The sequence below is a fragment of the Arthrobacter sp. ISL-65 genome (assembly GCF_018613795.1).
Taxonomy (GTDB): domain Bacteria; phylum Actinomycetota; class Actinomycetes; order Actinomycetales; family Micrococcaceae; genus Arthrobacter.
Genome location: NZ_JAGGPN010000034.1, coordinates 55006 through 111057 on the forward strand (window position 1 = coordinate 55006; position 56052 = coordinate 111057).

The 56052-nt window shown below is 66.9% G+C and carries 57 protein-coding genes and 1 pseudogene (2 of these 58 cut by a window edge); 25 read left to right on the plus strand and 33 right to left on the minus strand.

All coding sequences use genetic code 11. From position 1 onward, the window contains the following. From J7I85_RS14305 to J7I85_RS14315, 3 genes are all read left to right on the plus strand, one after another. Positions 1-330: the 3' end of an SGNH/GDSL hydrolase family protein gene (locus J7I85_RS14305; RefSeq protein WP_214852725.1), read on the plus strand. Its footprint begins 519 nt before the window's first position; 330 of the gene's 849 nt are visible here — the last part of the coding sequence; its start codon lies off the left edge, out of view; it ends in the stop codon at positions 328-330. 79 nt (positions 331-409) lie between these two features. Beyond that, entirely contained in the window at positions 410-841 is a 432-nt protein-coding gene (locus J7I85_RS14310) for an SRPBCC family protein (protein ID WP_214852728.1), read from the plus strand. A gap of 34 nt (positions 842-875) precedes the next feature. Continuing rightward, the gene (locus J7I85_RS14315) at positions 876-1106 is read left to right on the plus strand and encodes a DUF6480 family protein (protein ID WP_214852730.1); all 231 of its coding nucleotides are present in this window, start codon (positions 876-878) and stop codon (positions 1104-1106) included. Between the two features lie 39 nt (positions 1107-1145). Here the strand turns inward: J7I85_RS14315 and J7I85_RS14320 are convergent, their stop codons facing one another. The 5 genes from J7I85_RS14320 to J7I85_RS14340 form a co-directional block, all read right to left on the minus strand. Then, positions 1146-2000, minus strand: a complete 855-nt coding sequence (locus J7I85_RS14320) for a 3-hydroxyacyl-CoA dehydrogenase family protein (RefSeq protein WP_214852731.1) — start codon at positions 1998-2000, stop codon at positions 1146-1148. After that, positions 1997-2776 carry an enoyl-CoA hydratase/isomerase family protein gene (locus J7I85_RS14325; RefSeq protein ID WP_214852732.1) on the minus strand — a complete coding sequence of 260 codons (780 nt, stop codon included), beginning with the start codon at positions 2774-2776 and terminating at the stop codon, positions 1997-1999. The genes J7I85_RS14320 and J7I85_RS14325 overlap by 4 nt, the downstream gene beginning before the upstream one ends. A 44-nt stretch (positions 2777-2820) precedes the next feature. Next, positions 2821-4032 (minus strand): thiolase family protein, encoded by a 1212-nt coding sequence (locus J7I85_RS14330; protein ID WP_214852733.1) that lies wholly within the window; start codon positions 4030-4032, stop codon positions 2821-2823. Between the two features lie 184 nt (positions 4033-4216). Continuing rightward, positions 4217-4906: a pentapeptide repeat-containing protein gene (locus J7I85_RS14335; protein ID WP_214852736.1), complete on the minus strand. Its 690-nt coding sequence runs from the start codon at positions 4904-4906 to the stop codon at positions 4217-4219. Further along, entirely contained in the window at positions 4906-5364 is a 459-nt protein-coding gene (locus tag J7I85_RS14340) for an SRPBCC family protein (protein ID WP_214852739.1), read from the minus strand. The genes J7I85_RS14335 and J7I85_RS14340 overlap by 1 nt, the downstream gene beginning before the upstream one ends. A 198-nt stretch (positions 5365-5562) precedes the next feature. Between J7I85_RS14340 and J7I85_RS14345 the strand changes: the two genes are divergently transcribed. Both J7I85_RS14345 and J7I85_RS14350 read left to right on the plus strand, forming a co-directional pair. Continuing rightward, entirely contained in the window at positions 5563-5739 is a 177-nt protein-coding gene (locus J7I85_RS14345; protein ID WP_214852742.1) for a CsbD family protein, read from the plus strand. A 131-nt stretch (positions 5740-5870) separates the two neighbouring features. Next, entirely contained in the window at positions 5871-6596 is a 726-nt protein-coding gene (locus J7I85_RS14350; protein WP_214852745.1) for a dienelactone hydrolase family protein, read from the plus strand. 128 nt (positions 6597-6724) lie between these two features. Here the strand turns inward: J7I85_RS14350 and J7I85_RS14355 are convergent, their stop codons facing one another. Both J7I85_RS14355 and J7I85_RS14360 read right to left on the minus strand, forming a co-directional pair. After that, positions 6725-8185, minus strand: coding sequence for an amino acid permease (locus J7I85_RS14355; RefSeq protein ID WP_214852746.1), 1461 nt, complete (start codon positions 8183-8185; stop codon positions 6725-6727). A 254-nt stretch (positions 8186-8439) separates the two neighbouring features. Continuing rightward, entirely contained in the window at positions 8440-8817 is a 378-nt protein-coding gene (locus J7I85_RS14360) for a VOC family protein (protein WP_214852747.1), read from the minus strand. Between the two features lie 206 nt (positions 8818-9023). On the opposite strand from J7I85_RS14360, the gene J7I85_RS14365 reads away from it, so the two are divergent. Next, a complete protein-coding gene (locus J7I85_RS14365) occupies positions 9024-9491 on the plus strand; it encodes a hypothetical protein (RefSeq protein WP_214852748.1) in 468 nt (155 codons plus the stop codon). Further along, the gene (locus J7I85_RS14370) at positions 9488-11275 is read left to right on the plus strand and encodes a hypothetical protein (protein ID WP_214852749.1); all 1788 of its coding nucleotides are present in this window, start codon (positions 9488-9490) and stop codon (positions 11273-11275) included. Before J7I85_RS14365 ends, J7I85_RS14370 begins: the two co-directional genes overlap by 4 nt. Positions 11276-11371: 96 nt before the next feature. Here J7I85_RS14370 and J7I85_RS14375 read toward each other — a convergent pair whose 3' ends face one another. Continuing rightward, positions 11372-13102 (minus strand): ABC-F family ATP-binding cassette domain-containing protein, encoded by a 1731-nt coding sequence (locus J7I85_RS14375; protein ID WP_214852750.1) that lies wholly within the window; start codon positions 13100-13102, stop codon positions 11372-11374. 356 nt (positions 13103-13458) lie between these two features. On the opposite strand from J7I85_RS14375, the gene J7I85_RS14380 reads away from it, so the two are divergent. The 5 genes from J7I85_RS14380 to J7I85_RS14400 all read left to right on the plus strand — a co-directional run bounded on the left by J7I85_RS14380 (position 13459) and on the right by J7I85_RS14400 (position 17871). Beyond that, positions 13459-14220: a CPBP family intramembrane glutamic endopeptidase gene (locus J7I85_RS14380; RefSeq protein ID WP_251024358.1), complete on the plus strand. Its 762-nt coding sequence runs from the start codon at positions 13459-13461 to the stop codon at positions 14218-14220. A 51-nt stretch (positions 14221-14271) separates the two neighbouring features. Further along, a complete protein-coding gene (locus J7I85_RS14385; RefSeq protein WP_214852751.1) occupies positions 14272-14712 on the plus strand; it encodes a VOC family protein in 441 nt (146 codons plus the stop codon). Between the two features lie 21 nt (positions 14713-14733). Continuing rightward, positions 14734-15687: a 1,4-dihydroxy-2-naphthoyl-CoA synthase gene (locus tag J7I85_RS14390; protein ID WP_214852752.1), complete on the plus strand. Its 954-nt coding sequence runs from the start codon at positions 14734-14736 to the stop codon at positions 15685-15687. Between the two features lie 60 nt (positions 15688-15747). Beyond that, entirely contained in the window at positions 15748-16899 is a 1152-nt protein-coding gene (locus J7I85_RS14395) for an AMP-binding protein (protein ID WP_214852754.1), read from the plus strand. Positions 16900-16989: 90 nt separating this feature from the next. Then, positions 16990-17871 carry a 1,4-dihydroxy-2-naphthoate polyprenyltransferase gene (locus J7I85_RS14400; protein WP_214852756.1) on the plus strand — a complete coding sequence of 294 codons (882 nt, stop codon included), beginning with the start codon at positions 16990-16992 and terminating at the stop codon, positions 17869-17871. Positions 17872-17892: 21 nt separating this feature from the next. Here the strand turns inward: J7I85_RS14400 and J7I85_RS14405 are convergent, their stop codons facing one another. Next, positions 17893-18216, minus strand: coding sequence for a DUF4229 domain-containing protein (locus J7I85_RS14405; RefSeq protein ID WP_214852757.1), 324 nt, complete (start codon positions 18214-18216; stop codon positions 17893-17895). Positions 18217-18415: 199 nt separating this feature from the next. Here J7I85_RS14405 and J7I85_RS14410 point away from each other — a divergent pair, with 199 nt between their 5' ends. From J7I85_RS14410 to J7I85_RS25055, 3 genes are all read left to right on the plus strand, one after another. Beyond that, entirely contained in the window at positions 18416-18904 is a 489-nt protein-coding gene (locus J7I85_RS14410) for a PLD nuclease N-terminal domain-containing protein (protein ID WP_214852758.1), read from the plus strand. Positions 18905-19220: 316 nt separating this feature from the next. After that, complete coding sequence (locus tag J7I85_RS25050) at positions 19221-19493, plus strand: hypothetical protein (RefSeq protein WP_251024359.1); 273 nt, start codon at positions 19221-19223, stop codon at positions 19491-19493. A 37-nt stretch (positions 19494-19530) separates the two neighbouring features. Further along, positions 19531-19737, plus strand: coding sequence for a hypothetical protein (locus J7I85_RS25055; RefSeq protein WP_251024360.1), 207 nt, complete (start codon positions 19531-19533; stop codon positions 19735-19737). A 204-nt stretch (positions 19738-19941) separates the two neighbouring features. Here the strand turns inward: J7I85_RS25055 and ccsB are convergent, their stop codons facing one another. Genes ccsB through J7I85_RS14440 form a run of 5 tightly spaced genes read right to left on the minus strand, consistent with a single transcriptional unit; the run spans position 19942 to position 24838 of the window. After that, the gene (gene ccsB / locus J7I85_RS14420) at positions 19942-21051 is read right to left on the minus strand and encodes a c-type cytochrome biogenesis protein CcsB (RefSeq protein WP_214852760.1); all 1110 of its coding nucleotides are present in this window, start codon (positions 21049-21051) and stop codon (positions 19942-19944) included. Then, the gene (locus J7I85_RS14425) at positions 21051-22796 is read right to left on the minus strand and encodes a cytochrome c biogenesis protein ResB (RefSeq protein WP_214852762.1); all 1746 of its coding nucleotides are present in this window, start codon (positions 22794-22796) and stop codon (positions 21051-21053) included. Before J7I85_RS14425 ends, ccsB begins: the two co-directional genes overlap by 1 nt. After that, on the minus strand, positions 22796-23551 hold the full coding sequence (locus J7I85_RS14430; RefSeq protein ID WP_111902162.1) for a cytochrome c biogenesis CcdA family protein: 756 nt from the start codon (positions 23549-23551) through the stop codon (positions 22796-22798). The genes J7I85_RS14425 and J7I85_RS14430 overlap by 1 nt, the downstream gene beginning before the upstream one ends. Positions 23552-23557: 6 nt before the next feature. After that, on the minus strand, positions 23558-24169 hold the full coding sequence (locus J7I85_RS14435) for a TlpA disulfide reductase family protein (RefSeq protein WP_214852764.1): 612 nt from the start codon (positions 24167-24169) through the stop codon (positions 23558-23560). Between the two features lie 3 nt (positions 24170-24172). Continuing rightward, positions 24173-24838 (minus strand): histidine phosphatase family protein, encoded by a 666-nt coding sequence (locus J7I85_RS14440; protein ID WP_214852767.1) that lies wholly within the window; start codon positions 24836-24838, stop codon positions 24173-24175. A gap of 198 nt (positions 24839-25036) precedes the next feature. Between J7I85_RS14440 and J7I85_RS14445 the strand changes: the two genes are divergently transcribed. The 3 genes from J7I85_RS14445 to J7I85_RS14455 all read left to right on the plus strand — a co-directional run bounded on the left by J7I85_RS14445 (position 25037) and on the right by J7I85_RS14455 (position 27483). Next, the gene (locus J7I85_RS14445; RefSeq protein ID WP_214852770.1) at positions 25037-25585 is read left to right on the plus strand and encodes a YceI family protein; all 549 of its coding nucleotides are present in this window, start codon (positions 25037-25039) and stop codon (positions 25583-25585) included. Positions 25586-25712: 127 nt separating this feature from the next. After that, complete coding sequence (locus J7I85_RS14450; RefSeq protein ID WP_251024361.1) at positions 25713-26363, plus strand: hypothetical protein; 651 nt, start codon at positions 25713-25715, stop codon at positions 26361-26363. Positions 26364-26568: 205 nt separating this feature from the next. Further along, on the plus strand, positions 26569-27483 hold the full coding sequence (locus J7I85_RS14455) for a hypothetical protein (RefSeq protein WP_214852772.1): 915 nt from the start codon (positions 26569-26571) through the stop codon (positions 27481-27483). Positions 27484-27577: 94 nt separating this feature from the next. Here the strand turns inward: J7I85_RS14455 and J7I85_RS14460 are convergent, their stop codons facing one another. Together J7I85_RS14460 and J7I85_RS14465 are read right to left on the minus strand one after the other, a co-directional pair. Beyond that, on the minus strand, positions 27578-28282 hold the full coding sequence (locus tag J7I85_RS14460; RefSeq protein WP_214852774.1) for a redox-sensing transcriptional repressor Rex: 705 nt from the start codon (positions 28280-28282) through the stop codon (positions 27578-27580). A gap of 86 nt (positions 28283-28368) precedes the next feature. Next, a complete protein-coding gene (locus J7I85_RS14465; RefSeq protein ID WP_214852776.1) occupies positions 28369-28626 on the minus strand; it encodes a glutaredoxin family protein in 258 nt (85 codons plus the stop codon). Positions 28627-28709: 83 nt separating this feature from the next. Between J7I85_RS14465 and J7I85_RS14470 the strand changes: the two genes are divergently transcribed. Further along, positions 28710-29528, plus strand: coding sequence for an HAD family phosphatase (locus tag J7I85_RS14470; protein WP_214852778.1), 819 nt, complete (start codon positions 28710-28712; stop codon positions 29526-29528). A 171-nt stretch (positions 29529-29699) separates the two neighbouring features. Here the strand turns inward: J7I85_RS14470 and J7I85_RS14475 are convergent, their stop codons facing one another. From J7I85_RS14475 to J7I85_RS14510, 8 genes are all read right to left on the minus strand, one after another. Further along, positions 29700-29798, minus strand: a complete 99-nt coding sequence (locus J7I85_RS14475) for a 30S ribosomal protein bS22 (protein WP_003792170.1) — start codon at positions 29796-29798, stop codon at positions 29700-29702. Between the two features lie 222 nt (positions 29799-30020). Further along, positions 30021-30233, minus strand: a complete 213-nt coding sequence (locus J7I85_RS14480; RefSeq protein ID WP_003797758.1) for a helix-turn-helix domain-containing protein — start codon at positions 30231-30233, stop codon at positions 30021-30023. Positions 30234-30331: 98 nt separating this feature from the next. Continuing rightward, complete coding sequence (locus J7I85_RS14485) at positions 30332-31480, minus strand: 3-deoxy-7-phosphoheptulonate synthase (RefSeq protein WP_214852780.1); 1149 nt, start codon at positions 31478-31480, stop codon at positions 30332-30334. Positions 31481-31815: 335 nt separating this feature from the next. Beyond that, complete coding sequence (locus J7I85_RS14490) at positions 31816-33120, minus strand: MFS transporter (RefSeq protein WP_214852782.1); 1305 nt, start codon at positions 33118-33120, stop codon at positions 31816-31818. 91 nt (positions 33121-33211) lie between these two features. Continuing rightward, the gene (locus tag J7I85_RS14495; RefSeq protein ID WP_214852785.1) at positions 33212-34714 is read right to left on the minus strand and encodes a rhamnulokinase family protein; all 1503 of its coding nucleotides are present in this window, start codon (positions 34712-34714) and stop codon (positions 33212-33214) included. Further along, entirely contained in the window at positions 34711-36765 is a 2055-nt protein-coding gene (locus J7I85_RS14500) for a bifunctional aldolase/short-chain dehydrogenase (protein WP_214852975.1), read from the minus strand. Before J7I85_RS14500 ends, J7I85_RS14495 begins: the two co-directional genes overlap by 4 nt. Positions 36766-36770: 5 nt before the next feature. Then, a complete protein-coding gene (rhaI, locus tag J7I85_RS14505; RefSeq protein WP_214852788.1) occupies positions 36771-37937 on the minus strand; it encodes an L-rhamnose isomerase in 1167 nt (388 codons plus the stop codon). 45 nt (positions 37938-37982) lie between these two features. Next, positions 37983-38345, minus strand: a complete 363-nt coding sequence (locus tag J7I85_RS14510; RefSeq protein ID WP_214852791.1) for an L-rhamnose mutarotase — start codon at positions 38343-38345, stop codon at positions 37983-37985. Positions 38346-38521: 176 nt separating this feature from the next. Between J7I85_RS14510 and J7I85_RS14515 the strand changes: the two genes are divergently transcribed. Next, positions 38522-39547, plus strand: a complete 1026-nt coding sequence (locus tag J7I85_RS14515; protein WP_214852794.1) for a LacI family DNA-binding transcriptional regulator — start codon at positions 38522-38524, stop codon at positions 39545-39547. A gap of 287 nt (positions 39548-39834) precedes the next feature. On the opposite strand, the pseudogene J7I85_RS25060 reads toward J7I85_RS14515, so the two are convergent. Continuing rightward, positions 39835-40239 (minus strand): annotated as a pseudogene (locus tag J7I85_RS25060) (GDSL-type esterase/lipase family protein); the annotation flags it as partial. A 209-nt stretch (positions 40240-40448) separates the two neighbouring features. On the opposite strand from J7I85_RS25060, the gene J7I85_RS14525 reads away from it, so the two are divergent. Both J7I85_RS14525 and J7I85_RS14530 read left to right on the plus strand, forming a co-directional pair. After that, a complete protein-coding gene (locus J7I85_RS14525) occupies positions 40449-42545 on the plus strand; it encodes a DUF6807 family protein (RefSeq protein ID WP_214852797.1) in 2097 nt (698 codons plus the stop codon). Between the two features lie 24 nt (positions 42546-42569). Continuing rightward, entirely contained in the window at positions 42570-44585 is a 2016-nt protein-coding gene (locus J7I85_RS14530) for a beta-galactosidase (protein WP_214852801.1), read from the plus strand. A gap of 104 nt (positions 44586-44689) precedes the next feature. Here the strand turns inward: J7I85_RS14530 and J7I85_RS14535 are convergent, their stop codons facing one another. Both J7I85_RS14535 and J7I85_RS14540 read right to left on the minus strand, forming a co-directional pair. Continuing rightward, positions 44690-45280 carry a TetR/AcrR family transcriptional regulator gene (locus tag J7I85_RS14535; protein ID WP_214852804.1) on the minus strand — a complete coding sequence of 197 codons (591 nt, stop codon included), beginning with the start codon at positions 45278-45280 and terminating at the stop codon, positions 44690-44692. Between the two features lie 222 nt (positions 45281-45502). Beyond that, positions 45503-46222 carry a FadR/GntR family transcriptional regulator gene (locus tag J7I85_RS14540; RefSeq protein WP_214852807.1) on the minus strand — a complete coding sequence of 240 codons (720 nt, stop codon included), beginning with the start codon at positions 46220-46222 and terminating at the stop codon, positions 45503-45505. 107 nt (positions 46223-46329) lie between these two features. On the opposite strand from J7I85_RS14540, the gene J7I85_RS14545 reads away from it, so the two are divergent. Continuing rightward, positions 46330-47670, plus strand: coding sequence for an alpha-hydroxy acid oxidase (locus tag J7I85_RS14545; protein WP_285289588.1), 1341 nt, complete (start codon positions 46330-46332; stop codon positions 47668-47670). An 81-nt stretch (positions 47671-47751) separates the two neighbouring features. On the opposite strand, the gene J7I85_RS14550 is transcribed toward J7I85_RS14545, so the two are convergent. Next, positions 47752-48402, minus strand: a complete 651-nt coding sequence (locus tag J7I85_RS14550) for a helix-turn-helix transcriptional regulator (RefSeq protein WP_214852810.1) — start codon at positions 48400-48402, stop codon at positions 47752-47754. Between the two features lie 77 nt (positions 48403-48479). Further along, positions 48480-49691: an acetoin utilization protein AcuC gene (locus J7I85_RS14555; protein WP_214852812.1), complete on the minus strand. Its 1212-nt coding sequence runs from the start codon at positions 49689-49691 to the stop codon at positions 48480-48482. Positions 49692-49796: 105 nt separating this feature from the next. Between J7I85_RS14555 and J7I85_RS14560 the strand changes: the two genes are divergently transcribed. Next, positions 49797-51230 carry a TrkH family potassium uptake protein gene (locus J7I85_RS14560; protein ID WP_214852814.1) on the plus strand — a complete coding sequence of 478 codons (1434 nt, stop codon included), beginning with the start codon at positions 49797-49799 and terminating at the stop codon, positions 51228-51230. Beyond that, positions 51223-51909: a TrkA family potassium uptake protein gene (locus J7I85_RS14565; RefSeq protein ID WP_214852816.1), complete on the plus strand. Its 687-nt coding sequence runs from the start codon at positions 51223-51225 to the stop codon at positions 51907-51909. The genes J7I85_RS14560 and J7I85_RS14565 overlap by 8 nt, the downstream gene beginning before the upstream one ends. Positions 51910-52112: 203 nt before the next feature. On the opposite strand, the gene proC is transcribed toward J7I85_RS14565, so the two are convergent. The 4 genes from proC to topA form a co-directional block, all read right to left on the minus strand. Further along, positions 52113-52946, minus strand: a complete 834-nt coding sequence (gene proC / locus J7I85_RS14570) for a pyrroline-5-carboxylate reductase (RefSeq protein WP_214852818.1) — start codon at positions 52944-52946, stop codon at positions 52113-52115. 463 nt (positions 52947-53409) lie between these two features. Beyond that, positions 53410-54402 carry a Ppx/GppA phosphatase family protein gene (locus tag J7I85_RS14575; RefSeq protein WP_214852820.1) on the minus strand — a complete coding sequence of 331 codons (993 nt, stop codon included), beginning with the start codon at positions 54400-54402 and terminating at the stop codon, positions 53410-53412. An 83-nt stretch (positions 54403-54485) separates the two neighbouring features. Beyond that, positions 54486-54935, minus strand: a complete 450-nt coding sequence (locus tag J7I85_RS14580) for an SseB family protein (RefSeq protein WP_214852822.1) — start codon at positions 54933-54935, stop codon at positions 54486-54488. A gap of 53 nt (positions 54936-54988) precedes the next feature. Beyond that, positions 54989-56052: the final stretch of a type I DNA topoisomerase gene (gene topA, locus J7I85_RS14585; protein ID WP_214852825.1), read on the minus strand. It continues 1660 nt past the right edge of the window; 1064 of the gene's 2724 nt are visible here — the last part of the coding sequence; its start codon lies beyond the right edge, outside the window — the gene reads right to left on this strand; the stop codon is at positions 54989-54991.

Genomic DNA, 56052 nt, shown 5'->3' on the forward strand with positions numbered 1-56052 from the left:
GCTGACATCTATGTGACCGGCTACCCGTTGCTGTTCGAGCCATTCGCCGGCCCGGCCGCCGATCCAATAAACGGGCTGACGCAGCAGCTGAATGCGGTCATTGCCACGGCGGCCCGCCAAGCCGACGGCGGGCGCTCGAAGGTTAATTATGTAGATGTGTCGCGAGCGTTCGCAGGCCACGGAATCGGCTCCGCGCAGCCGTGGATCGTGGTTCCGCCGCAGCTCTGCACCGCCTCCGCGACCTGCGGCACGCCGACCGACGCTTTCCACCCGACGGCTGACGGCTACGCCAACGGCTACGCGGCCTCCATCCGGGCGGCTCTCCGCTAGTTCCCGTGCTGCACCGGGACCGCCCGCCTTACCGGCCTCAGGGGGTGTGCCCCCCGGCCCGCATGGCTAGGCTGGGAGCATGATCACAGTCTCGGGCACTGTCAGTTCTTCCCTGCCGGCGCGGACTGCGTTCGCCTACCTGTCCGCCTTCGAACACACCAGTGAGTGGGACCCGGGCACGGCGGTGATGGACAGGCTGACTGAAGGGTCCGTCGCCGTCGGCCACCGCTACCATGCCGAGGCACTGTTCCGGAACAAGCGCCAGCCCATCGAGTATGAGGTCATTGAACTGTTCGACAACCACATTAAGCTCCGGGGCGAACACCGGAACCTCGTGGCCTTTGACTCGATTGACGTACGGTCGCTCAGCTCCGGTTCCGAGATCTTGTACACGGCCCAGTTCAGCATCAACTGGCCCTACAAGCTGCTGCAGCCGTTCCTCAAGCCGCAGTTCATGAAGCTGCGTGATCCGGCCCTGAACGGGCTTCGGCAGAAACTCGAGTCGCTTTAACCGTCCCAGCCGTAATTGAGCACAGGAGGGCTCCATGAGCAGCCAGAACCCCGACCCCCTTGAAGACCACATCACCGGGTTGGAACCGGGCGGTGGAGTGCCGCCGGGTGAAACACCGCCCGCTGAAGCCTCCACCGGCGGACCGCAGGGACACGACGAGGGCGGACCGCCGCGGGGTACCCAGGTGGCGGTGCTGATTGTGATCGGAATCGTGGTGCTGCTGTGCCTGCTGTTCTTCGTCGGCTACATCGTCGGCCTGCTCTAGGCGGGCCGCGGTAGTCGGTAGCGGGTCAGGTTCCGCAGGTCAGTCAGTCCAGTCGAAGAACCCCTTGCCGGTCTTGCGGCCCAGTTCGCCGCGGGCCACCTTGTCCCGGAGGATCTGCGGCGGAGCGAAGCGCTCCCCCAGCGTGGAGTGCAGGTACTCGGCGATGCCCAGGCGGACGTCCAGGCCCACAATGTCGGTGGTTTTCAGCGGGCCGGTGGGGTGCTTGTAGCCGAGCACCATGGCGGCGTCAATGTCCTCCGCGGAGGCCACCCCTTCTTCCACCATGCGCATCGCCTCCAGCGCAATCGCCACGCCGAGCCGTGAGGACGCGAACCCCGGGGCGTCATTGACGACGACGGCGGTCTTGCCCAGCGCTTCCGTCCAGCCTTTCGCTTCGGCCGCCAGCTCGGGTGACGTCTCCTTGGCCACCACCACCTCGATCAGGGTGGAGGCGGGCACGGGATTAAAGAAGTGCAGGCCCACGAAGTTGGCTGGCCGCTGCAGCTGGGCGGCGAGGTCGGTGACCGAGAGCGACGACGTGTTCGAGGCCAGGAACGCTCCGGGGGGAAGCTGTTCCTCGACGGCCTTCAGTGCGCTGACCTTCAGCTCGAAATCCTCCGGGACCGCTTCCACCACGAGGCCGCAGCCGGCGAAGGCCGAGTAGTCGGTGGACGTGCTGAACCGCGCCAGGACATCCTCCGGGGCTCCGTCCAGGACGCCGCGGGCAGCGGACTTGGCCACGGCGTCGGCGACCCGGGTGCGGGCGCCGGCGGCAGCATCGCCGTCGCGCTCCACCACCACCACGGTGGCGCCCTTGATGAGGAAGGCGTGGGCGATTCCGGCGCCCATCCGGCCGCCGCCGAGGACTCCGACGTGTTGGGGAAAGGCGGTCATGGCTTGGTCCCGTCTGTGTTGTTCTTTTGGTTGTTCTTCCTGTCCAGGAAAGCCTGCATCCGGTCGAACTTGGCCTGAGACTCGAAGAGGATTCCCTGCGCCAGCTGGTCGATCAGCGGGTGCGCCTCGGCCGGTGCATGGAACACCGACTTGGTGATCCGGACGGCCAGCGGGTCCTGGCGGGCAATGCGGTCGGCCAGCCGGTGGGCGGCGTCCATGAGCTCGGCAGCCTCGTGGAGTTCGGTGACCAGGTTGACGGCGAGGGCCTCCTCTGCCTTCAGCACCCGTCCGGCCAGCAGGATTTCCTTGGCCACCGGCTCCCCTACCAGCTCCTTCAGCCGCCAGCTGGCGCCTGCAGCGGCCAGGATGCCGAGGCCGGTTTCCGGGTTGCCGATCCGCACCGCCGGGGTGCCGATCCGGAAGTCGGCAGCGTACGCCAGTTCAGCCCCTCCGCCCAGGCAGTATCCGTCCAGCGCGGCGATCACCGGCATGGGCAGCTTGGCGATCCGCACAAAGATGGTGGAGTTGATGCCCTGCAGCGCGTCGTCGCGGCGCCGTTCCCGCAGCTGGGCGATGTCCGCGCCCGAGGCAAAGACGCCCTCAGTGCCGGCGATGATGAGGACCTTGGGGTCCTTCTCCAGCGCGGCGCACACGGCATGGAGCTCGTCCACCATCTGCTGGTCAATCGCGTTCCGGACGTCCGGGCGGTTGAGGAGCACCACCACGCGGTCCCCGCGCTCTTCGACCAGGAGGGTGCTGAATTGCAGGGTGCTCAAGTGTCCGTTCGCGCTGTCCTGGCCCGTACTGTCCTGGCCCGGCACTACACGCGCTCCAGCAGCATGGCCGTTCCCTGGCCCACGCCGATGCACATGGTGGCCAGGCCGATCCGCGCGTCTTCGCGCTCCATCCGGCCCAGCAGCGTGATGGCGATGCGGGAGCCGCTGGAACCCAGCGGGTGCCCCAAAGCGATCGCGCCGCCGTCGTTGTTCACAATGTCAGGGTCCAGCCCAAGGCGCCGCATGCTCGCAAGGGACTGGGTGGCAAACGCCTCGTTAAGTTCGACCGCGCCAAGGTCACCGACGCTGAGCCCGCTGCGCTTGAGCACCTTCTGCGTCGCCGGAACCGGGCCGATGCCCATGATTTCGGGCTCGCAGCCGGCGGACGCGCCGTCGATGATGCGGGCGCGGGGCGTGAGGCCCAGCCGCTGGATTGCGGCCTCAGAGGCCACGATGATCGCGGAAGCGCCGTCGTTGAGGGAGGACGAGTTGCCGGCGGTGACCACCGAGCCGCCCGGAACCACAGGGCGGAGGCCGGACAGCACGTCCAGGCTGGTGCCTGCGCGGGGCCCCTCGTCCGTGTCCACCACCGTCTCGGTCTTCCGGGTCTTGACCGTCACCGAGACGATTTCGTCCTTGAAGCGGCCCGCCTCGATGGCCGCGAGTGCCTTTCCGTGGGAGCGGACGGCAAAGGCGTCGGCGTCCTCGCGGGAAATGCCATCCATGCGGCCCACTTCCTCGGCGGTTTCCGGCATGGAGAACGTCATCTTGCCGTCGCGCGACAGCTCGCCCTTCTTGAACAGCGGGTTCACGAAGCGCCAGCCGATGGAGGTGTCGAAGATGTCGCCGGGCTTCGCGAACGCCGCCTGCGGCTTCTCCTGGACCCAGGGCGCGCGGCTCATGGACTCCACGCCGCCGGCCACCACGATGTCCGCGGCCCCGGACTTGATCATCTGGCTGGCCATGATGATGGCGCTCAGGCCCGAGGCGCAGAGCCGGTTCACGGTGATGCCGGGAATGTGCAGCGGGAGCCCGGCGAGGATGGTGGCCATGCGCGCCACGTTGCGGTTCTCCTCGCCCGCGCCGTTGGCGTTGCCGAGGATGACCTCGTCGATCGCGTCCGGATCCATACCTGCCCGGGCCACGGCCTCGCGGACCACCAGCGCGGCGAGATCATCGGGCCGGACCGCCGAAAGCGCTCCGCCGTATCGTCCCACCGGGGTGCGGGCACCGCCAACCAGAAAAGCCTGGACCATGAGAACATCCTTTTCGCAGAAGCTGGGCCGGAAGCGAATAAATTACCGACCGTTCGTTCTATAAAGATTACACGGTGCGGGCAGCCGGTCAACGGGACCGGAGTTTTTGTCCACTTGTCGCGACCTAACGTGCCTCGAAGTCGTGACAAGTGGACAAAAAATCTTCCTTCGTGGGCCGGGCTCGTCAGGCCACGACAACGCCCAGGTGGGCCGCCAGGAGTGGAGCCAGGAGTCCCAGCTGGTACTCGTCAATCACAACGCCGGCCAGGCTGCCCAGGCCGCTGATGCTCCGGAAGTCCGTGCCGCGCAGGTCGAAGTCCTTCAGCTTGGCGCCAGCCAGGTCCAGGCTTCCGATAGTGCAGTTTTTCAGCGCCACCCGGGCGGCGGTTGCGGAACCCAGGTCCAGTTCGCTGATGATGCAGTCACTGATCTGCACGTCCGCCAGCCGGGAGCCCCGCAGATTCAGGTAGTCCAGCTTGCCGCCGTCGATCCGCACCGACTGCCAGCCGCTCTCGTAGAGCTCCGCCGACCCCCACCTGGGGTTGCTGATGACGACGTCGTGCATGGTGGACCGGGCCAGGTTCAGCACGGGGGCAAAGGCCTCCTCGATGACGCAGTCCCGGAAGGTGGCACCGCGCAGCTGGGCTTCGTTGAAGGAGACGCCGGCGAATTGGCATTCGGCGAACGTGATGCCGCTGAGCTCCAGCCCGTCGGCGGCGGCGCGCGTGTACCGCATGCCGTCGTACCGCTCGGCACGCCTGAAGTCCGGCTCATCGTCGTCCCGGAGGCCCTCCAGCCGGACCGGTGCCAGCCTCGGTGGGGTAATCTTCGACGCCGCATCCTGCCGGGGTTTCCCCGGGGACCTTCCCGCCACTACAGCTGCTCCGCTTTCGCGGCAATTTCGGCGAGGTCCTTCGCCAGGGCCTTTCGCGTCATGCGCATGCCCATCCGTCCGAACAGGGCGAGCATCAGCCGGCTGAGCACGGTGGGCCTGAGAACCTCCGCGCCGAAGGTCAGGGTCAGGCCGGTCCCGCCGCTCCGCTCTTCCAGCGTGAACCGGAAGGTGTAGTCCGCTCCGCCCTGCAGCGCCTTGACTGTTGTGCTGCGTGCCGGATCTGCCTGGGACACCCACATTTCCACGGTTTCGCGCCGGCCCATCATGGACCTCGTCTCCTTCCAGCGGGTCCCTTCGCCGTACGGCCCCTCGCTGACCATCTGGATGGACTCGACGCCGGAAAGCGTGGCGGCCGACCCCGGAATGTCCGAGATCACCTGCCAGACTCTCTCCGGAGGGGCGTTCACGTGCTGACTCAGGCTGATGCTGTGATCCATCCTTCGAGCCTAGCCGCGGGGCCGACATTTTTGGTCCGCAGCGCACCCCCTCCGTGCCGCACCTCCCGGGAGCCCCGCACCACGCAACCCTCTGGCCTCAACACAAAATGCCCGCCAGGGCTTGAAATAGTAAGCATGCTTCGTGTTAGGCTGAAGCGGCTTTGTCAGATCAACCGGTAACGGAAGGTGGTTCCCACCATGGGCATCGGAGACAAGATCCAGAACGCTGCAGCGGACTTCGGCGGTAAGGCGAAGGAAGCAGCAGGCAACGCGACGGACAATGACGGCCTGAAGGCAGAGGGCCAGAAGGACCAGGTGGTCGCCGACGCCAAGAAGGTCGGCGAAGACGTTAAGGACGAATTCAAGCGGGATTAGTACATCCCGCGCAACGGTGACGCCGGACTCCCTTGGGGGGAGCCCGGCGTCACCGTTTTTTGCATGACGGCCAGGCTGAAGCCCCGCAAAGACGGCCCATGCAACACTCCGGCCCGTGCAAGACTGGGCGCATGACGCACGTAGACCTGAGCGGGACAGGCACTGCCGCCGTTGGATCCAAGAACCTGCGCGGCTACCTCGCCACCCCCACCGGCACGGGCCCCTTTCCCGGCGTCGTGATGATCCACGAGGTGTTCGGCCTCAGCGACCAGATCCGGCGCCACGCCGATCGGCTGGCTGCGGCCGGCTACCTCACGCTCGCCGTGGACCTCTACAGCGACGGCGGCCCCCGCCGCTGCCTGGTCGGCACCGTGAAATCCATGATGACGGGCGAAGGGCGGGTTTTTGCCGACATCGCTGCCGCGCGGTCCTGGCTTCAGGCATCGGCCCTCTCCAACGGCCGCACGGGCGTCATCGGCTTCTGCATGGGCGGAGGGTTCGCGCTGTTGGCGGCCAACGACGGCTTCGACGCGGCTTCAGTGAACTACGGCCGCCTCCCCCGCGACCTTGAGCCGGCCCTCCGGGGCGCCTGCCCGATGGTCGCGAACTATGGCGCGCAGGACCGCACCCTGCGGGACGCCGCGGCCAGGCTGGAATCCGCCCTGGCTGCGGTGGGAGTTGCACACGACGTCAAGGAGTTCCCGACGGCGGGGCACTCGTTCCTGAACGACCAGGAGGAAGGCCCTCGGGCACTGCGGCCGCTGGCGCGGGTGATGGGGATTGGCCCGGATCCGGCCGCTGCCCCGGAGGCATGGCGCCGGATCGAGGACCACTTCGCCCGGTATCTAAAGGACTAGCCCCTCTGCGCGAACGGACACTTGAGGCCCCAGAATCGAGGGCCACAAGTGTCCGTTCGCGCTTCCCCCAAGAAACGACGACGGCGAGCGCCTCCGAAAAGGAGGGCCCGCCGTCGTGTTAAGACAGGCTAGCTGAAGAGTTCGCTCTTCGGCTCGTTGTTCTTGACCTTCTGCCAGCCGAGCCACAGAACCAGGGCGAAGAACGGAACGGTGGCAAGGGTCCACAGGCCGAGGTGGAAGACTTCGCCGGTCTTGCTGGTCATGGTGTCGAAGCCGATCAGCACCGTAATCGCGAGCAGGCCCACGAGCCCGGCCCAGCTGGTCCAGGGCGAACCCGGCATCGGCAGGCTGGAAACCTGGCCCTTGCGGTGCCGCAGCGCGATCTGGCTAGCGAAGATGGCGCCCCACGTGAAGATGACGCCGATGGACGCGGTGTTGAGCGCGAGGTCGAACGCGTGCGAGCCGCCCAGCCAGATGTTGAGCAGGATGCCCACCAGGTAGAACGCGGCGATGGCCAGGATCGCGGCGTACGGGACGTGGCGCTTGGACATCCGGGTGAGCCACTGCGGGGCATGCCCGTTGTTGGCCATGGTGCGGAACACGCGGCCGATCGAGTAGAGCCCCGAGTTACAGGAGGACAGGGCGGCGGTGATGACGATCATGTTCATCACGTCGCCTACCCAGCCCAGGCCCATCTGGCCGAACACGGTGACGAACGGTGAGGTGCCGGCCTTGTACTGGTCGGACGGGAGAAGCATGGCCAGCAGGGTGACGGAACCGACGTAGAACACCACAATGCGGAGCACGACGGCGCGGATCGCCCTGGGCACTTCGCGTTCCGGATTCTGCATCTCGCCGGCGGTGATGCCGACGAGCTCGATGCCGTTGTACGCGAAGATAACCGCATTCAGGACCAGGACCATCACCAGGGCGCCCTTGGGGAACAACCCGCCGTCGGCCGCGAAGAGGTTGGCGACCGAGGCGTGGCCGTCGCCGACCCTGGCGTTGGTGACCACCATGAAGGTGCCCACTGCCAGGAAGATCAGGATAGCTCCCACTTTCAGGCAGGACGCCCAAAACTCGAATTCGCCGAACGCCTTGACGCTGAGCAGGTTCACCGCCACCAGCAGGGCCAGCGCGGCGATGGCGGAGGCTTCCACCGGCACGTTCGGGAAGAAGAACTGGAAGTAGAGGCCGATCGCGATGAGTTCCGCGATCCCGGTCATGCCCCAGTTGATGAAGTACATCCAGCCGGACAGGTAGGCGCCCTTCTTGCCGAACAATTCGCCGGAGTAGCTGACGAAGGAGCCGGAGGTCTGGCGGTACATGATGAGTTCACCGAGGGCGCGCATCAGCAGGTAGGCGATGACGCCGGCGATGGCGTAGGAGAAAATCAGCGCGGGACCGGTGGAGGCCAGGCGGCCGCCCGCGCCCATGAAGAGGCCGACGCCGATGGCGCCGCCCATGGCGATCATGGTGACGTGGCGCCGGCCCAGGGTCTTCTTGTAGCCCTCGGCGCTGAGGGTCGAGTCGACGGCGGCGGATGGAGCCGTCGGGCTCATAAGTTCTGTTGGGGTACTTTGAGGCACAACTGTTCCTTGTAGGTCGGGGGTTGCCTTGGATAGGGCACTGCCGGTTCCGGAACCTGGAGATTTTGTACAGATAATTCGACTTCAGGACCCTCTTGAGGACCATGTGTGTACAAAAACTCGTGAAGCATCGAAGGTTCGCACGGCCTATCCATCGTACAAGATCCCCGGAGCGCTGCGTGACGGGGACAACATTCCCAGCCGGAACGGGGCGCCGGGTACGTCGCGAGCGGCGCTACCGGCACGTCCTCAGATCAGGGCTCGAGCCGCCTGCGCAAGAGGCAGAACTCGTTGCCCTCAGGGTCGGCCAGGACGTGCCACTGCTCGTCGCCGGTTTGCCCGACGTCGGCGGGACGGGCGCCGAGGCCGAGCAACCGTTCCAGCTCGGCGTCCTGGTCCCGGTCGACCGGGTTGACGTCGATGTGCAGCGGGAGCTTTCCGGTCCGCGGGTCGCTGCTGGGACTCAGGATGATGGTGGGTTGCAGGCCCCCGAACCCGGCGTCGGGCGGGCCGATCTCGATCGCACCGTCCTCCCGGTCGAGTTCGACGTAGCCGAGGACTCCGCTCCAGAACCGCGCGAGCAGTTCGGGGTCGGCGCAGTTGAGGACCAGTTCGCTGATACGGCAAGCCATGAAGTCCAGTGTACGGAGACGCCCGGTGGGAAGGCAGCACATATTCGGACCCCCTGGCGTCGTCTCTAATTCGAATGGAGAAAAGCCTCCCGGCCGGGCGCTGTTGCGGCTACTGTGAGCACCATGGCCGGGGATCCGTTCCCGGCCATGGCACCGCACCGTCTCATGCGGGCGCCGGCACTTGCGCCATTTGTTCAGGGGGAACTATGAGAAAGAGAGTTCTACTGCTGCCTGCTGCATTGCTGCTGGCAGCCTCGGGGTGTTCCAGCGGGGGCACTGGCCCCTCCGGACCGAGCCCCAGCGCATCACCCACCAGTACGACGGCGGTGTCCCAGCCGCCGTCGGAATCCTCACCACCCACTACGGCCCCTTCCCTCCCCACCGATGTGTCCACATCGCTGAACGCCATCGACGCCCTGCAGGAGCATACCTGCGCGGCCGGTGCGGACGGTCAGTGGACGTTCAAGGGAACCCTGGTCAACTCCTCGGACAAAGCCAAGACCTACACCGTGGCCATCGCGGTCACCGTCGGTGCGGCAGTCCAGGGCCACACCCTGATCACGGAAACCGTCCAGGCAGGGAAATCGGCTGAGGTTTCTGCAGAGAACTTCGCCAAGACCACGGGCCAGGCCGGCACGTGCGAACCGGTTGTTTCGGTGGAGGATGCTTCGTGAAAAAACCAATACTTGCGGCTGCCCTGCTCCTGAGCCTGGTGGCCGGGTCCCTTGCGTCCTCGCCAGCCCTCGCGGTCGATTCCACGCCTCCCCAGCCTGCCCAGGCAACGGAAACTGCAGATGCTTCCACGGCAGGTGCGCAAACACCTGGCACGGGCACGGCGACGCCAAGTCCCAGCGCGACCACCGCGGAATCGCCTCAGCCGGCAGAGTCCGTTGCTCCCGCGCCGTCAGAGCCGGCCCTGCCATTCGTGGCACCTTCGCCGTCCGTGACGCCCTCGCCCGCAGTTACTCACGCGCCGTCTGTGACGCCCTCACCCGCGGTCACGCCGGCGCCTGCTCCCGTCGTCGTCAAGGGCGCGATCGGCGTGAAATGGCAGGCCATGAGGGGCGCTGCCGGGGTCCTCGGCGCGCCTGTGGCGAACGAAGTGTGCGGCGCGGGCCTTTGCGGCCAGACGTTCAAAGGCGGAACGATGTACTGGACCGCTGCCACCGGGGCCCACCCCGTGCTCCTGACAGCAGGACACACCGGCCCCTACTGGTACGCCAACGGCCGGGGCAAAGTGTTCGGCTACCCAGTCACGGACGAAGTGGCGGTTCCGGGAGGAACTGTTCAAAAGATGTCCACCGGCAGGCTCATCACTTGGTCGGGCAATGGCGCGTACCAAGTCTGGCTGCGGGGAGCGATCGGAAGTCACTGGAACACCCTCGGAGCAGTGAGTGCCCTTGGCCTGCCTCAGTCCAGGGAGACCTGTGGCCAGCGGAACGGCGGCTGCTACCAAAAGTTTGCCAAGGGCTACATCTACTGGAGTCCCGCGAGCGGTGCGCGGGCGGTGCGTCCGGGAAACTATGCCAAATGGGTAGGCGTGGGTGGATTGCCCGGTGCACTGGGGTACCCCGTGAGCAGCGAAACCTGTGGCCAGCCGGCCGGGGGTTGTATCCAGCGGTTTCAGGGCGGAGCCATCTATTGGTCTGCGGGAAGCGGCAACTGGGTCACTAAGGGCGGCATCGGCGCGCGCTACGCCGCAGCCGGTTCAACCCGAAGCGGGCTGGGTTATCCCACGGCCAACGAAAAATGCATCCCGGGACAATGCATCCAGTCATTCCAGTCGGGCTACATCGGCTGGTCGACGACCGGAGGCACCCGCATCTATTCCATGACCGAATGTGCCAAGCTGAACAACGGCCGGTCCAGGTACTCCACGTACGGCGCCAACCGGGTCCTGCTCACGTTCACCCAGGGCTACAGGCAGGCCTACGCGACAAATGTTTACTGCGTCCGGGTGGCAGGGCTCTATGTTGCGGACTGGAAGACGGACGGCTACGTGGGAGCCTCCGGCTTCAAGGCGCCGGGAGTGCCCTCTGGCCCCACCCGCAACCTGTACTCACCCACCGGGTCCTACTCGGTAACCGAGGCATTCGGCCTGGGCAACCCGGGGACGCAACTCCCCTACCGCACGCTCAACCCCCGCTCCCGCTGGGGCGGCAACCCGTGGACCGCGACGTACAACAAGTACTTCGAGTCCTCGTCCTGGGTGGGCTGGGACGAGAACATGTGGTACTTCGCCACACGCGCCTCGCATGACTACCGTCAGGGCGTGGTCATCAACTACAACCGTCCCAACATCGTGCAGGACGCCGGCTTCGCCATCTTCCTGCACATGAACAAGGTCCCGACGGCGGGCTGCATCTCGCTGGATGACTGGGCCGTGGTGGATTACATCAAGAAGTCACGGCCGGGCGACCGGATCATCATGGGAACCTACGGCGCCCTGTTCCGGTAGCCACTCTTCGTAGGAGCAGGAAACCCAGGCGGTTCGAAAACCCAGGCCCAGCGGCATACCCGCCGGGCCTGGGTTTTTTGGGCGGCGGGCGGAGGTTCAGGCGGGCAGTGCCACCTTTTCCAGCGTGCCCTCCGCCATCGTGTACCTGAACCACGTGCCCGGCGTACCTTCGCCGGCCGGGCCACGGGACCTGTCCGCGCAGCGGTCGAACCACTCGCCCAGGGCCCGGTCATGGCTGACCATCACAACCGTTCCGCTGAAGTCCGCGAGCGCCGATTCCAGTTCCTCCACGAGCACGGGGGCCAGGTGGTTGGTGGGCTCGTCGAGGAGCATGACCTCGTTATGGCCCAGCAGGAGCCGGGCGAGCGACAGCCTGCGCTGCTGGCCGGCGGAAAGGGCACCCACCGGAACATGGAACTCACTGGTGCGGAACAGGCCCAGCCGCAGCAGCGCCTCGGCGTGGTCGTCGATGTTCCCGCCCAGCCCGGCAGCAAAGGCCGGCAGCAGCCGCAGGGATGGATGCTCGGGCAGCTCCAGCTCCTGCTGCAGATAGCCGATCCGGCCGTGGCGCACCACCTGGCCCCCGGGCGGCTCGAGGGTGCCGGCCAGAACGGAGAGCAGCGTGGACTTCCCGGCGCCGTTGGGACCGGTGATGAGGATTTTCTGCCCGCGCTCCACACGGAACTCGGGCACGTCCAGCCGGCCGGGCACCTGCGTATTGCGGGCGTGCAGGACCCGGTCGGCCGCGTCCCGGGGTTCACCGTCCAGGTCCGGCCCGGCGCCGTCCGGCCCGGCCCCGTCCAGCCCGGCGTCGAGCTTCAGGCGTTCAGGTGGGCGCTCCACGGGGTTGTCCTCCAGGCGGCGCAGTCGCTCCTGGGCATTGCGGACCTTGCTGGCAGCGGCACGCTCCCACGTTCCCGTCTTGAAGTCGAAGCCCGCTTTGTCGTTGTCCCGTCGGCGCGCATAGCCCATCCGGTTAGCCACCGTGTCCGCCTGCCGCTGTTCCGAGGCCATGGCGTCGAGCCAGCCGTGGTACTGCTGTACCCAGCGCTGGCGTTCGGCCCGCTTCTCCTTCAGGTAGCCGTCGTAGCCGTTGCCGTAGCGGTTCACGGTGCGGCGCTCAGCGTCCACCTCGATCACGGCTGCGGCGACCTTCCGCAGGAGCACGCGGTCGTGGGAGACCACCACCACTGCGCCGCGGTGTGCCGCGAGGCGGCCCTCGAGCCAGGCAGTGCCGGCGGCGTCCAGGTGGTTTGTGGGCTCATCCAGGAGCAGGATGTCCGCAGGATCGGCCAGCAAGCAGGCCAGCGCGACGCGCTCCTGCTCCCCGCCTGACAGCGACCCCAGTGCCCGACCACGGTCCACCCCGCCCAGGCCCAGCCGGTCCAATGCCGCCTTCACACGGGATTCCGCGGCGTAGCCCTCGCGCAGCTGGTACTGGGTCTGCAGGTTCCCGTACGCCTCGAGTTCGTTAGGCCCGGCCGCCGCCAGACCGTCCTCCAGCCGTTCCAGCTCGGCTTCCATCTCCCGGAGTGCGAGGAGCGCATTGTTGATCGCGTCGGCCACGGTCAGCCGGGCGGGTAGCCCTGACGTCTGCGCCAGGTACCCCACCCGGCCGTGCCGCTGGACCGTGCCGTCTCCCGGCGTCTCGATTCCCGCCAGGATCCGCAGCAGGGTGGACTTGCCCGCACCGTTCTCGCCCACGACGGCGGCGTGCTCTCCGGCCGAGATCACCAGGTCGACGCCGGAGAAGAGTTCGCGGTCCCCGTAGCCGTGGGAGACGCCGGACAGGTGAAGCTGTTCAGTTCGGGCATTTGATTCAGTCATGGGAAGTCCTCGCAGTCCAATGTGCGGCCCCGGAGCTTGTTCACGATCCTCAGGGCTTTATCTATGGCCTTGTCAGCGCCGGACGTCCGCCGGCAGATCGCGGGTCGGCAGAATATGGTCGACAGATCCGGGTGACGGATACAGGCCGGGACATGGTCGACGCCGGGCGATGCCGGCGTCGCGGTCTAGGACTTCATGGGTCAAGCCTGCCCGCCGCCCGGCGGCCCCGTCAAGGTTCGCGCAGGCGCTGGCGCACTACGCTGAAAGCGCGGACGGACAGTTGTGGCCCCAACTGACCGTTCCTGCGGGGCCTTAACTGTCCGTTCGCGCCGGCGGTGGCGCACTACGCTGGAACCATGGTGAACACCAGACGCATGCTCCCAACTCCGCGGCCGGATCTCTACCGGTTTTCGCCGCTGGACCTCACCGCCGTTGGGCTTTATGTCGCCGTCGCGGCCTTCTTCGCGCTGGCCGGGGAATTGATCCTGCCGCTGCTGCGCCAACTGGCCCCGACGCCGGCCGTCGCGTCCTATGGCGTGAACCTCCTCTTCTACGGCTGCGTCGGCGCCCTGGCGCTCCTTGCCGCCCACGGGGTGGTGTCCCGGGACCTCAAAGTGCTTGCCACCCGGCCCTGGTTCACGTTGGCGATGGTGCCGTTGGCCGTCGTCGCCATGATGATTGTCACCGCGATCCTGGTGGCCGTGGGCGGTACCACCGAGACGTCCGCCAACCAGGCCGGGCTGCAGGCGCTCATGCGGCAGGTGCCGGCCTGGCTCATGGTTCCGCTGATCGTCGTGGTGGGCCCGTTCGTCGAGGAGTACGTGTTCCGGCACCTGCTGATCGGGAAACTAAGCCGGCGGGTCAACATCTGGATCTGCTGCGGGCTGTCCGTGATCCTCTTCGCCGCCCTGCACATCGTGGGCCAGGAAGCGCTCACCCTCCCCGCCCTCATGCCGTATCTGGCCATGGGCGCCACGCTGGTGTTTGTCTATGTGTGGACCGGAAGGAACCTGATGTTTTCCTACTTCGTCCATGCCACCAAGAACCTGCTCGCTGTGGTCTTCCTGTACACCATCCCGCCGGAACTCCTGGACCAGCTGCAGCGGTCCCAGAGCTAGAATCGCACTGTCCCCTATCCCGGGGCAGCGCCGCCGTCGTAGCTTGGTGCCATGGGACTCAACATTCAGATCGCCATCGACTGCAAGCACCCGCATGACCTCGCCGACTGGTGGGCCGAAACGCTGGAGTGGTCAGTGGAGCCGCAGGATGAGGGCTTCATCCGGTCCATGATCAGCCAGGGCTTCGCGACGGAAGACCAGACCATGGCGCACAACGGCAAGCTCGTGTGGAAGGACGGCGCGGCGATCCGGCCCACCGAGGAACTCGACACCAAGGCACCCGCCCGGCGCCTGCTGTTCCAGACCGTGCCCGAGCAGAAGACCATCAAGAATCGGGTGCACTGGGACGTCAGGCTCGACGGCCGGGACAAGGACGACGCCCGCGCCGAGCTTGAGGCCCGCGGCGCCACCTTCCTCTGGACTGCCAGCCAGGGGCCCCACGAATGGCACACCATGGCGGACCCCGAGGGCAACGAGTTCTGCATCAGCTAAGCCGATTACTAGACTTGGACGGTGAGCAACGAATTCCCCGCCAAGGTATCCGACGTCTTTGACCCGTCCCGCTGGCGCACCGTGTCCGGCTTTGACGACTTCCAGGACCTGACCTACCACCGGCAGGTGGAGCGGTCCGACGACGGCACCGTGGCACGCGATCTGCCCACCGTCCGCATCGCGTTCGACCGGCCGGAGGTCCGCAACGCCTTCCGCCCGGGGACCGTGGACGAGCTGTACCGCGCCATGGACCACGCTCGGATGACGCCGGACGTGGCTACCGTGCTGCTCACCGGCAACGGCCCCTCCCCCAAGGACGGCGGGCACTCGTTCTGCTCCGGCGGCGACCAGCGGATCCGGGGACGGGACGGCTACCGCTATGCCGGCGGCGAGACCCAGGAAACCATCGACCCGGCCCGCGCCGGGCGCCTCCACATTCTGGAAGTCCAGCGGCTCATGCGGACCATGCCGAAGGTGGTCATCGCCGTCGTCAACGGCTGGGCCGCCGGCGGCGGGCACTCGCTGCACGTGGTCTCCGACCTGACCATCGCTTCGCGCCAGTTCGGAAAGTTCAAGCAGACGGACGCCACTGTGGGCAGTTTCGACGCCGGCTACGGCTCGGCGCTGCTGGCCCGTCAGATCGGCCAGAAGGCCGCCCGGGAGATCTTCTTCCTTGCCCGTGAATATTCCGCCGAGGACATGGTGCGGATGGGCGCCGTGAACGAGGCCGTTGACCACGAACGCCTCGAGGAGGTGGCGCTGGAATACGCCGCGGACATCGCCCGGCAGTCCCCGCAGGCCATCCGGATGCTCAAGTTCGCCTTCAATCTTGCCGACGACGGCCTGGCCGGGCAGCAGGTGTTCGCCGGCGAGGCCACCCGGCTGGCGTACATGACGGACGAGGCCGTGGAGGGCAAGGAAGCCTTCCTGCAAAAGCGCGACCCCGACTGGTCCCGGTTCCCGTACTACTTCTAAGCCCGCACTCGTCGGAAGGCACCCCATGTTCCGCAGGACCGCGCATCCAAGGCGCACGAAGTGAATATCGAGCCGGCCCTCAAGGCGCTGGCGGCCGCCCTCCACGGTGAGGGTCCCGCCGTCGAACTCTCCGCCGGCCCGGACGGCGAGCCGGTGGTGACGCCGGTCCCGACCCCCGGGTTCGAGGACGCCGTGGCCGTGGTGCGCACGTCAGGGTCCACCGGGACGCCCAAGGCGACGGTCCTGACGGTGGATGCGCTGGCGGCGTCGTCGATGGCCACCGCCTTCGCGCTCAAGGGCGAGGGGCAGTGGCTGCTGGCCCTGCCGCTGCAGTACGTGGCGGGCGTACAGGTGCTGGTCCGGTCACTGTTCGCCGGCACCAGGCCCTGGGCCATGGACCTGTCCGAGGGCTTCACGGCCGAGGGCTTCACCGCGGCCGCGCTGGAGCTGACGGACAACATCCGCTTCACGTCGCTGGTGCCCACGCAGCTGCAGCGCCTGCTCGCCAGCCCGTCGGCGGACACGCTCGCCGTGCTGCGCCGCTTCAACGGCATCCTGCTCGGCGGTGCCCCGGCCTCTGCCCAGCTCCTGAAGTCGGCCCGCGACGCCGGCCTCCGCGTGGTCACCACCTACGGGGCGGCGGAAACCTGCGGCGGCTGCGTCTACGATGGCTATCCGCTCGAGGGCGTGGCCCTTCGGCTCGCCGAAGACGGCCGGATCCACCTGGGCGGGGCCACCCTCGCGGCCGGGTACCTGGGCGCGCCGCGGCAGACCGCCGAGGCTTTCGTAGAGGAGGATGGCGGCCGCTGGTACCGGACCAACGACCTCGGCACCCTCGATGCCGATGGCCGGCTCACCGTACTGGGCCGCGCCGATGACGCCATCATCACCGGCGGCGTCAAGGTCTCCGCCGCGCATGTGCAGGCGGAGCTGGAAAAGTCCGACGGCGTGACCGCGGCTTTTGTTGCCGGCGTCGAGTCCGCAAAATGGGGCCAGGCCGTGGCGGCCTATGTGGCCGTCGCCGGGACCGCCTCCGGGGCCGATGGCGCTGGACGGGATGGCGCCGCGTGGGCTGAGGAATGGCACCGCACGCTGGGGCTGCTGGCCCCCAAGACCGTCCTTCCGGCCGGTGAGCTGATCATGCTGCCCAACGGCAAGCCGGACCGGCTGGCCATGATTGAACGGCTCAACGCGCTCCATCAGGGAAAATAGAGTAGTCCTGCCGCGCTGCTGCGGCTTCCGTGCCCAGCGCGCGCCCATGTTTTTTTGAACGTTTCACCGACCCAACGCGAGGTACTTACCGTGGCAACAGCCGCACAATGGATCCAAGGCGCCCGGCTCCGCACGCTGCCGGCCGCGATCGCCCCTATCCTGATCGGCTCGGCGGCGGCCTACGAGATGGCTTCCTTCCGACCGCTCAATGCGGTTCTGGCGGCCCTCGTGGCGCTGCTGCTGCAGGTCGGCGTCAACTACGCCAACGATTACTCGGACGGGATCCGCGGAACGGACGAGAACCGGGTGGGGCCGTTGCGTCTGGTCGGTTCCGGTGCCGCCCGCCCCGAGCACGTGAAGTATGCTGCGTTCGGCGCCTTCGGCCTTGCGATGCTCGTCGGCCTGGTACTGGTCATCATCACCCAGACCTGGTGGCTGCTGCTGGTGGGCGTGGGCTGCGTGATGGCGGCTTGGGGCTACACCGGCGGAAAGAACCCGTACGGCTATATGGGCCTGGGCGACGTCTTCGTGTTTGTCTTCTTCGGGCTCGTGGCCACCCTAGGCACCACGTACACCCAGGCCGGGCAGATCGGCCTGCCTGCCGTGATTGGCGCCATCGGCACGGGACTCATCGCCTGCGCCCTGCTCATGGCCAACAACGTGCGTGACATCCCGTCGGACATCCAGGCCGGGAAGAAAACCCTTGCCGTGCGGCTGGGCGACAAGCACGCCCGCGAAAGCTACGTGCTGATGCTGGCCGTGGCCATTCTGCTCGTGGTGATCCTTGCACCCACGCGGCCCTGGATGCTGATTGTGTTGCTCCTGATCCCGGCCTGCCTGATGCCGGCCTGGCTGATGATCAACGGGCGGAAGCGCAAGAGCCTCATCCCGGTCCTGAAGCAGACGGGCCTCATCAACCTCGGCTACGCGGTGCTGTTCGCATTGGGACTCGTGCTGAGCAGTGGGCTGTAAGCCTAGGCGCCTCGCTTTAGGCTAGGCGCCCTCACCGCGGGGTTCGCGGTTCTTGGCGTCGTTGCGGATGGTGACGTCCGGGTGGGTGTCGACGAGGCGGTCCTCGGCCTGGGCATCGTCCACCTCACCGGCGGTGCGGATGGGCTTGGCACGGCCGGAGAAGCGGGCATGCAGGGACGCCGTTGCAGCATCGCGCTGCTTCTGGAAGAAGAGGTAGCTGATGGCGAAGGAAATCAGCCCTGCACAGATGACGGCCAGAAACCACCCCAGCTGCAGGAAGACGAACAGCACAAACAGGGGTAGGAAGATTGCGAACCGGATCAGGGAGTATTTCAGAAAAGCCACTATCCAAGTTTAGCCGTCCTGCCTGAACGTAGCGTGCCGGTGGCATAGGCGCTGTGTTCCCCGTTGCTCCGGCCGTCTCCGGGCACGTGGCCTGGCGCAGGTCGGATGTCACCTGGAACTGCCGTTCGGCGTTTTGCTGGCGCATTACTGTGGGCATACTGTAATCTCCGCCGGGGCACACGGCGGCTAGACTGATTGCATGCCTCGTGTCGCCATCGCAGTCGCCATTCTCGCACTCTACGTCTACGGACTTGTGGACGTTATCCGGACCGATGGACGTCTCACGCGCGGGTTCTCAAAAACAACCTGGATCATCATGGTTGCACTCCTGCCGCTCGTCGGCGCCGCGCTGTGGTTCCTGATCGGCCGCCCCCGCGCATCTGCCGTGGTCCAGCCCGTCTACCAGCAGCACCCCACCGCCCCCGACGACGACCCCGACTTCCTGCGGAACCTCGAGCAGCGCCGCCGCCAGGCCGAGGCGGAGCGGCGCCGCAAGCTGAGGGACGACGCGGCACGGAAGAACCAGGCCGACGGCGGCCCCCACCGCGCGGGCAGCACAGGCACGGGAGCTCCGGGCACCAACAGCGGCAATTCGGATGCCGGCGGCCCTCCTGCGGGTGAGCCAGGTCCACGCAAGCCGGGCGCCGCCGGCGAAGCCAACGCCGAAGGCAACCCCGAGGCGAAGTAGCACACACCCCTCCCGCCGAGTCGCGAGCATGCCCTAGTGGGCGGTGCGCGCCGGCCGCCAATCTTGGCCACCCGCGGCGTCGATTTACCAAAAGTGGCCGCTTCAGACCCCGCCAGCCGGCCTTTTTCGGCAAAACGGCGAAACAAGGCGCCGAAGACTGTTCCTCCACATCGGGCCTGAATGGTGGACAACGACACGCAGGCACACTTCGGGCAGCAGAATGCTCCTATGCCGCGTCCACGCCCCCTTCCTCCCGCCCTGCAGGCACAGCCGTTCACCATCCGCCAGGCCACAGCTGCCGGGCTAACCCGAAGGCGTGTCCGAGCCCTCGGCTTTCGACGGCCGTTACGTGGCCTGCACGTCACCGCTTCGGACCTGGTTCGACCTGGCCGGCATCCTCACACTGGAAGACCTGGTCATTGCCGGCGACTTCCTTCTGCGCCGCAAGGCACCCCTCTGCACGCCGGAGGCATTGGACGCTTTCCTCGCAGAAAAGAAGGGCAGGGCTGGCTACCCCAAGGCAACGAAGGCCAGGACCCTCATCCGCGCGAACACGAATTCACCGAAGGCGAACTGCGGCTTCTGCTGACTGCCGCGGGACTACCCGAACCAGGCATCAACGTTCCATGTTCGACGAGACCGGCGGCTGGATCCAGGACCCCGACATGTCCTACGAAGAGTTCAAAATTGCCATCCAGTACGACGGCGGCCACCCCGGCACCCCGGCCCAGCGGGGAAGCGACATCTACCGCGACGAAAACGCACGCAGTCTCGGCTGGCTGGTGGTGGTCCTGACGCAGTTTGACCCTGGACCCGTTTGCACCGGGCATTGAGCCAAGCGCCGTCGCCAGGGTGCGGGCGGCGCTAACAAGCCGTGGCTGGAAGCCTGCCCGCTGGCCCTCACCGTTTCGCCAGAAAGGGCCGCCCAGCAGCAAGCTGAGCGGCCCTTTTGGTAAATCGATGAGCCCCTGCGGCCCTTTTTGGTAAATCGACGCGGCCCCGAAAGCCCCCGCACAGCGAGGAAAGCTACAGAACCCCTACAGCCCCGAGTAGGAGTGCAGGCCGTTGAAGAACTGGTTCACGATGGTGAAGTTGAAGACCACGCACAGGTAGCCCACGATCGACAGCCAGGCCGCCCGGGTCCCCGTCCAGCCGCGGGTGGCGCGGGCGTGCAGGTAACCGGCGTAGACCACCCAGATCACGAAGGTCCACACTTCCTTGGTGTCCCAGCCCCAGAACCGTCCCCAGGCCTTCTCCGCCCAGATGGCTCCGAACATGAGGGTGAACGTCCAGCCGATGAAGGCGATCGCGTTGATGCGGTAGGACAGGTTCTCAAGGCTCAGCGCGGACGGCACCAGGCGCATGAACCCCAGCTTGTCCGCACCACCGGCCGCAATGGTCCTCTGCCGGTGCGACTGGACCAGCTGCAGCGCGGACATGGCAAACGTCAGGGTGAACAGCGCCGAGGACAGCACGGCAATGGAGACGTGGATGATCAGCCAGTAGCTCTGCAGCGCCGGCACCAGGTGGCCCACAGGCGTCCAGAACGCCACGGACGCGGCCACCAGCATGATGATCACCAGGCCCACCACGAAGGTGCCTAGGAAGCGCAGGTCGCGGCGGACCAGCACCACGAGGAACACGGCCGCGGCCACGAACGCGCCGGTGGTGAGGAACTCGTACATGTTGCCCCACGGCACACGGCCGGCACCGACAGCGCGGGTCAGCACGGCGGCGGCGTGGATCGCGGCGCCCAGGACGGTCAGTGCCACGGCAACGCGCGCGGGGGCCCGGCGTTCGCCATAGCGCATGCTGTCGTCGGCGGTCTGCCCGGCGGCGCCGTTCGCAGAGGAGGCGTACGACGACGGCCGCTCGGCACGGTCTGCCGGTCCGGACAGGCGGCCCTCACCGCTGCCCGCGGTCCGCGACGTGCCTGCCCCTACGGACGCGCCCGCCGCCACCGTAACCTTGGCGGACGCGTCCGCCGACGTACCGGCAGCAGCGGCCTTGACGTCAATCGCCTTCAGGGACTTGCTGCTCCTGGCCAGGTCCCACGCGAACGCGATGAAGGCGACGGTGTAGGTGCCGGCCGCCAGCAGCATGAAGAGCTCGCTGTACTGGCCCATGGTCTCGTTGATGGGAAACATTACTGGTCCTTCTTCGGCTCAGGCGAGCCGGCTGGTGAGGAGTTGGAAGGTGCTGTTTCGGGGTTGTCGGCGTCCAGGTTCCACTTGCGCGACAGAAGGCTGCGCAGCGTTGCGGCCTCGCCGGCAAGCCGGTGGTCCTCGCCGCGGGCCAGGAGGCCGTACTCCACCATGGTCCGGCCGTCCTCGTGGGTGCCGGTGCGTACCCAGACCCGGCGCCGGTTCACGTAGAGCGAGACGATGAGTCCGGCCACGGCAAGCAGCGCGAAGATCAGCGCGGAAAGCTGCCCGGGGTTGTGGTGGATGTCCACGCCCACGTACTTCTTGACGCCGTCGAACGTGATGGACCCCTTGCCTTGGGGCAGCGTGTAGGTGTTGCCCGGCGCGAGCGTGATGCCACCCGCCTCAGCCTTGCGGCTGTTGAGCTCCTTGAGGCCCTTGACGTCAAGCTCAAACACGTTCTGCGGTGCGCCCTTGTCCAGGCCGAGGTCGCCGTAGTACGAGTTTAGGCTCAGCTGCGGGTTGATGAGGTCCGGGTCGCCGCTGAAGGAGATGCCCTGCTCGGTCACGAACGCAGTCGGCAGGAAGAAGCCGGCGAAGCCCAGCTGGTCGGGCTTCGCGTCGGGGACCTTGATCACCACGGATGAGTAGTAGTTCTCGCCCTGCAGCTTGGCCACCACGGGACCCTGCATGGCCACGTTGCCCTTGCCGTCGCGGACCGTGACCACCGGGGCGTAGCCGTTGCCCGTCAGGTAGATGCTGGTGCCGCCGAGGGTCACGGGGTCGTTGACCTTGAGGACTTCCTTCTTGGCCGGCGCCCCGGGGTTTTCCTTGGTGGTGACGTCCGCCGTGAAGTCAATGGGCTGGCCGAACTTGCCCTGCGATTCGCGGTCGAACGTGGCCTGGAACTTGTCCAGCTGAATGGAGTAGGGCTGGAGCTGGCTGCTCTGGAAGTTGGTGCCGGGGGTGAACTGGTCATAGCCCACCAGGGTGTTCACGAACGTGTCGCCCTCCACCAGGATCCGCTGGCCGCTGTAGCCGAACAGCCCGCCGACGGCAACGGACACCAGCACGCCGATCAGCGAGGTGTGGAAGACTAGGTTTCCCACTTCCCTCAGGAAGCCGCGTTCGGCCCCCAAAGACGGCCGCGCGCCGTCGTCGTGCCGTACCTCAACGCGGTATCCGCGTTTCTTCAGCAGCGCCGCTGCGTCCTCAATGGCGTCCGACGCCGGGATGCCGGCCTCCGCGGGCAGCACCAGGGTGCCGTACTCGGGCAGGCGGGACAGTCGCTTCGGGGTGCGCGGCGGCTGCGAGCGCATGGCCCTGTAGTGGGCGATGGCGCGGGGTACCACGCAGCCGATCAACGAGATGAAAAGCAGGATGTAAATGGCCGAGAACCAGGCCGAGGAGTAGACGTCGTACAGCTGCAGCGAATCGAGCAGCTTGCCGTAGTCCGGGTGGTCCTTGATGTACTGCGTGACCACCGAGGGGTTGGCCGGCCGCTGCGGGAACAGCGATCCGGGCACCGCGGCCACCGCCAGCAGCAGGAGGAGGAACAGCGCGGTGCGCATGCTGGTCAGCTGGGTCCAGGCCCAGCGGAGCATGCCCACGACGCCCAGGGACGGGAGGGCGGCCCCGGCCTTGGCAGCCTTTACGGCGTCCTTGGGCGCGCCGTCTTTATGGGCAGGCCCGGGCTGCGGGGCGTCCTCGGCCGGGGATTTCTCGGTTGACTTCACACGCTCGCTCATCAGATCGGCAACTTCACATCGGTTTGGAACCAGTACTGCAACTCGGTGACCCAGGCTCCCCACAGACCCGTGGCCATCAGGATGCCCAGGACAATCAGGACTCCACCGCCGGTGCGCTGGATGGCCAGCCGGTGCTTGCGGAAGAAGGACATCACTCCCGCGCCGCGGCGCACCGCCAGGGCGATCAGCAGGAACGGGATGCCCAGCCCAAGGCTATAGACGAAGGCCAGGAACGCACCTTTAGCGGCGGAGGAGCCGCCGGAGAGGCTCAGGAGCTGGACGGCGGAATAGGTGGGGCCGATGCAGGGCGCCCAGCCGAGGCCGAACGTGATTCCCAGCAGCGGCGCGCCCCAGAGGCCTGCCGGCGGTTTGGCGTGGATCTTGGCGTCGCGCTGGAACCAGGAGAAGCCGCCCATGAACACCACGCCCATGAGGATCACCAGGACGCCCAGGACTTGCGTAACCCAGGCGTTCTGCCCGCCCGAGATCAGCGAGCCCAGCTGTCCGAACGCGCCGCCGAGCAGCACGAAAATCACCGAGAAGCCGAGCACGAACAGGCCGATGCCGGCGAGCATGCGGCCGCGCTTCTGCTTCTGCAGGTCCACGCCGGTGAGGCCCGTGACGTAGCCCAGGTATCCGGGGACCAGCGGGAGCACGCACGGTGAGAGGAAGGACACCAGTCCGGCCAGCAGCGCCACGGGGATGGCGAGCAGCAGCGAACCGTTCAGGATGGCTTCGGCGAAGGGGCTGTTCACGGGAGGTTACTCTGCCACGGCAGACTGGATGAGAGCTTTGAGTGTGCCCTTCTCGATCTCCCCCAGCACACGCGACGCCACCCGGCCCTGCTTGTCCACCACGAGCGTCGTGGGGACGGCGCCCGGGGGCACCAGGCCGGACACGGCCAGCAGCACGCTGCCGTCCTTGTCATCGAAGCTCGGGTAGGTGAGGCCGAAGGTCTTGTCGAAGGCGTCAGCTGTGGCCTTCTCATCGCGCAGGTTCACGCCGAAGAACTGGACGCCCTTGGTCTTGAACTCCTGGTGGAGGGCTTCCAGGGACGGCGCCTCCACCCGGCACGGCGCGCAGGCGGCGAACCAGAAGTTCAGCACGGTGACCTTGCCCAGGAAATCCTTGGGCGCCACGTCAGTGCCGTTGAACAGGGTGCCCTGGATTTCGACGGCGGATTTGCGGTCTGCCGCGGCAAATTCCGTCACCGAGCCGTCGCCGGCCACGTAGTTCTTGTTGTCCCCGGCCTTGGCTTGCTTGGCCAGGGCGTCCTCCTGGGCGCAGGCGGACAGGCCCAGGGTGATCGCGGCGAGGGCCAGGCCGCCGGCGGCGAGGACGCTGCGGCGGGAACTTCTGGGTGTTTCAGTCATAACTTAGGCTCCGGGGGTGCTCGAGGCACCGGGAAGAAGGGCGGCGGCGGGTTCGCTGTACTCCACGCGCAGCAGGGCACCGTCGTCGCGGAAAACCAGGGAGGTGAGGGAAGTCAGGGTGCATTCGCGTTTCCGCGGATCGTGCCACAGCGGCTTGCCCTCGGCGCTGAGCCGCGTGGCCCAGATCGGAAGCTGGTGGCAGACCAGGATGGCCTCGGCAGCGTCGCCGCCAAGCTCGATGGCCTTGGCGCGCGCTTCCTGGACGGCCTCGGTCACACGGGCTGCCTGCAGCTTGTAGGGCTCGCCCCAGGACGGTCGGAAAGGGTTGATCAGGTGCGGCCAGTGCTTGGGTTTGCGCAACTCGGTCTTGGTGACCTTCATCCCTTCGAAGTAGTTTTCCGCCTCGATGATGCGGCCGTCGGTGTGGATGTCCAGCCCGAGAGCTTCTGACGTGGGCTGGGCAGTTTCCTGGGCACGGGTAAGTGGCGACGCCGCCAGGTACACGATGTTGGCGCCCTGGGAGACGCGTTCGCGGAAGTGCTCGGCGAGCGTCTGCGCCATCTGCCGACCAAGCTCAGAGAGGTGGAATTCAGGCAGCCTGCCGTACAGGACACCTTCGGGGTTATGGACCTCGCCGTGGCGGAGCAAATGGACAGTGGCTTGGGGCATGTCTACCAGTTTCTCAAAGGGCAGGGGTAATGGCGAAATCTTCTACATCAAGTAGAACTCAGAAATTTTCAGAAAAGTTCCCTACCGGTGGAATAAAAGATGCAAATGCATGTTTATACTGGATGCAGCAGTTAGTTGAGACTTCAACGAAAGCTTCAACGATCACCGGATTGACCTACTGATACAAGGAGAACCACCATGGCACTTTCCACCGAACTCGCCCGCGGCACCTGGACCCTCGACAACTCCCACAGCGAAATCGCATTCACCGTCCGCCACGCCGGCATCAGCAAGGTCCGCGGCCAGTTCAAGGACGCCACCGCAACCCTGGACCTCGCCGACGACGTGACGGCCACCAAGGTCCAGGCCACCATCCAGACGGCCAGCTTCGACTCCGGCGACGCCAACCGCGACGGCCACGTCCGCGGCGAAGACTTTTTCGACGTCGAAAAGTTCCCCGAGATCTCCTTCGTCTCCAACGGCCTCGTGGCCAACGGCGACAGCTACGAACTCCAGGGCGACCTGACCATCAAGGGCGTCACCCGCCCCGTCTCGCTCGAGACCGAGTTCAACGGCGTTGCAGTTGACCCCTTCGGCAACACCCGCGCCGGTGTTTCCGCCGAGACAACCATCAGCCGCAAGGACTTCGGCCTGACCTGGAACGCCGTGCTGGAAGCCGGCGGCGTCCTGGTCAGCGACAAGGTTGCCATCAACCTTGAACTGGCCTTCATCGCACCTGCAGCCTAGGTTTCAGGCAGGCCCGCAGCCACGATTACTGGCAGCGAAACGCCCCGTCCGCGGACTCTCCGCAGACGGGGCGTTCGGCGTTCCGGCCTTCTGGAATTGGCACAATCCCGGGCATAAAGTGAAAGCCATGAGCACCCCCAGCGATGAACCGGAGCCCCAAGAGCCCGGGGCAGTGCCGCCGTCCGGCAGCGAACGTCCGACGCCGGGTCAGCCGACGCCGGGGCAGCCGACGCCGGGGCAGCAGCCGCCCGGACAGCAGTCCCCGGGGCAGCAGCCGCCCGCCGGTGGGGGCCGGTTCGCTTTCGAGATGCCGGCAGACCGGCCACGGAACTTCGGCGAGGCTCTGCCAGCCGGCGGCTTCTCCGGCCTCTTCGACGCGACGGGGCTTCCCACAGAGCTCAAGGTGTCCTACTGGATCTGGGTGATCGGCGGCCTGCTGGGGCTGCTGGGCGGTGTGATCGGCATCTTTGGGGTGCTCGTGCTGTTCGCGATCATCCCCGCCGTGGCCATCCTGGTGCTGCTGCTCGTCCTTGTGGCCCTGGCACTGGCCGCGGCACAAATTGTCCTGGCCATGAAGCTGAAGGAGGGCAAGGAGTGGGCGCGGCTGGCCCTCACCATCGTGGCCGTGGCTTCGCTGCTGCTGGCCATCATCAGCTCGAGTTTCCCGGCGGGCCAGGACGGGAACTGGCTGGGCTTCCTGGTCAGTCTCGTGGCCACGGTGCTGATGTGGGTACCCAACTCGCAGAAATGGTTCGACGTGGCACGGGGCGGCCCCTGATCGGATACCCGGCAACGCCGCCAATTTTCAAAGCGGAGAATCCACTGCCGGCAGCGTTTCCGCAGGTTGGCCCGCCTTTGGAATACCTCTCCGGAATGATCCACCGCGCACCCGCTGAGGGGTACGGTGGGAAGTGAACCATGCTGGGGAGGGCAGGCGTCTGAACCGGTAGCCGATTCAGACGTCACTACGCAAAGGACCGCTCATGAGCAATCCTCCAGTCCCGCACTCCAATGACCCCGGCTCCAACGAGCCCGACGACGGTTCCCAGCCAGGCAACGGGCAGCCCCGCTACGGTCAGGACGCGCCCCAGTACGGACAGAACACTCCCCAGTTCGGGCAGGGCACCCCGCAGTACGGCCAGAACGCACCGCAGTACGGCCAGAACGCACCGCAGTACGGACAGGGCGGACAGGACGGGCAGGGCGGACAAGGCGCTCCCCAGTACGGACAGAATGCTCCACAATACGGCCAGAACTCGCCACAGTACGGACAGGGCGGCGGACAAGGCGCTCCCCAATACGGACAGCCCCAGTATGGCCAGAACTCGCCGCAGTATGGACAGTCGCAGTCCGGTCAGTCCCCCTACGGCCAGAGCCCTTATGGCCAGTCCCCCTACGGGCAGTACCCGTCGGAACAGGCCCAGGCAGCCACCGGAGCCGGCGTCCCGAAGCTCGTGAATTATTCCTTCTGGATGATCATCGCTGCGGGCGTCCTGTCGATCCTGTCCATCCTGATCACAATTCCCACCCTGGATGACCCGGCCATGCGGAGCACGTTCGAAGAGCAGCTGCGCGGCAGCGGCCAGAACATCGCGTTCGAGGACGTCAAGGGCTTCATCATCGGAACCATGGTGGTCTTTGCCCTGATCGGCGCCGGCCTCTATGCACTGGTGGCGTTCAACGTCCGGAAGGGCAAGAACTGGGCACGCATCCTGGGCACCGTCTTTGCGGCACTCTCTGTGTTCAGCCTTTTCCCGCTGGGCCTGAACACCCTGGTGGGCCTCCTCGGCATCGCCGCGATCGTGATGCTGTACCTGCCGGGAGCGGCACCGTACTTCCAGAAGCCACAGCCGTTCGCCAACCCCTACTCGCAGCCGGGCGGCCCCTACGGCCGCTAGGCACAGCGCAGGCTGTTAGCTACGGGCAAGCCGCTAGGCACCCGGAAAGCAACAAGCCTTCCCGCCAACGGGCGCGGATTCCTGAAAGCCGGAGTTACTCCGGCTTGCCGGGCGTCTGCGCCCGTTGCGCGTGGTAGGCCAGGATCTGCAGCTCGGTGGCCATGTCCACCTTCCTCAGCGTCACGTCCTCGGGCACCTGGAGCATCACGGGCGCAAAACTGAGGATGCTGCGCACGCCGGCGCCCACCACCCGGTCACAGATGCTCTGGGCCACTACGGCAGGCAGCGCCAGCACCACCATGTTGGTGCCGGTCCGCTCCAGGACGGTTTCCAGGTCCGCAACGTCGCTGACCCGCAGCCAGCCCACCTCGTTGCCCACCACCATCTGGTCGGCGTCGAAGATGGCAACCACGTCAAAGCCCCTGGATTCGAAGCCGCCGTAGCGGGCCAGTGCCTTGCCCAGGTTGCCGGCGCCGACAATCGCGACTTTCCAGTCATGCGTCAGGCCCAGTGCGGCGGCGATGTGGCGGCTCAGGTACTGCACCTCATAGCCCACGCCGCGGGTGCCATAGGAGCCCACGTGGGACAGATCCTTGCGGAGGGTTGAGGAGCTGACCCCGGAAAGCTCAGCCAGTGACTCGGAGGAGACGCGCTCGGTGCCTTCGGCCAGCAAGGAGTTAAGCGCACGCAGGTAGATCGTCAGCCGGGCCACGGCTGCCGGCGGAATCTGCTTTCCGGCAGCACCGGTGGGCCCGGTTGGCCCGGGCACGGCCTGGGGTGGTAGATCGAGCGAAGTCACTATCTGCTCCGTTGCGTCGCGTTGTGAGTCCACTCTAAATCCCCATCAGTTATGTCAACAAAGCCGACGCCATTGTTCGAAATCAGCTAATCCCCTGCGATGGCATGGCGCAAGACACGCTCCAGGCGCGCCTCGTCGATCTTCCAGAAGTCGCGCTGGATCCCGTCCACCAGCACCACCGGAATCTCCTCGGCGTAGCGGTCGCGCAGTTCGTCGTCTGAGTCCAGCTGCCGCTCCGACCATGAAAGTCCCAGCCCGGCAGTCACCCGGCCGACGGCGTCGCGTGCCGCGGCGCACAGGTGGCAGTCAGCTTTGGTGAGGAGAACGACGTCGGGGTTTGCCATGCTTCAACCGTATCGCCGTTCCCGGCGGTGAGCGACGCGGCGGCCGTCAGGTGCGGGGTACTGCATTGACTAGACTCAGTGGCATGCCCGAGGAGAAGTACGTCGCTGTGGCCCACCGTCCGGTTGCGAAGCAGCAACACGGCGAGGCAGCCTTCTTCGACGTCGACAACACCCTCATGCGCGGCGCCAGCCTGTTCCACGTGGCCAGGAAAATGCACCAGCGCGGAGCCTTCACAATTGCGCAGGCAGCGGGTATGGCGTGGAAGCAGCTCAAGTTCGTGCTCCGGGGCGAGAACCTCAATGACGTCCACGCGGTGCGGGATTCCGCGCTGAGGCTTGCCGCCGGCATCACGGAGGAGGACATCAGGGCGCTGGGCGAGGAAGTCTACGACGAGATGATCGCCTCCCGGATCTGGCCCGGCGCGAAGGCCCTGGCCGAGCAGCACCTGCGGGTGGGCCGGAAGGTGTGGCTCGTCACCGCGACGCCGATCGAGGTGGCCACGGTGATTTCTACCCGGCTGGGGCTCACCGGCGCCCTCGGGACAGTGGGCGAGACCAAGGACGGCTTCTACACCGGCAGGCTCGTCGGGGACATCCTGCACGGTGCAGCCAAGGCCGTGGCGGTCCAGGGCATCGCGGACTACCACGGACTGGACCTGAAGCGCTGCTGGGCGTACAGCGACTCCTACAACGACATCCCGCTGCTGACGATGGTGGGCCACCCCGTGGCGATCAACCCGGACGCCCGCCTGCGCAAGCACGCCCGCGAACACAACTGGCCGGTCTACGACTTCCGCGCCGGCCGCCGGGCCGCCACCCTGGGCCTCAAAGCAGCCACAGCAGGCGGAGCAGTCTACGGCCTCTGGCGGGGCTACACGCGCTTCCGCGGCCCCCGCGCCTGACGCTGCTTTCCCCCTCGACGCGCAGATTCCCCCACAACACGGGAATTCCCCGTGCGCCAGACGTTTTGCGCGTCGCGGGCGGCTGGCGCGTCGCAGGCGGCTTGCGCGTCGCTGGACGCAAAAATGCCCGCACCCTCGAAAGGGAGCGGGCATTGACGCGTAGAGCTAGCTCTACTTCTTATTGCGGCGCTGGTGGCGGGTCTTACGAAGCAACTTGCGGTGCTTCTTCTTGGCCATACGCTTGCGACGCTTCTTAATAACTGAACCCACGAAAGTTCCTTACAAACTAGATGCAGTACCTGTCTGATGGAGAAGGTCCGTGGACTAAGCAACAGACTGAACAACTGACAGATTCTTACAATGACGTAAAACGTTCCTTAACAGCGTACCGCTTATCCGGAGCACCCCCTGACCAGCACAGCTCCTGTGGCGTGCAGCGGCCCCCAAGGCGGCTGCAGCAACCACGGGATCGGTGCGGTCAGTCGGGTCCGGTTAGGCGGTGCCGGTATGACCGTCCACGACAGCACCCTTGAGGTACTGTTCGACGGCGGTCTCCGGGACGCGGTAGGAGCGGCCGAACCTGACGGCAGGCATCTCCCCCGAATGGACAAGGCGGTACACGGTCATTTTGGAGACACGCATTACCTCAGCCACCTCGGCCACGGTCAAGAACTTGGCGTTCGAGAAGTTCGACTCTGCGGACATTACCCATATTCCTTTGCTCTCAGCAACGACGCCGGTCTATCTGCGGTGTGCGCCGATGCTGAGCCATCGAACAACCGTGTGCTAGTTACTCTAGATGCTCACGTGGCCATTGTGAAAGCGCGACGCTTCCGGGACGATGCGGCCAGTTGTTCGAGGACGGAGGCCGTCACATCCCACTCCATGCAGGCGTCCGTGACGCTCTGGCCGTAGGCCAGGTCCGAGCGTCCCGCGGCGTGTTCGGCCACGTCGAGGTTCTGCGCGCCGCCCACGAGGAAGCTCTCCAGCATGACGCCGGCGATCGCTGCTGCGGCCGTTCCCGCGTCCTCGAGCTGGGCGCCGATCTCGAGCGCCACCTCGGCCTGGCGGTGGTGGCTCTTGCCGCTGTTGGCGTGGCTGGCGTCCACGATCAGCCGCGGGTTGAGGTTCTTGGCGGCGAGCTTGGCCGAGGCCGCTTCGACGTCGGCGGCGGAGTAGTTGGGGCCCTTCCGGCCGCCGCGGAGGATCACGTGGGTGTCGGGGTTGCCGGAGGTGGACACCAGCGCGGCCCGGCCGTCGCCGTCGATCCCGAGGAAGGCCTGGGCTGCGGCGGCAGCGCCGCAGGCGTCGACCGCAACCTGGAGGTCGCCGTCGGTCCCGTTCTTGAAGCCGATGGGCATGGAGAGGCCGGAGGCGAGCTGCCGGTGGATCTGGCTTTCCGTGGTCCGCGCGCCGATGGCGCCCCAGGAAATGAGGTCGGCCATGTACTGCGGGCTGATGGGCTCGAGGAACTCGGTGGCGGTGGGGAGCCCCAGGGCGGTGACCTGCTGCAGGAAGCTACGGGCCGAGCGCAGGCCGCCGGCGATGTCGTGGCTGCCGTCCAGGTGCGGATCGTTGATGAGGCCCTTCCAGCCGACCGTGGTGCGGGGCTTTTCGAAGTAGGCGCGCAGGACGATGAGCAGGTCTTCCTTGTGCTTCTCGGCCTGGCTGACCAGCCGGCGGGCGTATTCCAGGCCGGCCTTGGGGTCGTGGATGGAGCACGGACCGACGATCACCAGCAGGCGGTCGTCCACACCGTCCATGATGGCGCGGACTTCGTCGCGGCCGCGTTCGACGACGTCGGCCGCCTTCGCGTCCAGCGGCAGTTCCGCGATCATTTCCTGAGGTGTGGGCAGGGCGGTGATCTCGCTGACCCTCAGGTTCGACGTGGACTGGCGTTTCGACGTCGACGATGCGGGCGACTGCTGGGGTTCGGTGACTGTTGCGCTCATTTTGGGGTCCTGTTCCGGGTGGGAGCGGGCCCCTGATCAGAACCCGCCGTAGATATGGCGAAGGGCAGAGAATGATCTCTGCCCTGTTGGCTCTGAAGGAAAGTTGGATGCGTGTCAGTTAGACGCGGGCCCCTCCAGAGCCAACGAAAAATACGCATACCAACGGTTAGTCATGGAAACGACCATAAGCCCACCCTGGTGGATCGCCAAATCGGCTGCGTCACAGTCGGACCACGCGGCACCGCAGACCGGCGGGAGCGCGAACGGACACTTGTGGCCCCCAGGAAACGTTTCCCAAGGGCCACAAGTGTACGTTCGCGCTGGTCTGGGGCCGTTTATGCCGTGGTTTGTTCCACCCGCTGATTGGCACGCTCGCCGTAGCGTTCCTGCTCGATCTGTTCCAAACTCTTGCCCCGGGTGTCCGGTGCCCAGACAAGCCCGATGATCATGGCGGCCACCAACGCCCCGATCATGATGAGGCCAACAAAGGGCACACCTTGCTCAGCCAGCAGCGTCGGGAACCAGTAGCTCAGCAGGCCGACAACGATGCGGGCAACGAAAAAGAGCACCCCCTGCGCGCTGGCCCGGTAGCGGGTTGCGAACATCTCGGCTGCCCACAGGGCGTAAAAGGCCTGGGCGCCGATGCCGGCCGAGATGCCCCACAGTGCCGCGAAGAGAATCAATACCGGCGGTGTGACGTGGACAAAGACCAGCAGGACCCAGGCGGCAAGGCCCAGCACGGCGCCGATCCCGTACAGCAGCCGCCGGTCAACGCGGTCGCCGTACTTCATGAAGCCGAAGTATGTTGCCACGACGGTCAGCGTCCACAGCAGCACCTGCAGCAGATTCTGATCTGCGGACGATTCAACGCCGGACGACTCGTAGACCCGCGGCATGAATATGCCCATCTGCCCGGCAACCAGGTTCCAGAGGGCGTAGACGCCCACCAGGAAAAGAATGGCCTTCAGGTTGGTGGCGTTGGTCAGCAACTCGCGGTAGTTGCGGCGTTTGACGCCGGATGCCTCCTCCAGCAGACGCGCTTCGTTCGACTTCTTCCAGGTGTGGGATTCGGAAAGTCGGCGGCGGATCCACCAGGTGACGAATGCAATGACGAACAGGTGCGCGAAGACCAGCCTGCTGCCCAGCAACCCGAGCGGAACGACGACCGTGGCAAGGAGGAAGACCGGGGCCGGAGCGAGCGACCACGCAAACTGCGCTGTACCCACGTGCCGGGCCCGCTGTTCAGAGGGCGCCTCTTCGGCGATATAGGTCCAGGCGACGGGCACACCGGCTCCGACTGCGATCCCTGTGAGGATCACGCCGACGATGAGCATCCAGGGGGCCACGGCAAAAATCACCAGGGCTGTGCCGATCATGTACAGGATCAGGTCGTAGGTGTAGATGAACTTGCGGCCGTAGCGGTCCCCCAGTGGGCCGCCGATCAGCGCGCCGACCGCAGCACCGAACGCGTTGGCGCTCAGGGCGGCGATAAGCCCAACAACAAGGTTGCTGAAGCCGAAATACTCCTGCCACAGCGTCAGGCTCGTCGCCAAGGCAATAATGGATCCGGCTTCGATGTAGTTGGACATGGACACGGCGACAGTGGCCTTCCAGCCGCCTATCTCTGGTGTGTTGGTCATTTATGAATCTTTCTCTGGCGACGCCGTTGGCGCCGGGCAGCCGCGATTGGCCCGCCCTGTTTTGATACGTTTCAAGGACTCCGGCAAGCCGTCAGTTCGTCGCGGAGGCGTTCAAGGTGAGGTCGAGGGGTTCGTAGCGGCACAGGCTCGTTCCGGCACCGACTATCCTGCGAAGCTGCCGTAAACCGCCATTAGCCACACCTGCTGCCCGCGCCTGGATGAGCACGTTGCCGAGGGCTGTCGCCTCAACTGGGCCGGCGATGACGGGTCTGCCGGTGGCTTGGGCGGTGAGCCGGCAGAGCAGCGCGTTCTGCGAACCGCCGCCGACGATGTGCACCACGTCGGCGGCAACACCGGCGAGGCGTTCGGCGTCGGCGATGGTGCGGGCGTAGCCGGCGGCGAGGCTGTCCAGGATGCAGCGGACGGTCGCTGCCGGGTCGTCGGGAAGGACGGCGCCGGTGTTGCGCGCTGCGGCGCGGATGCGGTCCGGCATGTTGTCCGGGGCGATGAAGGCGGGATCGTCGGGGTTGATCCGCGGCCCGCCGGACGGGAGCGCCGCGGCCGCCTCGAGGAGATCCCCGATCGCGGGCCGGTAGCCGCCCTCGGCCCAGGTGCGCTGGCATTCGCTGAGCAGCCAGAGGCCGCCGACGTTGCGCAGGTACCGGGTGGTGCCGTCCACGCCGCGCTCGTTGGTGAAGTTCGCCGCGCGGCTGGCTTTGGTGAGCACCGGGCTGTTCAGCTCCAGCCCCACTAGGGACCATGTCCCTGAGGAGATGTAGGCGAAGTTCTCCTGCTCCGCGGGAACGGCGGCGACGGCCGAGGCGGTGTCGTGCGAGCCGACGGCCACCACCTTGGTTGCCGCTGGCAGCCCGGTCCGTTCGGCGATTCCGGGCAGCAGGGTGCCCAGCGTTTCGCCGGGCTGGATCAGCGGCGGGAACAGATCCTTGGGCAGGCCCAGGGGTCCGAACAGCTCGATGGCCCACTCCCCCGCGACGGCGTCGAACAGCCCGGTCGTGGAGGCGTTGGTGGCCTCGGTGCGACGCTGGCCTGTGAGCCGGAACGCGATCAGGTCCGGGATCAGCAGGGCCTGCAGCCCGCCCAGGTCCGGTTCGGTGGCGAGCTGGTAGAGCGTGTTGAACTGCAGGAACTGCAGCCCTGTGGTGGCATAGAGCCGTGCCGGGTCCAGTTTGCCGTGCACCCGGGCGACGGCGGCGCGGCTGCGCTCGTCCCGGTAGCTGTACGGCTGCGCGGTGAGCTCGCCGGCCTTGTTGACCAGGCCATAGTCCACCGCCCAGGTGTCGATGCCGATGCTCATGATCGTTTCCCCCTGCTCCGTTGCCGCCGTGCCGGCGGCAGCGAGGCCGGTGAGCACCTCGGCGAAGAGGGCGTCGAAGTCCCAGCGGAGGCCGCCGTCGGACTGCGCCACGGCGTTGGGGAAACGGTGCACGACGTCGAGCGTGGCCCGCGCCGGACCGCCGTCGGCGGCGTCTGCTCCGGTGCTGATCCGTCCCAGGATGACCCGCCCGGAGGAGGCGCCGATGTCGACGGCGGCGAACAGGCCGCCGTCGACACTGGCAGTTGGCACGGTACTCACCGCAGGAAGGCTGCCGCGACGCCGGCGTCCACGGGGATGTGCAGGCCGGTGGTGTGCGAGAGTTCGTTGCTGGTGAGCACGGCCGCGGCGTTGGCGACGTGCTCGGGCAGGACCTCGCGCTTGAGCAGGGTGCGCTGGGCGTAGTACTCGCCCAGTTTTTCCTCGTCCACACCGTAGACGGCGGCGCGCTTGGCTCCCCAGCCGCCGGCGAAGATCCCGGAGCCGCGGACCACGCCGTCGGGGTTGATGCCGTTGACGCGGATGCCGTGTTCGCCCAGTTCCGCGGCGAGCAGGCGGACCTGGTGGGCCTGGTCGGCTTTGGTGGCGGAGTAGGCGATGTTGTTCGGGCCGGCAAACACTGAGTTCTTGGAGGAGATGTAGATGATGTCCCCGCCCAGGCCCTGTTCGATCATGACCTTCGCGGCGGCCTTGGCCACCAGGAAGGAGCCCTTGGCCATGACGTTGTGCTGGATGTCCCAGTCCTTCTCGGTGGTTTCCAGCAGCGGCTTGGAGATGGACAGGCCGGCGTTGTTGACCACCAGGTCCACGCCGCCGAAGGCCAGCACCGCTTCATCGATGGCGGCGGCCACCTGGGCCTCGTTGGTGACGTCGGCCTGGACACCGACGGCGACGTCCGGGCCGCCGAGTTCGGCCGCCACGGCCTGGGCGTTCTCGAGGTTCAGGTCCGCGATGACCACGCAGGCGCCCTCCGCGGCGAGGCGGGTGGCGATGGCCTTGCCGATGCCCGACGCCGCGCCGGTCACCAGGGCGATGCGGGTGGCGTGGGACTTGGGCTTGGGCATCCGGGCCAGCTTGGCTTCCTCCAGGGCCCAGTACTCGATCCGGAATTTCTCGGCTTCATCGATCGGGGCGTAGGTGGAGATCGCCTCGGCGCCGCGCATCACGTTGATCGCGTTCAGGTAGAACTCCCCGGCGACGCGGGCGGTCTGCTTGTCCTTGCCGAAGGAGAACATGCCCACACCCGGGACCAGCACGATCGCGGGGTCGGCACCGCGCAGGGCCGGTGAGTCGGCATCGGCGTGGCGGTCGTAGTAGGCCTGGTAGTCCTTCCGGTATTCCTCGTGCAGCTCCTTGAGGCGGGCCACGGAGTCCTCGATGGAGGCGTCCGCGGGCAGGTCCAGGATGAGCGGCTTGACCTTGGTGCGCAGGAAATGGTCCGGGCAGGAGGTGCCCAGCGCGCCCAGGCGGGGGTGCTCGGCGGCCTCGAGGAACTCCAGCACGGCGGCATCGTCGCTGAAGTGGCCAACCTGCGGCTTGTCCGCCGAGGCCAGCCCGCGGATCACCGGAGCCAGCGCAGCGGCTTTCGCGCGCCGCTCCCCGTCGGCCAGCGGGGCATAGCCGGGCAGCTTCGCGCCGAAGGGTTCGGCCCTGCCATTCTGGGCGATGTACTGCTCGGCCTGATCGATGATCCAGAGCGAATTGGCTTCGGCTTCCTCGCTGGTCTCGCCCCAGGCGGTGATGCCGTGTCCGCCCAGGATGGTGCCGATGGCCTGCGGGTTGGCGTCCTTGATCGCGGCGATGTCCAGGCCCAGCTGGAAACCCGGCCGGCGCCAGGGCACCCAGACCACCTTGTCGCCGAAGATCTTCGCGGTCAGCGCCTCACCGTCGGCGGCCGTGGCGACGGCGATGCCGGAGTCGGGGTGCAGGTGGTCCACATGGGCGGCGTCCACGAGGCCGTGCATGGCGGTGTCGATGGACGGGGCCGCGCCGCCCTTGCCGTGCAGGCAGTAGTCGAAGGCCGCGACCATCTCGTCCTCGCGCTCCACGCCCGGGTAGACGTTCTTCAGCGCCTGCAGCCGGTCAAGCCGCAACACGGCCAGGTTCTGCGCCTGCAGCGTGCCGAGGTCCCCGCCGGAGCCTTTGACCCAGAGGAGCTGGACGTCCTCGCCGGTGACGGGGTCCTTTTCGGCGCCCTTCGCGGAGGTGTTGCCGCCGGCGAAGTTGGTGTTCCGCTTGTCCGCGCCCAGGCGGTTGGAACGGGCGATGAGGTCCTGGACCGTCTTGTTAATTGCTGTGTTCTGCATGTTCATGCCCTTTACGCGCCCCATCCGGATTGCTTGCCGCCCACGCGGTCCTCGTTGATTTTCTTCTGGTAGCCGCTGGCCTTGTAGGCGGCCATCGGGTCCGCGGGCAGCCCGCGGGATTCACGCCATTCGGCCAGGACCGGCCGGACGTCGGTGTAAAAGGCGTCGTTGAACACGGCGTTCGCGGCCAGGACGTCCCCGGCACGCTGCGCCTCGGCCAGCGCGGCGGCGTCCACCAGCAGGGCCCGGGCGGTCATCTCCTGGACGTTCAGCACCGAGCGGATCTGGCCCGGGATCTTCTCCTCCAGGTTGTGGCACTGGTCCAGCATGAGTGCGACGCCGGAGTCTTTACCGAAGCCGCCGCCGCGGATCACTTCGTACATGATCCGGAACAGCTGGAACGGGTCCGCGGCGCCCACGATCAGGTCATCGTCCGCGTAGAAGCGCGAGTTGAAGTCGAACGAGCCCAGCTTGCCCAGGCGCAGCAGCTGCATCACGATGAACTCGATGTTGGTGCCGGGGGCGTGGTGGCCGGTGTCCAGGCAGACAGAGGCCTTCTCGCCCAGCGCCAGGGTCTGCGCGTATGAGGTGCCCCAGTCCGGAACGTCCGTGTGGTAGAAAGCCGGCTCGAAGAACTTGTACTCCAGCACCAGGCGCTGGTCCTCGCCCAGGCGGGCGTAGATCTCCTGCAGGGACTCGGCTAGGCGGTCCTGGCGGCCGCGCATGTCATCCTGGCCGGGGTAGTTGGTGCCGTCCGCGAGCCAGATCTTCAGGTCCCGGGACCCGGTGGCATGCATGATGTCGATGCACTCGAAGTGATGGTCGATCGCGCGGCGCCGGACGGCGTCGTCCGATGACGTCAGCGAGCCGAACTTGTACTCGTCGTCCTGGAAGGTGTTCGAGTTGATCGTGCCCAGCCCCACACCGAGGCCGGCCGCGTACTCCTTCAGGGCGGCGTAGTCGTCCACCTTGTCCCACGGGATGTGCAGCGCCACGGTGGGCGCCAGGCCGGTGAGCTCGTGGACCTTGGCGGCGTCCGCCAGTTTCTCCTGGACGGTGCGCGGGGTACCGGGCGTGCCGAACACCTTGAACCTGGTGCCCGAGTTGCCGTAGGCCCACGACGGGACCTCGATCGCAAGCTCCGAAAGCCGGCCCAGTGCCGATGCTGTGTTGTTCATGATCTTTCTTTCGTCAGTGTTTGGCAGTGAAAGTGGTTTGAAGATTTAGTGTTTGGCGGCGGCGTCAGCGTTGCTGCCGGTGGCGGCCAACTGCTCGTCGAGGTTGAACACCTCGTCGAGGACCCGGAAGCCCTCGTCGGGCGGGACATCACTGTCCCGGAAGAGCGTGGCCATCTCCGCTTGCCAGCGGTCGTTGACGTCGGTGAGGGCCATTCGAGCCCGCACCGCGTCGAAGTCGTCGCATTCGAGGTAACCAATCAGCAGCCCGTCGTTGTCCAGGAACAGCGAGTAGTTGTTCCAGCCCGCCTCCCTGAGCGCAGCCAGCATCTCCGGCCAGACTGCAGCGTGGCGCCGGCGGTATTCCGCCAGCAGCTCCGGCTGGACGGAGGATCGGAAGCAAACCCTCATGTTGTACTCCTGTGGACGTTTCGGTTACGGCTGGAAAGCGGCAAGCAATTCGTGCGGCTTTGAATATGCACAGCCTTTGAATCGTTTCATTGTTACGATTCAAAGTACTCTGGGTGGAAGAAGGGTGTCAAGCGTTTCACCCGGACGGGCAAATCGATCTTCGGAGGATCAGCAGAATGTCGCGGGCAGCCAGCATCAAGGACGTCGCCAACCACGCTCAGGTTGCGGTGGGGACGGTCTCCAACGTCCTCAACAACCCGGACCGCGTCTCCAAGCGCACCAAGGACAGGGTGCTGCAGGCGATCGACGAGCTCGGCTTCGTCCGCAACGACGCCGCCCGGCAACTGCGCGCCGGGCACAGCCGGACCATCGGCGTCGTGGTCCTGGACGTCGGCAACCCGTTCTTCACCTCGCTGGTCCGTGCCGCCGAGGACGCGGCGGCAGTGAACGGCAGCGCCGTGCTGCTGGGCGACAGCGGCCATGACGCGAACCGGGAATCGCACTACATTGACCTCTTCCAGGAACAGCGGGTCCAGGGCCTGCTCATCTCCCCGGTGGGCGACGTGGCCGACCGTCTGGAGGCCCTTCGGCAGCGCGGCGTCCCCACGGTCCTGGTGGACCGGCTGGCCGACGAGGACCGCTTCAGCTCCGTGTCGGTGGATGACGACGCCGGGGGCTACCTTGCCGCCCGGCACCTCCTCGATCTCGGGCGCAGGAAGCTGGCCTTCGTGGGCGGGCCGCTGTCCATCCGCCAGGTGTCCGACCGCCTCATCGGCGCCCGCCGCGCCGTGGCCGAGGTGGACGGCGCAGCACTGGAGGTGCTCGACTCCGACGGCCAGTCAGTGCTCGCCGGACGCGGCGTGGGCAACAGCCTCGTGGACCGGGGCGCCGGGGACATGCCGGACGGCATCTTTTGCGCCAACGACCTGCTGGCGCTCGGCGTGATGCAGTCGCTGACCATGATGAACGGCGTGCGCATTCCGGAAGATGTGGCCCTGATCGGCTATGACGACATCGACTTCGCCGCGTCCGCCGTCGTGCCGCTCTCCTCCATCCGCCAGCCAACCGACGCAATCGGCAGGACCGCCATTGAACTCCTGACGGAGGAACTGGACGCGCAGCACCCGCGGCACAGGGCCGTCGTCTTCACGCCCGAACTGGTGGTCAGGCACAGCACCGCGGGCGCCGAAGCACCCCACTGACGGTCCTCTTGCCGCCGGCGCCCGGTTAGAAGACACCCAGCAGGTCGGGTTCCGGCTTGAAGCCCATCACTTCCAGGCGGGCGGCCACGAACGCGGCGATCCGCCGGGCTCCCCGCTCGCGGAAGTGGGGTGTCGTCCTGCAGGCCGCCGGCCCAGTGCGCGTGCTCGCCGGGGCCAAAATGGAAGAACAGCTCCTTGGACCCCTCCGCGCCAAGCTCGGCATACAGGGCCCGGGTCCAGGCGTGCAGGTCCACCACGTCAAGGCCCAGTTCGGCGCCCAGTTCGCGGACCACCGCGGGGTACTCCCCCAGCGTCTCCTCGAGGCGGCCATCGCTGAAGTGATGCCGCTCCACCGAAGTGCAGAGGACGGGGGTGGCCCCCTTGGCCCGGACGTCCAGCACCATCCGGCGGAGATTTTCTTCATAGCCTCCCCGGGCGGCCAGGTGCGGGCGCTTCTGGTCGTTGTGGCCGAACTGGATGAGCACCACATCGCCGGTGACCGCCTGGTGCAAGAGTTCGTACCAGAGCCCCTCCTCCCGGAAGGACTCGGTGGTTGCCCCGCCCTTGGCGAAGTTGTGCACGGCACCCCACGAGTAGACCTGGGGCGCGAGGTGGGCGCCCCAGCCGCTCATCGGATACTCGTAACTGGGGCAGGTGGCCACGGTCGAATCTCCGGCCAGCAAAATCTTCATGCTCTTCCTTCCGCATCAGTTACCGCTGATGATCAGCCGCCGGCGGTCCGCCGGCCAGGCACTTTTTGAAACGTTACATACATCCTTCCAAGGGAGTACACTAAGCAGCAGACGGAAACGGGAAAGCGCTTGCTGCTCCACTGGCACATGCTACCCGGCAACGGTTGACGAGGGCGTCGCGCAGCACGGCAGCGCCGGACAGGAGCATTATGGACACCCCGCTCACGCAGCCCACCCAGCAAAACCAGACCACGCCGGACGATGCGGAGGACGGCACGCAGGACGTTGACGCCGCGTCCCCGCACCGCACCGCCCCCACCCGGGTCGCCCTGATCGGCGTCCACGGCTTCGGGAACCACCACCTAAAGAACCTCGCACGGCTGCGGCAGGCCGGCGCGGTGGAACTCGTGGCGGTGGCAGACCCGAATCCGCCGTCGCCGGGCGCGTTGCCGGACTCGACGGCTGTCCACCCTGACCTGCAGTCCCTCCTGGCCGGCAACCACAGACCGGACGTGGTCATCGTGGCCACCCCCATCCAAACCCACGCGCCGCTTGCCCTGGCTACCCTGGCTTCCGGCGCCGACCTCTACCTGGAGAAACCCCCGGTGGCATCGCTGGCCGACTTCCGCCAGTTGCAAGAAGCCACCGAGGCATCGGGACGCAGCGTGCAGATCGGCTTCCAGAGCCTCGGATCGCAGGCGTTGGGGGCCATCGACAAGCTCCTCCGGGACGGCACCATCGGCACCCTGCAGGGAATTGGTGCCACCGGGCGCTGGGTGCGGGACCGCGCCTACTACAAGCGTTCCCCGTGGGCCGGCAAGCGAAGCATGGACGGCGTGGACGTGGTGGACGGTGTGGCCACCAATCCCCTGGCGCACGCCATCGCCACGGCACTGCGGATCGCGGGCGCCCGCACCGTGGAGGATGTGGCCTCCGTGGAAACAGACCTCTACCGCGCGAACGACATCGAGGCCGATGACACCTCCGTCATCAGGATCCGCACCGCCGCCGGGCTGCCGATCACCTGCGCCCTGACGCTCTGCGCCTCGGAGTCCGTGGAGCCGTACATCACCCTGCAGGGCACGGAGGGAACGGCCGTTTTCCACTACACGGAGGACCGGTTGCACATCAGCACCGCGGACGGTGAACACTCGCAGGAGTTCGGCCGCGACGACCTCACCGAAAACCTGCTGAAGTACCTGGCCGGGGGCACAGAACTTACCAGCGCCCTCAACGACTCCGGCGCGTTCATGCTGGTGCTCGAGGCTGTCCGCACGGCCGAGCCGCCGGCGCCGGTCAGCCCTGCCCACGTGCTCTGGGAGGGCGACGGCGATGCGGCCCATGCAGTGATTCCCGGCATCGAGGACGCCCTGGAGCGGGCCATCAGCGCACACGCCACCTTCAGCGAACTGGCCCTGCCGTGGGCGCGCCCCGCTGAGCCAGCCGATGCCACAGTACTGTTCGACGACGGCGGCCGTCCGCTGGCAGTCCAGCGCACCGGCGCGCGGCTCAACACGGGGTTGTCCCCGCGCCCGTACCTGCACCCCGTCACCACGCTCGGCGGAACCGTTGTGACGGACCATCTGCCCGCGGACCATCCGTGGCATCTGGGCGCAGGCTTCGCGCTTCAGGACGTCAACGGCACCAACTTCTGGGGCGGAAAGACATACAGGCATGACGCCAGCGCGTACGTGTCCCGGCAGGACCACGGCCGGATCGAACTGCTTCCCACCGATGTGGACGAACCGGACACCCGGCAGCTCCAATGGCTCGGCACGGACGGACAGCCCCTGCTGACCGAACAGCGGACCCTCCGCCGCGAGATCCTGGGTGAGCGGGTGTGGCGGCTGGACCTGGGCACGGAGCTGACTGCCGTCGTCGACGTTTCACTGGGCAGCCCCGGCTCCAATGGCGCCGCCGGCAGCGGCTACGGCGGCTTCTTCTGGCGCCTACCCGCCTGCAGCGGTTCCCGTATTTTCACGTCCGACGCCGAGGGGGAACCGGCAGTCCACGGTTCCGTGGCGCCGTGGCTGGCGTGGACCGCATTCTTCGGCGAAGTCCCCGGCAGGCGGTCCGGGCAGCCCGCGACCCTCGTGTTCGGCGCCCCGGCCGAGTCCACCGATCCCTGGTTTGTCCGCTGCTCCGGGTACCCCGCCGTCGGGTCGGCCCTGGCCTGGGAAAGGTCCGTGGCCCTGGCCGCAGGGGAATCGCTGCGGCGGAGCCTGAGCGTGTGGGTGTGCGACGGCGAACTGTCACCAGCCGCCGTCGAATCCCTCGTGGCTCCAGGTCACACTAGAAGAGGCTGACCACCGTCGCGACAAAGGAGTCCCATGCCCACTCCAGAGCCCCCTCGCCCAACCCCGTCCTGGAACAGCGGCCCCGGACTGGCATTCGGCGGTGACTACAATCCCGAACAGTGGCCCGCCGACGTGCGGCTGGAGGACATCGGCCTTATGAGGGAGGCCGGGGTGACCCTCCTCAGCGTGGCCATCTTCTCCTGGGCGCTCCTGGAGCCGCGCGAAGGTGAGTACGACTTTGCCTGGCTGGACGAGGTGCTGGACAACCTGGATGGCGCGGGCATTAAGGTTGCCCTCGCCACGGCCACGGCCGCTCCCCCGGCCTGGCTGGTGCGGAAGCATCCGGAAGTCCTGCCGGTAACGGCGGAGGGCACCGTCCTGGAACGTGGCTCCCGGCGGCACTACTCGCCGTCGTCCGCTGTTTACCGCCGGTATGCCACGGGCATTACCCGGAAACTGGCCGAACGGTACAAGGACCATCCGGCGCTGGTGCTGTGGCACGTGGACAACGAGCTGGGCTGCCACGTTTCAGAGTTTTACGGCGACGAGGACGCCGCGGCGTTCCGGCGCTGGCTGGAGCGGCGCTACGGAAGCATCGAGGCCCTGAACGTGGCGTGGGGAACGGCCTTCTGGTCCCAGCACTATGCCTCGTTCGAGGAAATCATTCCGCCGCGGGCCGCCCCCACCACCCTCAACCCGACGCAGCGGCTGGACTTCCAGCGGTTCAGCTCCTGGGCGCTGATGGATTACTACCGGAGCCTGCTGGCGGTGATCCGGGAGGTGACGCCCAACGTTCCGGCCACCACCAACCTCATGGTTTCCAGCGCCACGAAGTCCCTGGACTACTTCGACTGGGCAAAGGACCTGGACGTGGTGGCCAACGACCACTACCTGGTGGCGGCGGATCCGGAGCGGGAGATCGAACTCGCGTTCAGCGCGGACCTCACGCGCGGCGTCGCGGGCAACAGGCCGTGGATCCTGATGGAACACTCGACGTCGGCCGTGAACTGGCAGCCGCGCAACCAGCCCAAGATGCCCGGCGAAATGCTCCGCAACTCCATGGCGCACGTGGCCCGCGGTGCCGATGCCGTCATGTTCTTCCAGTGGCGCCAGAGCGTTGCCGGCGCCGAGAAGTTCCACTCGGCCATGGTCCCCCACGGCGGCCGCGACACCCGGGTGTGGCGCGAGGTGGTGGCACTGGGCGACGCCCTTGGCAAGCTAGGCCCGGTCAAGGGCTCCACGGTCGAATCCCGGGTGGCCATCGTGTTCGATTACGAGGCCTGGTGGGCCAGCGAACTGGACTCGCACCCCAGCGAGGACGTGAAGTATTTGGACCTGATCCGGGCGTTCTACCGCTCGCTGTTCCTGCGCGGCGTGGGCGTGGACTTCGTCCACCCGACCGCAGACCTCTCCGGCTACGACGTGGTCCTGATCTGCACGCTGTACTGCGTCACCGATGATGCAGCAGCCAACATCGCCGGCGCGGCCGAAGCAGGTGCCACGGTGCTGGTCAGCTACTTCAGCGGCATCGTCGACGAACGCGACCACATCCGGCCGGGCGGCTACCCGGGCGCCTTCCGGGAGCTGCTGGGCATCAGGACCGAGGAGTTCCATCCGCTGCTCGAGGGCGGGCAGGTGACTCTGAGCGACGGCACCATTGGCCTGGTTTGGAGCGAGCACGTCCACGCGGACGGCGCGGAGACCCTGGCCACCTTCACCGGCTACCCGCTGGACGGCGTCCCTGCCCTGACCCGAAGGACCACGGGCCGCGGCGCCGCCTGGTACCTGGCCACCCTCCCCGACCGCGACGGCATCGAACGCCTCCTGGACCGGCTCCTGGCCGAAGCGGGAGTGGCGGCCGCCGCGGAGGCCGCCGCCGGCGTCGAACTGACCCGGCGGGTCACGGCGGACGGGCGCCGTTTCCTCTTCGCCATCAACCACAGCCGGGAGGCTGCGGCGGTGAAGGCCGACGGCGAAGAACTGTTGGGCGGCGGCCGTTTCAGCGCGATTGTCCCCGGCGGAGCGGTGGCCGTGATCGCCGAAGACTGACCCTCGCGTGGAGTTTTTGTACAGATTTTGGCCGCTAAACGCCCCCGAAGTCGCGACAAGTGGACAAAAACTCCCGGCCTCGCGCGCTCAGGTGGCCGCCGGGGTTAGGGCTTGGCCGGGACCAGGAGCACATCGACGAGCTCCGCCAGCCCGCCGGCCATGTCCACCTTCTTGTCGTACAGCCACTGCAGCTGAAGGCCGTCGAACGCGGCGATGACCAGCCGCGCGAGCGACTCCGGCGCGACGTCGGACCGGACCTCCCCGGTGTGCTGGCGGCGGCCGATGTCGAGCGCCAGCTCCTCCACCAGCTGGGAGTACCTGTCCTGGAAGTAGCCGTGCGAAGCGTGCCCGGGGTCATTGGCCGTTGCCGACGCCACGGCATACAGCGTGGTCAGCCCGGGCTCCTTCCTGTTCCGCTCCGCCACTGACGCCAGCATGGGCAGGCCAAACTCGGTCAATCCGCCAATGTCCCTGCTGCGGCGGTCCCGCTCGGCAAGCACCGCCGTCAGCAGCTCCTGCTTGCCGCTGAAGTAGTGGAAAAGCGTTGCTTCCTTGACGCCCACAAGCTCGGCCACGCGTTTTAGGGCCGTGCCCTCAAAGCCTTCGATGGCAAAGACATCTGTGGCGGTTTGGATGATCTGCTCGCGGCGTTCGGCGCCTTTGGCGTACTGCCCGCGGGGCTTGGAGGGAGACATTTCGCCAGTTTATTTCACGGCGTTGGCCCGCTGAACTACAAACAGTTTCGAGCAAACCCAGTCCCACCCGGTTCCTGAGCTCCGCTTTTCGTTGGGTGGCAATGTGGCACCCGCATGAAAGGAGTCAAATGACTCGGGGTCCACTGGTCCCCTTGGAGTTTTTGTACAGATGTCGCGGGTTAAAGCCCCGTTTGGGGCCATTATCTGTACAAAAACTCGCACCTAGGCCAGCCATGGAAGCCGGGCTGGGTCCGAATCCTTCGGGCCCAGCCCGGCTTCTTTGTAGTACCCCCGGATGTGGGCGGCAACCAGTTCGGCCGCCCGGCCGCCGTCGTCCATCCTTATGGCCGCCAGGATCTCGCGGTGCTCGGCCCGGAGCCGCGAGGCGGTGGCGTCCCAATCCGGCAGGTTCGCCGTCAGCTGCCCCGCGTACCCCTGGATCGCCTCGCGCAGTGACCCCATCATGGCGCTGACCACGGCGTTGCCGGCCGCGTCTGCCAGGGCGAGGTGAAAGCGCACGTCCAGGGCCAGGAAGTCGTCGATGCCGTGACCCTCGTCCATGTCGTCCAGCAGTGCCGCGGCAAGGTCGACTTCGGGAGCTTCGGGCCTGGCCCGGGCGGCCGCCCAGGACTCGAGCAGCACGCGGGTTTCCACCACGTCCTCCACCGGCAGGTGCTGCGTGGCGACGTGCAGGCGCAGCGCGGAGCCGAGCGCCGCCGTCGGGTCCGAGATCACCACCGTTCCCGCCTCCGGGCCGGAACCCACACCGGCCCGGACCACTCCCATGGCCTCCAGGACGCGGATCGCCTCGCGGACGGAGGTGCGGGACACGCCGAGCTGCTCGGCCAGAGTCCGTTCGGCCGGAAGGCGGCCGCCGACGGCGAGCTGGCCGCCGGAGAGCTGGTCCTCGATCCACCGCAGGACAAGTTGGTGCGTACGCATGAGCCCATGGTACTTGATGTGGTTGGACCACATGCCCTAGAGTGTGGTTAGACCACAGCGGGGAGGCTCCTGTTCAGCATCCCCCGGCACGCCCACGGAGGAAAGCCATGACCCACACCATCCAGCCGAGCAACCCCGAGACCACCCCGGCCCCGGACGCGACAGAAATCCCGGCCACGCGGCCCGCCACCGGCGTCGCCGCAGCAGCCGCCGCAGTCCCAGCCGCGCTGAAGCGCCGCATCCCGAAGTACGCCGACCTCGCCCCGCTCATGCAGTTCAAGAAGCCCGAGTTCAGCAAGGAAGCACGGCTCAGGCGCGCCAGCACCGTCTGGGAACTGCGCGACATCGCCAAGCGCCGCACCCCCCAGGCCCCGTTTGACTACACCGACGGCGCAGCGGAATCCGAGATCACCCTGCGGCGTGCCCGCGAGGCGTTCCTGGACATCGAGTTCCGCCCCGGCATCCTGCGGAATGTGTCCAGTATCGACCTCAGCACCGACATTCTGGGCAAGTCCTCCCGGCTTCCCGTGGGCATCGCGCCCACCGGCTTCACCCGAATGATGCAGTCCGAGGGCGAATACGCCGGCTCGCAGGCCGCCGAAGCCGCAGGCATCCCCTACACGCTCTCCACCATGGGCACCGCCTCAATCGAGGACGTGGCCGCGGTGGCGCCCAACGGCCGGAACTGGTTCCAGTTGTACCTCTGGACGGACCGGGACCGCTCCCTCGAACTGATTGAGCGGGCAGCGAAGGCCGGGAACGACACCCTGATGGTCACGGTGGACACCGCCGTCGCGGGGGCACGGCTGCGCGACGTCCGCAATGGCATGACGATCCCGCCCGCACTGACGCTGAAGACCGTCCTGGACGCGTCCTACCGCCCGGCCTGGTGGTTCAACTTCCTCACCCACGAGCCGCTCACCTTCGCCTCGCTCTCGCGGTACACGGGCACGGTCGCTGACCTCATCAACTCGATGTTCGATCCCACCCTCACCTTCGAGGACCTGGACTGGCTGCGCGAAACCTGGAAGGGCAAGCTCGTGGTCAAGGGCATCCAGACCGTGGACGACGCCCGCAAGGTGGTGGACCACGGCGCCGACGGCATCGTGCTGTCCAACCACGGCGGCCGCCAGCTGGACCGCGCACCCATTCCCTTCCACCTCCTTCCGGAGGTTTCCAAGGCGCTTAAGGCGGACAACAACAGCGCCGCGATCATGCTGGATACGGGCATCATGAGCGGCGCGGACATCATCGCCGCCCTGGCCCTCGGTGCTGACTTCACGCTCATCGGCCGCGCCTACCTGTACGGGCTCATGGCCGGCGGCCGGGCCGGCGTTGACCGCGTCCTGCAGATCCTCGAAAAGGACATGGCCCGCACCATGGCGCTCCTCGGCGTCAGCAGTATTTCAGAGCTGACCCCTGACCACGTGCGGATCCTCGGCAGGTAATGCGTGGGGCCCAACTGGGTCGCAGCACAGGGCGTTCTGAGCGTTCAGAACGCCCTCAGCTGCTACTGAGTTGGGCGTGGGCTACTTTTTGCGGCCGAACTTGGGCAGGTTGGCCAGCAGGTCGGCGGCCTTCGTCGCGGCGCGGCCCACGGTGCGGCCGATCTGCTGCGGCATGGTGTCGTCCTGGCCGGCGCTCCCGGGCACCTGTCCACCGGGAACCACGACGGCGGGACTCAGCTGGCCGCTCGCCGGACGCCCGGGTGCGTGGGTAGCGTCGTCCGCCGCGCTCCCGGCATGTGCCGCGGCTGCCGCGAAGGCGTCCGGGACTTCCCCGGCAGGGCTGGCCGCGGCGGGAGCGGGGCTTCCGGCCGATGTTCCGGGTGAGGCGGCGGCCGCACGCGCAGAACCGGCCTGCGCTTCCTCAGCCTGCTGGTTTGCGGCGTCCGGTGACGCTGCGGCGGCAGCCGCGCGTCCGACGTCGAAAGTCTCCAGCCAGCTGGCGACACCCGCCAGCGGCTTTGTATTCAGCGCGTAGTAGCGCTTCTGGCCCTGCGCGCGCATGCTCACCAGGTCGGCTTCACGCAGCACCTTGAGGTGTTTGGAGATGGTGGGCTGGCTGGCGGCGAGCTCCTCGACCAGCTCCCCCACTGCTTTGTCCCCCGCTTGGAGGGACACGAGAATGTCGCGCCGCGTGGCCTCCGCAATGACGGCAAATACGTCGTCTGTCACCATGAGACCCACCCTAGCGACATATACGCCGAATGGCATCTACTATTTCGCCCGTGGCTGGCCCCATGAAGAAACCGGAACTAGTCGAACCAGGGATCCAGGCCGTACAGCGGGAAGACTTCCTTGCGCGTGGCCATTACGGTGCGGTCGATGTCGTCGTTGGGATCGAAGCCCACCTCCCACGAGCGCCACCAGACGTCGGCGTCGTCGCCCATGCTCTCCGGCGTGTCAACGCCGTAGCGTTCCTGCACGTACGTCCGCCACGCCTCCGGCACGGGGGTCCGCAGCGACACCGGCCGGTTGGCAGCGATGCCGATCAGGTGGCTCCACGTCCGCGGCACAACGCCAGTGATGTGATACCCGCCGCCGCCCGTGGCGATCCAGCGGTTTCCGCAGTACCGGGCGGCGAGGTTCGCGACGGCGGTGGCGGCCTCGCGCTGTCCGTCCACACTCACGTTCAAATGGGTCAGGGGATCAAGCCGGTGCGAGTCGCAGCCGTGCTGGCTGACGATGACCTCGGGCGCGAAGGCGCCCACCAGCTGCGGGACCACGGCGTGAAAAGCCCGCAGCCAGCCGGCGTCCCCCGTTCCCGCAGGCAGTGCCACGTTCACCGCGCTGCCCAGGGCCCCGGGGCCGCCGATCTCGTTGGCGAAGCCGGTGCCGGGAAACAGTGACATGCCGGTTTCGTGCAGCGAGATGGTGAGGACGCGGGGGTCGTCCCAGAAGATGCTCTGCGTCCCGTCCCCGTGGTGGGCGTCGACGTCGATATATGCCACCCGCTGCGCACCGCCGTCGAGCAGTTTACGGACCGCCAGGGCGGCATCGTTGTAGACGCAGAAGCCGCTGGCGCGGTCCCGGGACGCGTGGTGGAGGCCGCCACCGAAGTTCACGGCCCGGACCGCCGAGCCGTCCAGGATCGAGCTCGCCGCGAGGAGGGAGCCGCCAGCCAGGCGCGCCGCAGCCTCGTGCATCCCGGCGAACGCGGGATCGTCCTCGGTGCCCAGCCCGTAGGACTCGTCCGCGGCGGCGGGGTTGTCGCTGGCCCGGCGCACCGCGGCCACGAAGTCGGGGCTGTGCACGGTGGTGAGCTCGCCGTCGTCGGCCACGTCCGGGGCAGCCAATGTGACGTGCCCAAGATCCAGCAGGCCCAGGCTGGCGGCCAGCCGGGCCGTCAGGTCCAGGCGCTCCGGCGCCATGGGGTGGCCGGGGCCGAAGTTGTACGCCGTCATGGCGGCGTCCCACACCACCGTCGTTGGCAATGCGGGGAGGCTGAGTCCGGACTGGAATGTCATTACTGACAGGCTACCGGAGCCCGGTCTGCCCATAGGCCCGGCCATGGCGCGGTGTTTAGTGGTTTACTACTGGAGGAAGCAGAGTCAATCGAGGAACAGCCGCACATGACCCAAAGCCAGTCGAGGTCCAAAAGCCCGGCCAGCTGGCAACCCGCACCGCCGGAGCGTGAGGGCCTGTGGATATTCACGGGCATCCGTGACTTCATCGATGACATTGCCAACACATCGCCGGCCCGTCTTGCCCTGAGCGCCTTCGTGGTGGTCATCGTCCTCTTCACCGGCCTCCTGTCGCTGCCGGCCTCCTCGGCAACCGGTGACTTCACGCCGCTCCACCAGTCCCTCTTCACCGCCGTTTCGGCCGTCTGCGTCACGGGCCTGACCGTGGTGTCCACCGCCGTGCACTGGTCCTTCTTCGGCCAGCTGATCATCCTGGTCGGCATTTTCGTCGGCGGCCTCGGTACGCTGACGCTGGCCTCGCTGCTTGCCCTCATGGTGAGCAAGAAGCTGGGGGTCAGGGGCAAGCTCATCGCCCAGGAGGCCATGAACAACGCGGGCCGGCTGGGTGAGGTGGGTACGCTGCTGCGGATCGTCATCACCACCTCGGTGGTCATCGAGGCCGTCCTCGCGATCGCCCTGATCCCGCGCTTCATGGTCCTCGGCGAGCCATTCCTGCAGTCCGTCTGGCACGGCGTCTTCTACTCGATCTCGTCCTTCAACAACGCCGGATTCACGCCGCATTCGGATGGCATTGTCCCCTACGAAACAGACCTCTGGATCCTCATCCCGCTTATGCTCGGCGTGTTCCTGGGCAGCCTGGGCTTCCCCGTAGTCATGGTGCTGCAGCAAAACGGGCTGAACTGGAAAAAGTGGAACCTGCACACGAAGCTCACCATCCAGGTCTCGTTCATCCTGCTCGCGGCCGGAACCGTCCTGTGGGCGCTCATGGAGTGGGACAACATCCGGACCATAGGCGGCATGGACCTCGGTGACAAGATCACGCACTCGCTCTTCGCCTCCGTCATGACGCGCTCCGGCGGCTTCAACCTGGTGGACCAGAACCAGATGGAATCCACCACCATGCTGCTCACAGACGCCCTCATGTTCGCCGGCGGCGGCTCCGCCTCAACCGCCGGCGGCATCAAGGTCACCACCATCGCCGTCATGTTCCTGGCCATCATCGCCGAAGCCCGCGGCGACGCCGACGTCAAGGTCTACGGCCGCACCATCCCGGAGGGCACCATGCGCGTGGCCATCTCGGTGATCGTCGCCGGTGCCACGCTGGTGTCCGCGTCCGCCTTCCTGCTGCTGCACATCAGCGGCGCTTCCCTGGACCGGGTGCTTTTCGAAACCATTTCAGCCTTCGCCACCGTAGGCCTCAGCACAAACCTCAGCGCCGAAGTCCCGCCGGAGGGCGTCTACGTGCTGTCGGCCCTGATGTTCGCCGGCCGCGTCGGCACCGTCACGCTTGCCGCTGCCCTGGCCCTGCGCCAGCGCAGCCAGCTGTACCACTACCCCGAAGAGAGGCCCATCATTGGCTAATCCGTCAGGCGCCCCCAACCGCCCCGCCCACAACGCGCCGGTCCTGGTGATCGGGCTAGGCCGCTTCGGTGCCTCCACTGCCGAACAGCTGGTGAAGCAGGGCCGCGAGGTGCTGGCCATCGAACGCGACAGGTCCCTGGTCCAGAAATGGTCGCCCGTACTGACCCACGTGGTGGAGGCGGACGCCACCAACATCGACGCGCTGCGCCAGTTGGGCGCGCAGGAGTTCAGCTCGGCCGTGGTGGGCGTGGGCACGTCCATAGAGTCCTCGGTGCTCATCACCGTGAACCTGGTGGACCTCGGCATCGAGCACTTGTGGGTCAAGGCGATCACGCCGTCACACGGCAAAATCCTCACCCGCATCGGCGCCAACCACGTCATCTACCCCGAGGCCGACGCCGGCGTCCGCGCCGCGCACCTGGTCTCCGGGCGCATGCTGGACTTCATCGAGTTCGACGACGACTTTGCGATCGTGAAGATGTATCCGCCGCGTGAAACTGTCGGTTTCACGCTGGACGAGTCCAAGGTCCGGTCCAGGTACGGCGTGACGATCGTGGGCGTGAAGTCCCCGGGCGAAGACTTCACCTACGCCCGCCCCGAGACCAAGGTGTCGGCCCGGGACATGCTGATCGTGTCCGGCCACGTGGACCTGCTGGAGAGGTTCGCCGCCCGGCCGTAACGCGCGGTCCTTAACGTGCCCGCCCACGGCGCGGCCCGCCGTCGGGAGAGTTTTTGTACAGATACCGGGCTCTAAGGGGCTTTAACCCGCGGTATCTGTCCGCAGGGTTCCATGGCCGAGCTTGCGAGGTAAGGGTGCGGGTGGTGGGCCCACGCCCGCAGGGTTCCCTGGCCGAGCTTGCGAGGTAAGGGTGCGGGTGGGGACTAGCCGAGCTGTTTGGTGATCTCGGCGGCGCGGTCGGCCGCGGCGCGTGCGCCCGCGGCGATGATCGCCGGCATCCCGCGTTCATCGAACGTGGCGATGGCGCGCTCCGTGGTGCCGTTGGGGCTGGTTACGGCTTTGCGCAGGGCGGAGGGTTCGGCGCCGGGTTCCGCGAGCATGAGGCCGGCTCCGGCCACGGTTTCGCGCGCCAGCAGGAGCGCCAGCTCCTCGTCGAGGCCGAGTTCGACGCCGGCGGCGGCCATGGCCTCAGCCAGGTAGAACGCGTAGGCCGGACCGGAGCCGCTGATGGCGCCCAGTGCGTCCACCTGCTCCTCGGGAATTTCGACGACGGTCCCCACCGCGCCGAGAATGTCTTTTGCCCGCTGGAGCTGCTCGGGCGAGCAGTTGGTGCCGGCGGAGACCGAGACCACTCCGCGGCCCAGCTTCGCCGGGGTGTTGGGCATCGTCCTGATCACGGGCTGGCCCGGCGGCAGGGCGGCTTCGAGCTGGGCGATGGAGACGGCGGCCGCAACGCTGATGACGATCGCATCGGGAGAAAGCGAGCCGCTGACTTCCCGGGCCAGCTCGGCGATGCCCACAGGCTTCACGCCGAGAATCACGACGCCGGCACCCTTCGCCGCCTGCTTGTTGTTGTCGGGCTCTTCGCTGCCGGCGATGGCCGTAATGCCCGCGTGCCGTTCGGCCAGCTCCGCTGCCCGCTCCGCACGGCGGACGGTGGCCACGATCTCCATGGGATCCGTGCCGCTCTCCAGCAGGCCACCCAGAATGGCCTCGTTCATTGATCCACAGCCAAGGAATGCGATTCGGTTGCTCATTGCTCCATCATTGCAGTTCATCGCGCCTGATGCAGACCCCGACCATTCACAGGAAGCTCACATGTCGGTCGAAGCATTCGCACACCTTCGGCCACTAACTTAGGTAATACCTCATTGAGGGTGCGAGTGATGAAGCAAGCATGGGGATGCTTGTCAGGCACCGACGGTCTGCAGTGGTTTTGCCCATTTTTCTGCAGCAGGCCGTCGGTGTCTTTGCCTTTAACCCCGCTAAGCCCCGTCCGGCGGCGCTGATTCCCAGCCTGCATTCAGGTAAATCCCCCAGAACACCCATACTCGCCCGTTAGAGTCGTAAACGCCTCACAGGTGCGAGTGATGGAGCCAGTCCTTCGGGACTGGCGCGGCGCCGGTCGGTTGCAGAAGTGTTCCCCCCAGCTTCTTCTGCGTAACCGGCCGGCGCTTACTCGTTTGAGGCCCGCCAGCGAAGGACCGCGGCACGCGGGCCCTAGATGGCCGGCAGTGCGGACACCTGCGGGATACCCACGTGCGGTGCAGGTTCAAGCGGGCCGTCGACGACCAGCTGGTCGAGCCGGCGGAGGATGAGGCCCTCGCGCAGCGCCCATGGGCAGATCTTGATCTTTTTGTACTCAAACAGTTCCAGGGCCGCCTCAGCCACCAGCGCACCGGCAAGGAGCTGGTTGGCGCGGGCCTCGGAGACGCCCGGCAGGTGCAGCCGGTCTTCGGACTTCATGGCGGAGATCCGCTGTGCCCAGATGCCGAGGTCAGTGCGGTTCAGGTCGCGCTTCACGTACGGGCCGGCGGCGCTGGGGGCTGCCCCGGCGATCCGTGCCAGGGAGCGGAAGGTCTTCGAAGTGCCAGCCAGGACGTTCGCCCTGCCCACCTCGTTGAAGTTGCGGACCACCGGCCTGAGGGTGGCCCTGATATAGCGGCGCAGCTCCTTGACGCTCTTCGCGGAGGGCGGATCCTCGTGCAGCCAGTCCCGGGTCAGCCGGCTCGCGCCAAGGGGCACGGAGGTTGCCAGTTCCGGCAGCTCGTCCTGCCCCAGCGCCATTTCGAAGGAACCGCCGCCGATATCGAAGTTCAGGACCGTGCCCGCGCCCCAGCCGTACCAGCGGCGGACGGCGAAAAACGTCATGGACGCTTCCTCGCTGCCCGTGAGTTCCTGCAGCGTCACAGTGGTCTCGTGCTTCACCCGCGCCAGCACCGCGGGTCCGTTGGTGGCCTCGCGGATGGCTGACGTGCAGAAGGCCAGCAGGTCGTCGGCCTTGTGCCGCGCCGCGAACTCCCAGGCCTCGAGGACGAACTCCGTGAGCTCGTGCTGGCCCGCGTCGGTGATGTTCCCTTCCTCATCGAGGTACTGCACCAACGAGAGGGGGCGCTTGTGCGAGGCGAAAGGCACAGGCTGCGCGCCGGGGTGGGCATCCACCAGCAGGAGGTGGACAGTGTTGGAACCGATGTCGAGGACGCCTAGCCGCATCCTGCCATTATTCCTCCCGCCGGCGCAGCGGACGCAACCTGTCGCTTACATTGCGGGCTTTAGTGTGCGGACAGCCGCGCGAGCTACTCGCCTTCGAGGCCCGCAGGGTCGGGGTCCACGTCATCGGCGCGCTTGAAGTCGCGCTTGATGTTGGCGATGCCCTCGGGGTTGATCTCGAAGCCGTAGGCCGCACCCGGATTGATGACCATCCCCAGCTCATCGCCGATGTTGGCGATGATTGCCGCGCCCTGCGTGCCCAGCACGTTCGGGGCAGCCTCCAGGTACTGCGTGTCCACCCTGCTGGGGTGCGAGAACACCGCAAGGACCGGTTGGCCGTCCGCGTTGCCCAGCACCAGCGGCTCAACCTGGGAGTCCTCGCCCTCAAGCGCGTCGGAACTGATGATGTAGACCTCGTTGTTGAGGAAAGAGAGGATGACGTCCACCGGATCGGCGTCCGGCTGGCCGCCCTGGGCCAGCTTCTCCTCAAGGTCGTTCAGCGGCGTGGTGTCTGCGGGTTCCGGCTGTTCAGTCATGCATCTACTCGACCACGTTGCAGGGCACGAAGCAATTCCCGCAGCCGTCACCCCTACTTCTTCGCTGCCGCCTTTTTCGCCGGGGCCTTGCGCGTGGTGGTGCGCTTCACCGGGCCCTTGGCCCGCTTTTCGGCGAGGAGTTCGACGGCGCGTTCCCGGGTCAGTTCCTCCAGCGACGTGTCGCGGGGCACGGTGATGTTGGTGATGCCGTCAGTGATGTAGGGACCGAAGCGGCCCTCCTTCACCACGATGTTCTTCTCCGACACCGGGTCCGGGCCGAACTCGGCGAGCGGCGGCACGGCCGCGCGGGCTCCGCGCTGCTTGGGCTGGGAGTAGATCTCCAGGGCCTGTTCCAGCGTGATGGTGAAGATTTCCTCTTCGGAGCCGATGGATCGGGAGTCCGTGCCCTTCTTCAGGTACGGGCCGAAGCGGCCGTTCTGCACCGTGATCGGGTTGCCCTCGGTGTCCGCGCCGAGCACCCGGGGAAGGCTCATGAGCTGCATGGCCTCGTCCAGGGTGACAGAGTCGACAGTCATGGACTTGAACAGCGAACCCGTGCGCGGCTTGGCCTTGACGGGCTTCTTCGGCGGCTTGGGCTTGCCGTTCTTGTAGTACTCCACGGGCTGGTTGGCCAGCTGTTCCTCGGTCATCTCCGGGATGATCTCGGTGACGTAGGCGCCGTACCGGCCGTTCTTGGCAACAACAGTGTGGCCGGTGTGGGGATCGGCACCCAGGACCCGTTCCTCAGGAGCGGCCGTTTCCATGAGCTCGACTGCCTTGGCGGCAGTGAGCTCATCCGGGGCGAGGTCTTCCGGCACGTTGGCCCGGGCGGACTCCACCACTTCGCCGGTCTTGGGATCCACCGTGGGCACGGAGCTCTCCAGGTAGGGGCCGAACTTGCCGACGCGCAGGGTGATGCCGTCCGCGATGGGCACGGAGTTGATCTCGCGGGCGTCGATCTCGCCCAGGTTGTTCACGATGCTCAGCAGGCCGGGATCGGCATCTTCGCCGTAGTAGAAGTGCTTGAGCCAGGCGGCGCCCACAGCCTGGCCGTTGGCGATCTTGTCCAGGTCGCCTTCCATGTCGGCCGTGAACTCGTAGTCCACATAATCCGTGA

Coding starts and splice junctions, on each gene's coding strand:
- J7I85_RS14385 (WP_214852751.1), top strand. CDS start 14,272: ATGGGACTCAACATTCAGATCGCCATCGACTGCAAGCACCCGCATGAC.
- J7I85_RS14350 (WP_214852745.1), top strand. CDS start 5,871: ATGACGCACGTAGACCTGAGCGGGACAGGCACTGCCGCCGTTGGATCC.
- J7I85_RS14485 (WP_214852780.1), bottom strand. CDS start 31,480: ATGAGCGCAACAGTCACCGAACCCCAGCAGTCGCCCGCATCGTCGACG.
- J7I85_RS14470 (WP_214852778.1), top strand. CDS start 28,710: ATGCCCGAGGAGAAGTACGTCGCTGTGGCCCACCGTCCGGTTGCGAAG.
- J7I85_RS14510 (WP_214852791.1), bottom strand. CDS start 38,345: ATGAGGGTTTGCTTCCGATCCTCCGTCCAGCCGGAGCTGCTGGCGGAA.
- J7I85_RS14455 (WP_214852772.1), top strand. CDS start 26,569: ATGAGCAATCCTCCAGTCCCGCACTCCAATGACCCCGGCTCCAACGAG.
- J7I85_RS14555 (WP_214852812.1), bottom strand. CDS start 49,691: ATGACATTCCAGTCCGGACTCAGCCTCCCCGCATTGCCAACGACGGTG.
- J7I85_RS14550 (WP_214852810.1), bottom strand. CDS start 48,402: ATGGTGACAGACGACGTATTTGCCGTCATTGCGGAGGCCACGCGGCGC.
- J7I85_RS14345 (WP_214852742.1), top strand. CDS start 5,563: ATGGGCATCGGAGACAAGATCCAGAACGCTGCAGCGGACTTCGGCGGT.
- J7I85_RS14440 (WP_214852767.1), bottom strand. CDS start 24,838: ATGCCCCAAGCCACTGTCCATTTGCTCCGCCACGGCGAGGTCCATAAC.
- J7I85_RS14515 (WP_214852794.1), top strand. CDS start 38,522: ATGTCGCGGGCAGCCAGCATCAAGGACGTCGCCAACCACGCTCAGGTT.
- J7I85_RS14450 (WP_251024361.1), top strand. CDS start 25,713: ATGAGCACCCCCAGCGATGAACCGGAGCCCCAAGAGCCCGGGGCAGTG.
- J7I85_RS14315 (WP_214852730.1), top strand. CDS start 876: ATGAGCAGCCAGAACCCCGACCCCCTTGAAGACCACATCACCGGGTTG.
- rhaI (WP_214852788.1), bottom strand. CDS start 37,937: ATGAACAACACAGCATCGGCACTGGGCCGGCTTTCGGAGCTTGCGATC.
- J7I85_RS14575 (WP_214852820.1), bottom strand. CDS start 54,402: ATGCGGCTAGGCGTCCTCGACATCGGTTCCAACACTGTCCACCTCCTG.
- J7I85_RS14380 (WP_251024358.1), top strand. CDS start 13,459: ATGGTGAACACCAGACGCATGCTCCCAACTCCGCGGCCGGATCTCTAC.
- J7I85_RS14540 (WP_214852807.1), bottom strand. CDS start 46,222: ATGCGTACGCACCAACTTGTCCTGCGGTGGATCGAGGACCAGCTCTCC.
- J7I85_RS14545 (WP_285289588.1), top strand. CDS start 46,330: ATGACCCACACCATCCAGCCGAGCAACCCCGAGACCACCCCGGCCCCG.
- J7I85_RS14330 (WP_214852733.1), bottom strand. CDS start 4,032: ATGGTCCAGGCTTTTCTGGTTGGCGGTGCCCGCACCCCGGTGGGACGA.
- J7I85_RS14525 (WP_214852797.1), top strand. CDS start 40,449: ATGGACACCCCGCTCACGCAGCCCACCCAGCAAAACCAGACCACGCCG.
- ccsB (WP_214852760.1), bottom strand. CDS start 21,051: ATGTTTCCCATCAACGAGACCATGGGCCAGTACAGCGAGCTCTTCATG.
- J7I85_RS25055 (WP_251024360.1), top strand. CDS start 19,531: ATGTTCGACGAGACCGGCGGCTGGATCCAGGACCCCGACATGTCCTAC.
- J7I85_RS14365 (WP_214852748.1), top strand. CDS start 9,024: ATGAGAAAGAGAGTTCTACTGCTGCCTGCTGCATTGCTGCTGGCAGCC.
- J7I85_RS14320 (WP_214852731.1), bottom strand. CDS start 2,000: ATGACCGCCTTTCCCCAACACGTCGGAGTCCTCGGCGGCGGCCGGATG.
- J7I85_RS14425 (WP_214852762.1), bottom strand. CDS start 22,796: ATGAGCGAGCGTGTGAAGTCAACCGAGAAATCCCCGGCCGAGGACGCC.
- J7I85_RS14490 (WP_214852782.1), bottom strand. CDS start 33,120: ATGACCAACACACCAGAGATAGGCGGCTGGAAGGCCACTGTCGCCGTG.
- J7I85_RS14360 (WP_214852747.1), bottom strand. CDS start 8,817: ATGGCTTGCCGTATCAGCGAACTGGTCCTCAACTGCGCCGACCCCGAA.
- J7I85_RS14445 (WP_214852770.1), top strand. CDS start 25,037: ATGGCACTTTCCACCGAACTCGCCCGCGGCACCTGGACCCTCGACAAC.
- J7I85_RS14580 (WP_214852822.1), bottom strand. CDS start 54,935: ATGACTGAACAGCCGGAACCCGCAGACACCACGCCGCTGAACGACCTT.
- J7I85_RS14340 (WP_214852739.1), bottom strand. CDS start 5,364: ATGGATCACAGCATCAGCCTGAGTCAGCACGTGAACGCCCCTCCGGAG.
- J7I85_RS14500 (WP_214852975.1), bottom strand. CDS start 36,765: ATGAACATGCAGAACACAGCAATTAACAAGACGGTCCAGGACCTCATC.
- J7I85_RS14465 (WP_214852776.1), bottom strand. CDS start 28,626: ATGGCAAACCCCGACGTCGTTCTCCTCACCAAAGCTGACTGCCACCTG.
- proC (WP_214852818.1), bottom strand. CDS start 52,946: ATGAGCAACCGAATCGCATTCCTTGGCTGTGGATCAATGAACGAGGCC.
- J7I85_RS14435 (WP_214852764.1), bottom strand. CDS start 24,169: ATGACTGAAACACCCAGAAGTTCCCGCCGCAGCGTCCTCGCCGCCGGC.
- J7I85_RS14410 (WP_214852758.1), top strand. CDS start 18,416: ATGCCTCGTGTCGCCATCGCAGTCGCCATTCTCGCACTCTACGTCTAC.
- J7I85_RS14535 (WP_214852804.1), bottom strand. CDS start 45,280: ATGTCTCCCTCCAAGCCCCGCGGGCAGTACGCCAAAGGCGCCGAACGC.
- J7I85_RS14480 (WP_003797758.1), bottom strand. CDS start 30,233: ATGTCCGCAGAGTCGAACTTCTCGAACGCCAAGTTCTTGACCGTGGCC.
- J7I85_RS14310 (WP_214852728.1), top strand. CDS start 410: ATGATCACAGTCTCGGGCACTGTCAGTTCTTCCCTGCCGGCGCGGACT.
- J7I85_RS14560 (WP_214852814.1), top strand. CDS start 49,797: ATGACCCAAAGCCAGTCGAGGTCCAAAAGCCCGGCCAGCTGGCAACCC.
- J7I85_RS14375 (WP_214852750.1), bottom strand. CDS start 13,102: ATGACTGAATCAAATGCCCGAACTGAACAGCTTCACCTGTCCGGCGTC.
- J7I85_RS14530 (WP_214852801.1), top strand. CDS start 42,570: ATGCCCACTCCAGAGCCCCCTCGCCCAACCCCGTCCTGGAACAGCGGC.